Origin of the sequence: Cupriavidus gilardii (genome assembly GCF_008801915.1) — a bacterium.
In the GTDB taxonomy this organism is placed as follows: Bacteria; Pseudomonadota; Gammaproteobacteria; order Burkholderiales; family Burkholderiaceae; genus Cupriavidus; species Cupriavidus gilardii.
Genome location: NZ_VZOV01000034.1, coordinates 1 through 42,457 on the forward strand (window position 1 = coordinate 1; position 42,457 = coordinate 42,457).

Annotated in this window: 32 protein-coding genes; 16 read left to right on the plus strand and 16 right to left on the minus strand. The window is 67.2% G+C overall.

All coding sequences use genetic code 11. From position 1 onward, the window contains the following. The 10 genes from F7Q96_RS24185 to F7Q96_RS24230 form a co-directional block, all read left to right on the plus strand. A partial coding sequence (locus F7Q96_RS24185; RefSeq protein WP_151023410.1) for a type II and III secretion system protein family protein occupies positions 1–1,761 on the plus strand: 1,761 nt, incomplete at its 5' end. 21 nt (positions 1,762–1,782) lie between these two features. After that, positions 1,783–2,124, plus strand: coding sequence for a hypothetical protein (locus F7Q96_RS24190; protein WP_151023412.1), 342 nt, complete (start codon positions 1,783–1,785; stop codon positions 2,122–2,124). Between the two features lie 67 nt (positions 2,125–2,191). Then, positions 2,192–3,457: a pilus assembly protein TadG-related protein gene (locus F7Q96_RS24195; RefSeq protein WP_151023414.1), complete on the plus strand. Its 1,266-nt coding sequence runs from the start codon at positions 2,192–2,194 to the stop codon at positions 3,455–3,457. 95 nt (positions 3,458–3,552) lie between these two features. After that, positions 3,553–4,059: a TadE/TadG family type IV pilus assembly protein gene (locus F7Q96_RS24200; protein ID WP_151023425.1), complete on the plus strand. Its 507-nt coding sequence runs from the start codon at positions 3,553–3,555 to the stop codon at positions 4,057–4,059. Next, positions 4,056–4,526, plus strand: coding sequence for a TadE/TadG family type IV pilus assembly protein (locus F7Q96_RS24205; protein WP_151023416.1), 471 nt, complete (start codon positions 4,056–4,058; stop codon positions 4,524–4,526). The genes F7Q96_RS24200 and F7Q96_RS24205 overlap by 4 nt, the downstream gene beginning before the upstream one ends. Positions 4,527–4,587: 61 nt before the next feature. Further along, positions 4,588–5,772 (plus strand): AAA family ATPase, encoded by a 1,185-nt coding sequence (locus tag F7Q96_RS24210; protein WP_053822270.1) that lies wholly within the window; start codon positions 4,588–4,590, stop codon positions 5,770–5,772. A gap of 167 nt (positions 5,773–5,939) precedes the next feature. Further along, the gene (locus tag F7Q96_RS24215) at positions 5,940–7,319 is read left to right on the plus strand and encodes a CpaF family protein (RefSeq protein WP_053822271.1); all 1,380 of its coding nucleotides are present in this window, start codon (positions 5,940–5,942) and stop codon (positions 7,317–7,319) included. A 12-nt stretch (positions 7,320–7,331) separates the two neighbouring features. Next, entirely contained in the window at positions 7,332–8,345 is a 1,014-nt protein-coding gene (locus F7Q96_RS24220; protein ID WP_053822272.1) for a type II secretion system F family protein, read from the plus strand. Between the two features lie 8 nt (positions 8,346–8,353). Then, positions 8,354–9,328: a type II secretion system F family protein gene (locus tag F7Q96_RS24225; RefSeq protein WP_212762950.1), complete on the plus strand. Its 975-nt coding sequence runs from the start codon at positions 8,354–8,356 to the stop codon at positions 9,326–9,328. A gap of 190 nt (positions 9,329–9,518) precedes the next feature. Continuing rightward, positions 9,519–10,319 (plus strand): metallophosphoesterase, encoded by an 801-nt coding sequence (locus F7Q96_RS24230; RefSeq protein WP_053822273.1) that lies wholly within the window; start codon positions 9,519–9,521, stop codon positions 10,317–10,319. 125 nt (positions 10,320–10,444) lie between these two features. Here F7Q96_RS24230 and groL read toward each other — a convergent pair whose 3' ends face one another. From groL to F7Q96_RS24265, 7 genes are all read right to left on the minus strand, one after another. After that, positions 10,445–12,088 carry a chaperonin GroEL gene (gene groL, locus F7Q96_RS24235; RefSeq protein WP_053822274.1) on the minus strand — a complete coding sequence of 548 codons (1,644 nt, stop codon included), beginning with the start codon at positions 12,086–12,088 and terminating at the stop codon, positions 10,445–10,447. Positions 12,089–12,196: 108 nt separating this feature from the next. Then, complete coding sequence (groES, locus tag F7Q96_RS24240) at positions 12,197–12,487, minus strand: co-chaperone GroES (RefSeq protein WP_006578153.1); 291 nt, start codon at positions 12,485–12,487, stop codon at positions 12,197–12,199. Between the two features lie 346 nt (positions 12,488–12,833). Next, positions 12,834–13,811, minus strand: coding sequence for a TIGR03885 family FMN-dependent LLM class oxidoreductase (locus F7Q96_RS24245; RefSeq protein WP_151023418.1), 978 nt, complete (start codon positions 13,809–13,811; stop codon positions 12,834–12,836). A 40-nt stretch (positions 13,812–13,851) separates the two neighbouring features. Beyond that, positions 13,852–14,250, minus strand: coding sequence for a sensory rhodopsin transducer (locus F7Q96_RS24250; RefSeq protein ID WP_053822276.1), 399 nt, complete (start codon positions 14,248–14,250; stop codon positions 13,852–13,854). Between the two features lie 49 nt (positions 14,251–14,299). Beyond that, positions 14,300–15,925: an alpha-amylase family protein gene (locus F7Q96_RS24255; protein WP_053822277.1), complete on the minus strand. Its 1,626-nt coding sequence runs from the start codon at positions 15,923–15,925 to the stop codon at positions 14,300–14,302. Between the two features lie 61 nt (positions 15,926–15,986). Continuing rightward, positions 15,987–17,633, minus strand: coding sequence for an alpha-amylase family glycosyl hydrolase (locus F7Q96_RS24260; protein ID WP_226994753.1), 1,647 nt, complete (start codon positions 17,631–17,633; stop codon positions 15,987–15,989). A gap of 291 nt (positions 17,634–17,924) precedes the next feature. Beyond that, on the minus strand, positions 17,925–18,215 hold the full coding sequence (locus tag F7Q96_RS24265) for a hypothetical protein (protein WP_053822278.1): 291 nt from the start codon (positions 18,213–18,215) through the stop codon (positions 17,925–17,927). A gap of 218 nt (positions 18,216–18,433) precedes the next feature. Between F7Q96_RS24265 and F7Q96_RS24270 the strand changes: the two genes are divergently transcribed. Continuing rightward, a complete protein-coding gene (locus tag F7Q96_RS24270; protein WP_053822279.1) occupies positions 18,434–18,964 on the plus strand; it encodes a hypothetical protein in 531 nt (176 codons plus the stop codon). Positions 18,965–19,064: 100 nt separating this feature from the next. Here F7Q96_RS24270 and F7Q96_RS24275 read toward each other — a convergent pair whose 3' ends face one another. The 4 genes from F7Q96_RS24275 to F7Q96_RS24290 form a co-directional block, all read right to left on the minus strand. Beyond that, positions 19,065–21,323 (minus strand): xanthine dehydrogenase family protein molybdopterin-binding subunit, encoded by a 2,259-nt coding sequence (locus F7Q96_RS24275; RefSeq protein ID WP_395831888.1) that lies wholly within the window; start codon positions 21,321–21,323, stop codon positions 19,065–19,067. Between the two features lie 25 nt (positions 21,324–21,348). Further along, the gene (locus F7Q96_RS24280) at positions 21,349–21,807 is read right to left on the minus strand and encodes a (2Fe-2S)-binding protein (protein WP_053822281.1); all 459 of its coding nucleotides are present in this window, start codon (positions 21,805–21,807) and stop codon (positions 21,349–21,351) included. Between the two features lie 313 nt (positions 21,808–22,120). Next, positions 22,121–23,254, minus strand: a complete 1,134-nt coding sequence (locus F7Q96_RS24285) for an ATP-binding protein (protein WP_053822282.1) — start codon at positions 23,252–23,254, stop codon at positions 22,121–22,123. A gap of 265 nt (positions 23,255–23,519) precedes the next feature. After that, entirely contained in the window at positions 23,520–23,930 is a 411-nt protein-coding gene (locus F7Q96_RS24290; protein ID WP_053822283.1) for a hypothetical protein, read from the minus strand. Positions 23,931–24,550: 620 nt separating this feature from the next. On the opposite strand from F7Q96_RS24290, the gene F7Q96_RS24295 reads away from it, so the two are divergent. Beyond that, positions 24,551–27,991 carry a diguanylate cyclase gene (locus F7Q96_RS24295; protein WP_053822284.1) on the plus strand — a complete coding sequence of 1,147 codons (3,441 nt, stop codon included), beginning with the start codon at positions 24,551–24,553 and terminating at the stop codon, positions 27,989–27,991. Here F7Q96_RS24295 and F7Q96_RS24300 read toward each other — a convergent pair. Then, complete coding sequence (locus F7Q96_RS24300) at positions 27,931–29,874, minus strand: hypothetical protein (protein WP_151023420.1); 1,944 nt, start codon at positions 29,872–29,874, stop codon at positions 27,931–27,933. The two genes, F7Q96_RS24295 and F7Q96_RS24300, sit on opposite strands and share 61 nt — an antisense overlap. Positions 29,875–30,204: 330 nt before the next feature. Between F7Q96_RS24300 and F7Q96_RS24305 the strand changes: the two genes are divergently transcribed. The 4 genes from F7Q96_RS24305 (at position 30,205) to F7Q96_RS24320 (ending at position 35,945) form a co-directional block, all read left to right on the plus strand. Beyond that, the gene (locus F7Q96_RS24305) at positions 30,205–30,717 is read left to right on the plus strand and encodes a cupin domain-containing protein (protein ID WP_053822286.1); all 513 of its coding nucleotides are present in this window, start codon (positions 30,205–30,207) and stop codon (positions 30,715–30,717) included. 427 nt (positions 30,718–31,144) lie between these two features. Further along, positions 31,145–32,455 (plus strand): dicarboxylate/amino acid:cation symporter, encoded by a 1,311-nt coding sequence (locus tag F7Q96_RS24310; protein WP_053822287.1) that lies wholly within the window; start codon positions 31,145–31,147, stop codon positions 32,453–32,455. Between the two features lie 234 nt (positions 32,456–32,689). Beyond that, positions 32,690–34,636 carry a sensor histidine kinase gene (locus F7Q96_RS24315; RefSeq protein WP_390885699.1) on the plus strand — a complete coding sequence of 649 codons (1,947 nt, stop codon included), beginning with the start codon at positions 32,690–32,692 and terminating at the stop codon, positions 34,634–34,636. Then, positions 34,617–35,945: a sigma-54-dependent transcriptional regulator gene (locus tag F7Q96_RS24320; protein ID WP_053822288.1), complete on the plus strand. Its 1,329-nt coding sequence runs from the start codon at positions 34,617–34,619 to the stop codon at positions 35,943–35,945. The genes F7Q96_RS24315 and F7Q96_RS24320 overlap by 20 nt, the downstream gene beginning before the upstream one ends. Before the next feature lie 54 nt (positions 35,946–35,999). Here F7Q96_RS24320 and F7Q96_RS24325 read toward each other — a convergent pair whose 3' ends face one another. From F7Q96_RS24325 to F7Q96_RS24340, 4 genes are read right to left on the minus strand one after another with little or no spacing between them, the layout of a single operon-like run. After that, positions 36,000–37,430: a capsule biosynthesis protein gene (locus F7Q96_RS24325; protein ID WP_226994754.1), complete on the minus strand. Its 1,431-nt coding sequence runs from the start codon at positions 37,428–37,430 to the stop codon at positions 36,000–36,002. 23 nt (positions 37,431–37,453) lie between these two features. Continuing rightward, entirely contained in the window at positions 37,454–39,505 is a 2,052-nt protein-coding gene (locus tag F7Q96_RS24330) for a capsular polysaccharide biosynthesis protein (RefSeq protein ID WP_226994755.1), read from the minus strand. Positions 39,506–39,551: 46 nt separating this feature from the next. After that, on the minus strand, positions 39,552–40,931 hold the full coding sequence (locus F7Q96_RS24335; RefSeq protein ID WP_151023422.1) for a tetratricopeptide repeat protein: 1,380 nt from the start codon (positions 40,929–40,931) through the stop codon (positions 39,552–39,554). Next, complete coding sequence (locus F7Q96_RS24340; protein WP_151023423.1) at positions 40,928–42,352, minus strand: glycosyltransferase; 1,425 nt, start codon at positions 42,350–42,352, stop codon at positions 40,928–40,930. Before F7Q96_RS24340 ends, F7Q96_RS24335 begins: the two co-directional genes overlap by 4 nt. Positions 42,353–42,457 lie beyond the last annotated feature (105 nt).

The window sequence follows — 42,457 nt, forward strand, 5'->3', positions numbered from 1 at the left end:
CCCGCGGCCGGGGCGCGCCCGGCGGGCAACGCCGGCGCGGCCGCGGCGTCCGGCGCGCCGATGCAGATGACGATCAGCATGGCGCCGGCCCGCGCGCCGGTGCCGGCGGCCGATACGCGCGGGCCCAATTGCAGCGGCCCGGTGCGCGAGGAAAGCCATGTGGTGGTGCCGATCGGCAAGTCCACGCTGATCCCGCTGCCCGAGCCGGTGCGCAACCGGACCGTCGGCAATCCCGAGGTCGTGCAGGCGACCATGGTGTCGCCGCAGACGATGTACGTGCTGGGCCGCAGCCTGGGCACCACCAACATGATCGTGCAGGGTCGCAGCGGCGCCTGCAGCGTGATCAATATCGCGGTCAATGTCGATGCCGGCGGCCTGCAGGGTTCGCTGGCGCAGCTGATGCCCACCGAGCGCGGCATTCGCGTCGCCACCGCCGCCGACAACCTGGTGCTGACCGGCAGCGTGTCCAGCGCGCAGGCGGCCCAGCAGGCGGTCGAGATCGCCCGCGCCTATGCCGCGGTCGCGCAGGGCGACAAGGAGGCGAAGAACGGCGGCGTGCTGAACATGCTGAGCGTCGACACGCCGCAGCAGGTGATGCTCGAGGTCAAGGTCGCCGAAGTCTCGAAGACGCTGCTGAACCAGCTCGGCTCGCAGCTGAACCTGCAGGGCGGCATCGGCTCGTGGACCGGGGGCCTGGTCACTTCGCTGCTGACCGGCTCGCGCACCGCCATCTTCGGCAGCAAGGCCAACAACCTGCCGCTGGACATCGCGATCGATGCGCAAAAGAACGACTCGCTGGTCAAGATCCTCGCCGAGCCGAACCTGGTCACCCTGAGCGGGCAGGAGGCCAGCTTCCTCGCCGGCGGCAAGATCTATATCCCGGTGGCGCAGAGCAACGCCGTAGTGGGCGGCGTGCCGACCATCACGCTGCAGGAAGAGGAGTTCGGCGTGGGGCTGAAGTTCACGCCGACCGTGCTGGCCAACGGCCGCATCAACCTGAAGGTCGCGCCGGAAGTCTCCGAGCTGTCGCCGACCGGTGCCACCGTGACCGGCGCGACGTTGACGGGCCAGACGATCCTGCCGGTGATCACCACGCGGCGCGCGTCCACCACCGTGCAGATGCGCGACGGCGAGAGCTTCGCCATCGGCGGGCTGCTGCAGAACAACGCGCGCGGCGCGCTGAAGGCGCTGCCCGGTGCCGGCGAAGTGCCGGTGCTCGGTGCGCTGTTCCGCAGCACATCGTTCCAGCAGGACATGTCGGAGCTGATCTTCATCATCACGCCGCGGCTGGTGCAGCCGATGCAGCATGCAGGCGCGCCGCTGCCGACCGACAGCTTCTCGACGCCGAATCCGCTCGAGCTGTACCTGCTCGGCAACATGGAGGGCTCCACCGGCAAGCCCGCGCCGGCCGCACCGCAATCGCCCGCGCCCGCGCCGCAAGCGCCGGCCCCTCGCTCCGCACCGCAACCGGCCACGCTGGCGCCGCCGCCGTCCTCTGCGCCGGCCTCCCCCTCCCCGGTGCCGCGCACCGCGCTGCCGGCAGGCCGGCCGCTCGCGGAAGCGCCCACGGCGGCGGAAACATCGGCCTCGCGTACCACGCCATCCGCGGCGCCGTCCGTCGCAAGCGCTGCCGCACCGGTGGCGCGGGAGGAGTCGCAGGCCCAGCGGATCGCCCGGATCGAGGCGACTGCCGCGCGGCTCGCCCGTGCCCGTGCGGCAACGCCCGCGGGCGCGGACGGCAAGCCCGCCGCCCTGAACTGAGCGCACCGTCAGGAGAACGCCATGAACAAGCACGCCATCCACAAGCCTTCGCCATCGTCGCGCGTACGCGCCGGGCTCGCTGCCCTGCTCGCCGCACCGCTGCTGGCCGCCTGCATCAGCACCACGCCGGTCTGGGACAGCCGCTTCGGACAGTCGGTCCATGCGGTCAAGCAGGCCCAGATCATCAACCCGAACGCGCCAGCCGGCTTGCCTTCCCTGACCGGCGTCGACGGCAAGGCCGCCGTCGCGGCGATGGGCAACTACGACCGCTCGCTGCAGCGGCTGTCGCCCGGCGGCGCCCATGGCAACGGCGCCGGCATGCAGGGCGGCATCGGCATGTCGGGCGGCATCGGCACGCGCTGACGCGCGGCGGCGCGATGCAGCGGAGCGAGTCAGTTCGCCAGCCAGTTCGCAAGCCAGGGAGACAGCCATGATGCAGCCGAACACAGCGAGACCGCATCCACGCCGGCGGGCAGCGACGCTGCGGCGCCAGCAAGGCGCCGTCGCGATCGTCGTCGCATTGTCGCTGGTCGCGATGGTGGGGTTTCTCGGGCTGGCGCTCGACCTCGGCAAGCTCTACGTGGCCAAGAGCGAGCTGCAGAACGGTGCCGACGCCTGCGCGCTGGCGGCGGCGCGCGATCTGACCGGCGCCACGCCGCTGGCGGTGTCCGAGGCGGCCGGCATCACCGCCGGCTATCGCAATCTGGCGCTGTTCCAGAGCGAATCGGTGCAGTTCGCCGCGGACAGCAGCGTCACCTACAGCGACGCACTGGCCAACCCGTTCTATCCGAAGAGCAGCGTGCCGTACGCGCTCGACACCATCAAGTACGTCAAGTGCGCGGCCTCGCGCGCAGGCATCGCCAACTGGTTCGCCCAGGTGCTGAACCTGCTGCCCGGCGGCAATGTCGGTCCCAGCACCGTGTCGTCATTCGCCGTGGCCACCGTCGGCGCCGCGCAGACCGCGTGCGCGATCCCGGTATTCATCTGCAAGCCGGACACCATCAGCCCGCCGGAGCCGCCCTACACCGTGGGCCAGTGGCTGATTTCGAAGCTCGATGCGGGCAACAAGGGCGAGTATGGCGGCGGCAATTTCGGCTGGGCCGATCTCGGCGGCGGCAGCGGCACCAAGAGCCTGGCCGAACAGCTGAAGGGCTCGGGCCAATGCAACCTGCCGGCGCTCGGCACCGAGATCGGCACCACCGGCAACAAGTCGTCGCTGGCGGACGAGTGGAACAGCCGCTTCGGCATCGTCAAGGCCGGCAAGGTGGTCGGCGTGCCCGACTTCACCGGCCATGCGTACAACGACACCACCTGGCCCGCCAAGGCCAACGCCTATCCGGACTTCACCGCCAGGCGCAAGGCCTACGCGCCGTACCAGGGCGACAGCGTCGCGATGATCGATACCAAGGGCTCGCCGTCCGGCACCGCCGCGCATCAGGGCGGCGCCGACCGGCGCATGGTGCTGGCTCCGGTGGTCGACTGCAGCGGCTTCGCGGTGTCCGGCACGCACAAGGCCAGCGTACTCGAATGGGCCTGCCTGCTGATGATCGAGCCGATGCAATGGGGCGGCAACATCAACTCGGTGCGGCTCGAATACCGGGGCGCGTCGAGCTCGCTGGGCAGCCCGTGCGCGACGCAGGGCATCCCGGGCCTGGGCAGCGGGCCCGGCCCGCTGGTGCCGGTGCTGGTGCAGTAGCGGCCGGCCGCATCGACAAGCGACAGGAGGCCATCGTGACGACGCCGATCCCCCGCTCCGCCAGCGGCACTGCCGCGCGCCATCACCGGCTCGCGCTGCGTCGCGCCGGCGCGCGCGAACGCCAGCGCGGCGTGGCCGCGGTCGAGTTCGCGATCCTGCTGATCCCGCTGCTGCTGATGCTGTGCGGCGTCGCCGAGTTCGGCCGCGCGATCTACCAGTACGACGCGCTGACCAAGGCCACGCGCGGCGCCACGCGCTACCTGTCGCAGTTCTCGCCCGACGACGCCGGCTATCCGGCCGCGCAGGCCAAATGCATGGCGGTCCATGGCAATACCGGCTGCACCGGTGCTCCGCTGGTCGGCGGACTCAGTACCGCGATGGTGGTGATCTGCGACCGCGTCGACGCGGCGGGCTGTCCGGGCATGACCTTCGCCAACGTCAATACCTACGACAACGGCGCCGGTGCCGGCGTGCCGGCCGGCACGGTCAACCTGGTGGCGGTCAAGATCACCGGCTTTGCCTACTCGCCGATCCAGCCGCTGATCGATGCCGGCGGACTGGTGTTCTCCGATGTGATGACCGTGATGAGGCAAGTGCTATGAAGCCCGCCCTCCTCCCCCGCGCCACGCGCATGCGGCGCGCGCGCCAGCGCGGCGCCACCGTGGTCGAGTTCGCGATCGTCGCGATGCTGTTCTTCACGCTGCTGATCGGCGTGGCCGAGATGGCGCGCGTGCTGTTCCACTGGAACACCGCCAGCGAGGCGACGCGCTGGGGCGCGCGCATGGCGGTGGTCTGCGATGCCAATGCCGCGATCATCAAGACACGCATGGCGACGCTGATGCCGCAGCTGGCGCCGTCGAACATCGCGCTGGTCTACGAGCCCGCCGGCTGCGACAGCGATCCTGATACCGCGCGCGCCAGCTGCGCCAGCGTGACCGTCAGCGTCACCGGCCTGACCGTGCAGACGCTGGTGCCGATGATTCCGATGGCGCTGCCGGTGCCGCCCTTTGCCACCACGCTGTCGCGCGAAAGCATGAACAGCGCGACCGGCGGGCCGGTCTGCAGCTGAACATGGCAACGCCTCGCGGCGCCCGTCGCGGCGCACAGAACAACGAACAGGAGAAGCCGTCATGCTGACGATTCTGATCGCCTCCGAGCAAACCGACCGGCTGGCCGAGATCGCGCGGCTGTGCACCCAGTGCGGATCGTTCCAGACGCTGGCGCTGACCGAGGCGCCGGCGCGCATCGCATCGCATGCGAGCCAGCTGGCGCTGGCCGACATGCTGGTGATCGCGCACGGCAACATGGGACCGGCGCAGATGCAGGGCATCGAGGCGATGCGGCAGCAGCATCCCGAGCTGCCCTGCATCCTGATCACCGACGCGGTCGACCCCGAGCTGCTGATCAAGGCGCTGCGCACCGGCATCCGCGACGTGCTGGCATGGCCGCTGGAGCAGGGCCAGCTCGGCGACGCGCTGCGCCGGCTGCAGGCTGCCGGCACCCAGCGGCGCCGCCGCGCCGCGCGGCTGGTGTCGCTGCTGTCGTGCAAGGGCGGCGCCGGCGTGACCTTCCTGACCGCCAACCTCGGCCATGCGCTGGCCGCGCAGGGCAGGCGCGTGCTGGTGCTGGACCTGAACCGCCAGTTCGGCGATCTGGTGCACACGATCTGCGACCGTACGCCGCCGGCGACGCTGCCCGACGTCTGCGCGCAGATCGACCGCATGGACGCGGCCTTCCTCGAAGCATGCCTGACGCCGGTAGCCGACGGCTTCGACGTGCTGGCCGGCGCGGCCGATCCGATCAAGGCGGCGTCGGTGCGCAAGGAGCAGGTCGAATGGATCCTGTCGCTGGCGCTGCCGCACTATGACTTCGTGCTGGTCGATGCCGGCCAGGCGATCGATCCGGTGTCGATCGGCGTGCTCGACCGCAGCGACCGCATCGGCGTGGTGCTGCAGCCGACCATCGCCTACGCACGCACCGGCCGGCGCCTGCTCGACATCCTGCGGGCGCTGCACTACCCCGACGACAAGATCCGCGTGCTGCTGAACCGCGACGATCGCCGCAACGAGCTGGAGCGCACCTCGCTCGAGCAGATCTGCGGCAGCCCGGTCTGGCACGCCCTGCCCGAGGATGCGGCGACGGTCGCCGCGGCGATCAGCCACGGCGAGGCGGTGCTAGCGATGCACCGGCGCAGCGCCATCGCGCGGGCGCTGCAGTCGCTGGCCGCGCAGCTGGCCGCCGCGGAACCGGAACCGCAGGGGGGCAGCGAGCCCTCGTCGCTGCGCCGGCTGCTGCTGCGGGTCAAGGCGGCCTGAGCAGCGTCGTTGCGCCGCCAGCACGCCAGCACGCCAGCACGCCAGCACGCCAATACGCCAATACGCCAATACGCCAATACGCCAATACGCCAATACGGCATTACGCCAGCAAGTCCGCGCCCACCCCTGCGCCCGCACGCCAACCTTCCCTCGAGCCGGAGACCGCCATGTCGATCCGCGAACAACTGTCGAACGCCAGCCCGGACTTTGCCGCCCTGTCCGTCAACGGCCATCCTGCCACCGCGCTGTCCGGCGGCGGCGGTTATCGCGCGCTCAAGCGCACCGTGCACGAGGCCGTGCTCGAGCGCGTCGAGCTGGAGCGGCTTGCGCATATTCCGCCCGATCAGGTCCGGCACGAGATCGGCCTGCTGGTCGGCGCGATCGTCGACGAGGGCAAGGTGCTGCTCAACGACGCCGAGCGCCGCCTGCTGATCGGCGAGATCTACGACGAGATGTTCGGCTTCGGCCCCCTCGAGCCGCTGCTGCGCGATCCCACCGTGTCCGACATCCTGGTCAATACCGCGCGCCAGACCTATGTCGAGCGCCGCGGCAAGCTGGAACTGACCGACATCGTGTTCTACGACGACGCGCACCTGATGAAGGTCATCGAGAAGATCGTGTCGCGCGTCGGGCGCCGCATCGACGAGACCAGCCCGATGGTCGATGCGCGCCTGCCTGACGGCTCGCGCGTCAACGCGATCATCCCGCCGTCGGCGATCGACGGTCCGCTGCTGTCGATCCGCCGTTTTGCCGTCAATCCGCTGCAGGTCGCCGACCTGGTCGCGTACCAGAGCCTGACGCCGCCGATGGCCCAGCTGCTGCAGGCGCTGGCGCACGCCAAGGTCAATCTGCTGGTGTCGGGCGGCACCGGCAGCGGCAAGACCACGCTGCTGAACATCGTGTCCGGCTTCATCCCGCTCGACGAGCGCGTGGTCACCATCGAGGACGCCGCCGAACTGCAATTGCGGCAACCCCATGTGCTGCGGCTGGAGACCCGCCCTCCCAATATCGAGGGCAAGGGCGAGATCACGCAGCGCTCGCTGGTCCGCAATGCGCTGCGGATGCGGCCCGACCGGATCATCCTCGGCGAAGTGCGCGGCGCCGAGGCGCTGGACATGCTCAATGCGATGAACACCGGCCACGAGGGCTCGCTGACCACGATCCACGCCAACACGCCGCGCGATGCGCTGACGCGGCTCGAGAACATGGTCAGCATGGCCGGCATGAACGTGCCGCCGAAGGCGATCCGCCACCAGATCGCATCGGCGATCACGGTGATCGTGCAGGCGGCGCGGCTCAGCGACGGCAGCCGCAAGATCGTCAGCATCCAGGAGATCACCGGCATGGAGGGCGACGTCATCAACATGCAGGAGATCTTCACGTTCCAGCGTACGGGCGTCGGCCAGGACGGCACCGTGCGCGGCCATTTCCGCGCGACCGGCGTCTATCCGAAGTTTGCCGAGCGGCTGCGCGTCTACGGCGTCGCGCTGCCGGACGAGACCTACGATCCGTCGCGGCGCTTCGACATCCAGGGCATGGCGGCCTGACGGAGAGCGACCATGAACCTCGGTCAATTCGCACAGTTGGGACAGCTGGGACACTACGCGCTGTACGCGTTCGGCGTGTTGCTGTTCATTGCCGTCGTGCTCGCCATCGAAGCGGTCTACCTGTGGTGGAGCAGCCATCATGGCGCATCGGCACGGCGCATCGACGCGCGTATCCGCGCGCTGTCGGCCGGCGGCCAGATCGGCCGCGAGCAGATGTCGATCCTGAAGGAGCGGATGCTGGCCGGCAGCCCGCGGATGCAGCGCCTGCTGATGCGGGTGCCGCGCGTGGCCGCGCTGGACCGCTGGCTGCAGCAGTCGGGCAGCACCTGGTCGGTCGGCCAGCTGCTGGGCTTCAGCGCCGCCAGCCTGCTGATCGCGTTCGCCGTGCTGTCGCTGCTGCCGCTGCCGTTCTGGCTGGCCGCCGCCGGCGCGCTGCTGGCCGCGACGCTTCCCGTGCTGCGTACGCTGGCGCAACGGCAACGGCGGCTGAAGCGCATGGAGGCGCAATTGCCCGATGCCATCGACATGATCAGCCGGTCGCTGCGCGCCGGGCACTCGTTCGCAGGCGCGCTCGGCACCGTCGGCCAGGAAATGAAGGCCCCGCTCGGGCCCGAATTCCGGCTCGCCTTCGAAGAGATCAACTACGGCGTCTCGCTCGACGATGCGCTGACCAGCCTGGCGATACGGGTGCCGGTCGGCGACCTGCGCTACTTCGTGATCGCCGTGCTGATCCAGCGCGAAAGCGGCGGCAACCTGGCCGAGGTGCTCGACACCATCAGCCGGCTGGTGCGCGAGCGGCTCAAGCTGTTCGACAAGATCCGCGTGCTGTCCGCGGAAGGCCGGCTGTCGGCGTGGATCCTCGGCCTGCTGCCGTTCGGCACCGCCGGGCTGATCTCGGTGCTGAACCCGGGCTTTCTCGACGTGCTGTGGCAGGACCCGGCGGGCATCCGCATGGCCGGCACGGCGCTGGTCATGATGGCGCTCGGGGTGTTGTGGATGCGCAGGATCATCCGTATCCGGGTATAGGAGGAATCATGGAAGCCATGCAGACACAACAATGGCTGTTGCTCGGCCTGGTATTCATCGCCGCGTTCGGCGCGGCGCTCGGGCTGATGCTGGTGTGTGCGCCGAACCGGCTGCGCGCGCGGCTCGAGCGGCTTGGCGGCGGCGGCACCGCGGGACCAGGCGCCGCGTCGGGCGCGGGGCAGGCCGGCAGCGACTGGAGCGCGCGGCTCGGCGAATGGGCCAGGCCGGTGTCGCGCTTCGCGCTGCCCAGGGAAGGCTGGGAGAATTCCGCGCTGCGCGTGCGCTTCATGAACGCCGGCTGGCGCGGCACCACGGCCCCGACGCTGTACTTCGCCGCCAAGACCGTGCTCGCGCTGGCACTGCCGCTGGCCGCGCTGGTGGCGACCGTCGGCACGCCGCTGGCCAGCGACGGCGCACTGCTGGCGGTGCTGCTGATCGCGATCTGCGCGGTCGGCTACTACCTGCCCAACGCGGTGCTGGCGCGCAGGATCGCCCAGCGCAAGCGCGCCGTGTTCGAGGAGTTTCCCGATGCGATCGACCTGCTGACGGTCTGCGTCGAGGCCGGGCTCGGTCTCGATGCGGCGCTGATGCGGGTCGCCGGCGAGCTGTCGCTGCGCTGCCCGGTGCTGGCCAACGAGCTCGAGCTGATGCTGCTGGAGATGCGCTCGGGCTTCTCGAAGGAGAAGGCGCTGTCCAACCTGGCGCTGCGCACCGGTGTCGACGACGTCGAGCGCTTCGCCGCGATGCTGGTGCAGGCCGACCGGTTCGGCACCAGCCTGGGCGAATCGCTGCGCGTGCTGTCCGACATGCTGCGCACCAAGCGGCGGATGCTGGCAGAAGAGCAGGCGGCCAAGATCGCGCTGAAGCTGCTGTTCCCGCTGATCTTCCTGATCTTCCCGTCGCTGCTGGTGGTACTGCTGGGGCCGGCCTTTATCCAGATCGTGCGGGTGCTGCTGCCGACGATGACCGGACAGGGCGGCTGACCCGCGAGTCCCTCGGCTGCCCGCCATCACACCCAGGCAACGCGGACAGCCTTCGCCCGGATTCGTCCGGGCCTTTTTCGCTGGTGCGTCCGCTCGGCGTGCCGGTCGGCGATGCCCGCACTTGACCGTCCCCGCCGCATGCTGAACACTCCGATGGCACAGGCCCGTCTGGAGGCCAGCTGGAGGCGGCATGAAGCTACGCGTTCTGAGCGATCTGCATCTGGAACACCATACCCCCGAATCGGTCCCGGACTGCGACGCCGACGTGGTCGTACTGGCCGGCGACATCGCCAACGGCCGCGACGGCATCGACTGGGCGGCGCGGCATCTGCGCGGGCCGATCGTCTATGTGCCCGGCAACCACGAGTACTACGACAGCACGTTCACGCGGGTCGATGCGCAACTGGCCGCCGCCGCGGCCGAGCATCCTCAGGTCCACCTGCTGACTGCCGGCGGGGCCGTGTTCGCACTGCCGGGCCAGCCGCCGGTCCGCGTGCTGGGCACGACCTGGTGGTCGGACTACGCGCTGTTCGGCCGCGAGCGCGTCGACGAGGCGATGCAGGCCTGCGCCAAGGTCATGCTGGACCATCGGCTGATCTCAGTGGAAGACGGCAGCGATGACGGTGAACGCGGACCGCGGCGCTTCACGCCGGCCGATGCGCTGGCGCGGCACCGGGCCGAGTCGGCATGGCTGGCCGGCGAGCTGGAAAAGCCGTTCGACGGCGCCACCGTGGTGGTCACCCACCATGCGCCGGACCTCGGCAGCCTCGACCCGCGCTATGCGCACGATCTTGCGTCGGCCGGCTTCATCTCGCGCCGGCCCGACCTGGTCCAGCGCGCCGACCTCTGGATCCACGGCCATACGCACACCAGTTTCGACTATCGCGTCGACGGCGCGCGCGTCGTCTGCAACCCGCGCGGCTATGTGCGACGCGGCGACGGGGCGCTGGAGAATGCGAGGTTCGATTGGGGGTATGTGGTCGAGGTCTGAGCTCGCCCGAAAACGCCCCACCGCGAGCCCAAAACAAAAACCCCCACGGGCTTGCACCCGTGGGGGTTTTGACTGACGCGATTCGCGCAGCGTGGGCAGTCGGCCGGAGCCGACGGCCGGCGTGATTACATCATGCCGTCCATGCCGCCCATGCCACCCATGCCGCCCGGCATTGCCGGCGCCGACTCTTCCTTCGGCGTTTCGGCGATCGCGCAGTCGGTGGTCAGCATCAGCGACGCGACCGAAGCGGCGTTTTGCAGCGCGGTGCGGGTCACCTTGGTCGGGTCCAGCACGCCCATCTCGACCAGGTCGCCGTACTCGCCGCTGGCGGCGTTGTAGCCGAAGTTGCCGTTGCCTTCGATGACCTTGGCGACGACGACCGAGGCTTCCTCGCCGGCGTTCAGCACGATCTGGCGCAGCGGCTCTTCCATGGCGCGCAGCACGATCTTGATGCCGGCGTTCTGGTCGGGGTTGTCGCCGCTCAGGCTCGAGATCGCAGCGCGGGCACGCAGCAGGGCCACGCCGCCGCCCGGGACGATGCCTTCTTCAACGGCAGCGCGGGTGGCGTGCAGCGCGTCTTCGACGCGAGCCTTCTTTTCCTTCATTTCGACTTCGGTGGCAGCGCCAACCTTGATCACCGCAACACCGCCGGCCAGCTTGGCCACGCGCTCTTGCAGCTTCTCGCGGTCGTAGTCCGAGGTCGCTTCCTCGATCTGGGCGCGGATCTGCTTGACGCGGCCTTCGATCGCGGCGGCGTCACCGGCACCGTCGATGATGATGGTGTTTTCCTTGCCGATCTCGACACGCTTGGCTTGACCCAGGTCTTGCAGCGTAGCCTTTTCCAGCGTCAGGCCGACTTCCTCGGCGATCACGGTGCCGCCGGTCAGGATAGCGATGTCTTCCAGCATGGCCTTGCGGCGGTCGCCGAAGCCAGGCGCCTTGACGGCGGCGGTCTTCAGGATGCCACGGATGTTGTTGACCACCAAGGTCGCCAGCGCTTCGCCTTCGACGTCTTCGGCGATGATCAGCAGCGGACGGCTCGACTTGGCCACTTGCTCCAGCACCGGCAGCAGGTCGCGGATGTTCGAGATCTTCTTGTCGAACAGCAGCACGAACGGGTTGTCGAGCTGGACGACTTGCTTGTCCGGGTTGTTGATGAAGTACGGCGACAGGTAGCCGCGGTCGAACTGCATGCCCTCGACGACTTCCAGCTCGTCGGCCAGCGACTTGCCGTCTTCGACGGTGATCACGCCTTCCTTGCCGACCTTGTCCATCGCTTCGGCGATCAGCTTGCCGATCACTTCGTCGCTGTTGGCCGAGATCGCGCCAACCTGGGCGATTTCCTTGCTGGTCGTGGTCGGCTTGCTCAGCTTCTTCAGCTCTTCGACGGCGGCGCCCACGGCCTTGTCGATGCCGCGCTTCAGATCCATCGGGTTCATGCCGGCGGCAACGTACTTCATGCCTTCGCGCACGATCGACTGGGCCAGCACGGTCGCGGTGGTGGTACCGTCACCGGCGTTGTCGCTGGTCTTGGAAGCGACTTCCTTGACCATCTGGGCGCCCATGTTCTGCAGCTTGTCCTTCAGCTCGATTTCCTTGGCGACCGACACGCCGTCCTTGGTCACGGTCGGGCCGCCGAAGCTGCGCTCGAGCACCACGTTGCGGCCCTTCGGACCCAGGGTCACCTTGACCGCGTTGGCCAGGATGTTCACGCCTTCGACCATCTTGTGGCGAGCGCTGTCGCCGAACACTACGTCTTTAGCTGCCATGTTCTAGATCTCCAGAATTCTGTACGGGAAAAGTCCCGGGCGCGATCGCCGCAGCGGCGGAACCGTGCGCCCCGGGGGTTCCGGACGCGCGGCGCCCGGACAGCGACATCACTTGTTGATGACCGCCATGATGTCTTCTTCGCGCATGACCAGCAGTTCCTGGCCATCCACCTTCACGGTCTGGCCGGCGTACTTGCCGAACAGCACGCGGTCACCCACCTTGACGTCGAGGGCGATCGACGCGCCCTTGTCATCCTTCTTGCCCGGGCCGATGGCCAGCACTTCGCCCTGATCGGGCTTCTCGGCAGCATTGTCGGGAATCACGATGCCGGAAGCGGTCTTGGTTTCGTTGTCCAGACGCTTGACGATCACGCGGTCGTGCAAAGGACGCAGATTCATACGGACTCCTTAGTACAAGTGAGCATTTATTTGCAAAGTGGCCGCCGCGGAACTGCGGAGGCCCTTGAAATCGGCCGCCGGATGCAGGTTACAGCACGCTGTTAGCACTCACGTCCGGCGAGTGCTAATTATAGGGACGGGGTTTCGGGTTTTCAAGACGAGGTCTGGATACGGGTTTACCCGTATAAAGGAAGGCAGTTTGCCGCGGCCCCGCGCCGAGCAAGGCCGGGCGGGCATTGTCTCTTGTATTGTGCGGCCGGTAATTTTTCAGGCGGATGTCGCCTGCTGCCCCGAACGTCTGTCGCGACGGCGGACCGCGCCCGCCTTGCGGGGGAGGCAGCCAGGCTCAGGCGCCGCCCCGCAACTGCGGCAGCACCGTCTGCGCGCAGGCGTCGAGCCAGGCCTGCTGGTTGCCGCAGACGTTGTGCAGGAAGACCGCGTCGGCGCCCATCGCCAGGTCTTCGGCAAGCCAGGCGGCCTGCTGCGCGGCGTCGCAGGAGATCCGGACCGCGCGCTCGATGTCGTCCGGGGACACGGTGCCGGCGCGGGCATCGAACTCGGCCGGGGTCGCCAGGTTTGCAGCGGTCTCGCTGTCGAACACATTGGTGCGCCACTGCTCGTAGGCCATGCGGCGCGCGGCCTCGTCGCCCTGGGTGGGGTCGGCATAGGCGATCTTGGCCTGGATATGCACCGGTTTGCCTCCGCCGCCGCCCTCGCGGAAGGCGTCGATGACCGCGCGCATGGTCTCGCGCGGCGCCGAGATCGTGATCAGGCCGTCGGCCCACTGCCCCGCCCAGCGCGCGGTCTGCTCGGTCAGCGCCGCGGCGAAGATCGGCGGCGGACGCTGCGGCAGCGTGTACAGCCGGGCGCGATCGACGACGATGCTGCCCCGGTGCGTCACCTCCTCGCCGCGCCACAGCGCGCGCATCACCTCCACCGATTCGGACAGCATCGCCTGCCGCTCGGGCTTGGGCGGCCACGGCCGGCCGGTGATGTGTTCGTTCAGCGCCTCGCCGGTGCCGAGCGCGATCCAGAACCGGCCCGGAAACATGGCCTCCAGCGTCGCCGCGGCCTGGGCCACCACGGCCGGGTGGTAGCGCCCGAACGGGCAGGCGACCACGCCCGTCGGCAGGTCGACGGTCGCCATCGCGGCGCCGAGCCAGGACCAGGAATGGCCGCTCTCCCCTTGCCGCTCGCTCCACGGATGGAAGTGGTCGGAGCTGCTGAGCGCGGTAAAGCCGGCCAGCTGCGCGGCGCGCGCATAGCGCAGCAGATCGCCTGGCGAGAACTGTTCGTGCGAGGCGTGATAACCGATCAAGGGCATGGCGGACTCCTGGGCGGGATGGGGATCGGGTGCGCCGCGGTCAACCGGACGCCGCGGACACCGAGGCCGGGACCGGATAGGCCAGCGTGGTCATCAGCGCGAGCGCGGCCTGGCGCGAATCGAGCCGGGTGTGCTGCACGACGATCGGCACATCGGACTCGATCACGCTGGCGTAGTCGGTGTCCTCGGGGATCGGCTCGGGGTCGTGCAGATCGTTGAAGCGCAGATGCAGCGTGCGCCGCGCCGGCACCGTCAGCCGGTACGGACCGACGGGCTCGCGATCCGCATAGAAGATCGTCACCGTGACATGGGCCGGAGCATCGCCGGTATTGAGCAGGCAGGCCGCCTCGTGGCTGTTCAATTGCCGGCTGGCGGCAGGGTCGGTCGGCGGCAGATAGCCTTCCGCAATGACCCAGCGCCGTTGTCCGATCGCTTCCATCGCGTTTCTCCTTGGTTGTCGCTGTCCTTGCCCGAACGCATGCTCCCGATCACGGCCCGAAGCATGGCCGCTGCCGCAGCCACCGGTAGCCGTAGGCACGCAGCTTCAGCGTATGCGCGGTCTGCGCCGGCGGATACGGGCCATCGACCAGCATGTCGCGCAGCTCGCCGACCTCGACGTCGGGCAGCTTCACCTCGACGTCCTTGTCCGACAGATTGGCGAAGGTGAACACCACCTGCCCGTCCAGCTCGTGCCGCAGCGCCAGCACCGACGGACAGCCGACCTCCATCACCGTGCATTCGCCATAGCCGATCTCGGGCATGCCGAGGCGCGCGCGGATCATCTTGCCGGTCTTGGCCAGCAGCGAATCGTCGCGCAGCGTTTGGTCGTAGATATTGACCTCGCCGTAGCCGAACGGGCCCTCGCGGATCACCGGCACCGGCAGCGATGCGGGATCGGCGGGCGAGAAGCCGCCATTGACCTCGTCGGACCATTGCATCGCCGTGCGCACAGCGTGGCGCTCCTTCAGCGACAGGTCCTCGCCCATGCCGATCTCCTCGCCGTAGCGCAGGATCGGCGTGCCGGGCAGCGAGAACAGCAGCGCATGGACCTGCGCGATGCGGCGCTGGTCGCCGTCGAGCATCGGCGGCAGCCGGCGGCGGATGCCGCGGTTGTAGACCCGCATGTTCTCGTCCGGCGCGAAGCGCTGCATCACCTCCTCGCGCTCGGCCTCGCTGAGGCGCTCCAGATCGAGCTCGTCGTGATTGCGCACCCATACCGCGTACTGCGCGCGCTCGGGCGGGTCGGGCTGCTCGCGCAGCGCGCGCTCGATCGGCTCGGCCTGTTGCCGCGCAAGCGCCAGGAACAGGAAGTTGTTCAGGAAGAAGTTCGACACCAGCGTCAGCCGATGGCCCTTGCCGAAATAGCGCGCGTAGTCCGCGGCCGGCACGTCGACCTCGCCGAGCAGCACCGCGTCGGAGCGGCGCAGCGTGGCGAACGCGCGCAGGTCGTTCAGCAGCCAGAAGCCGTCGTCGCGCGGGTCCGCTTCCTTGGCCCCATCGATCATGTGCCCCGCCGCATCGATGCGGAAGCCCGATACGCCGAGCCGCAGCCAGAACGACATGATCTCCTCGATCTCGGCGCGCACCGCCGGGTTGGCGATGTTCAGATCGGGCTGGTGCGAATAGAAGGCATGCCGATAGTATTGGCCCGCTTCCTCGTCCCAGGTCCAGACGCTGTCCTCGACGGTCGGGAAGATCGGCTTGACGTCGGTCTCCACCGGCTCGTCCGCCCAGACGTAGTAGTCGCGGTACGGCGAATTGCGGTCGCGCCGCGCTTCCTGGAACCAGCGGTGCTGATCGGACGTGTGGTGCGCCACCAGCTCCACCATCACGCGGATACCGAGCTCCTCGGCCTTCTCCAGCAGCGCCACCATGTCGGCCAGATTGCCGAAGCGCGGATCGACCGCGAGGTGGTCGGTGATGTCGTAGCCGCCATCGCGAAACGGCGACTGGTAGAACGGCGACAGCCAGATGCAGGTCACGCCGAGCCCGCGCAGGTATTCGAGATGCGCCGTCAGACCCTGGAGATCGCCCCATCCGTCGTTATTGCCGTCGCGAAATACGCTGACGTCGATCTGGTAGATGATCGCATTGCGGTACCACAGCGAACGCATGGGTCCTCCCTCCTGACGGTTGAACGGCGGCGGGCGGAGCGTGCCGCGCCGCCTGTCACGCTCACGATTGCGATGGCTGCGAGCGCTGCGATCGCGTCGCCAGCGACAGCGGCTCCAGCAGCACGGCCTGCTCGGGCTGCAGCATGCCGTCGAAACGCCGGTCCGCCCCTTCGGGCAGGCTGTCGATCGCGACGCGCCAGTCGCCGTCGAGATCGACCGGCAGCGGCCGCTCGGCAAAGTTGATGCAGACCACACGCTCGTCCTCGGCATGCCGGCGGCGATAGGCCAGCACCTCGGGCGGCGACGGCAATTCCTCCCAGATGCCCAGCCGCAGCGCCGGGCTCGCGCGGCGCGCGGCGATCAGCGTGCGGTACAGATGCAGCATCGACGAGGGCTGCGACCATTGCGACTGCACCGACAGCGTGGCGGCCTCGGGCGGGAACGGCAGCCAGGTCCGCGCCGCGCGCCAGCCATGCGGCGGCGCGAAGTCCCAGGGGATCGGTCCACGCGGACCGTCGCGCCCGCCCGGATCGACGCGCTGCCCCGCTTCGACCACCACGTCCTCCAGCCCCAGCTCCTCGCCCTGGAAGATGAACGGCGTGCCGCGCAGGGTCAGCAGCATCACCGCCGCGGCACGCGCGCGGCGCATCGAGCCGCCGTAGCGCGTGCGATGGCGCTCGTTGTCGTGGTTCGACAGCACCCAGGTCGGCCAGGCCTCGGCCGGCTGCAGCAGCGCATCGACCTCGCGGATGCAGGTGCGGAACACTACCGGGTCCCACGGCGCATCGAGCGGTGGAAAGTTGAACGACATGTGCAGCTCGTCGCCGGCGCCGTAGTACTGCACCACGGTGGCGGTCGAGCGGATATTGACCTCGCCGACCAGCACGCGGTCGCCGGGATAGCTGTCGACCAGCTTGCGGATGCCGCGCAGCACCTCGTGGCTGTAGGGATCGTCGTTGAAGTCGGCCAGCGGCTCGCCGGCCAGGCAACGCGGATGATCGGCGAAGGTCGGGTCCTTGCCGGTGCAATGCGCGACGTCGATGCGAAAGCCGTCGACGCCGCGGTCGAGCCAGAAACGCAGCACGCCGTGCATCGCCTGCACGACCTCCGGATTGCGCCAGTTCAGGTCCGGCTGTTGCGGCAGGAACAGATGCAGGTAGTACTGGCCGGTGGCCTCGTCCCATGTCCATGCGCTGCCGGCGCCCAGCGCCGCGCGCCAGTCGTTGGGCTGGTCGCGCCAGATGTACCAGTCGCGCTTCGGGTTGTCGCGCGACGAGCGCGATTCGATGAACCACGGGTGCTGGTCCGAGGTGTGGTTCGGCACGAAGTCGAGCAGCACGCGCAGGCCGCGCGCGTGGGCCTCGCCGATCAGCCGGTCGGCATCGGCCAGCGAGCCGAACACCGGATCGACGTCGCAGTAGTCGCTGATGTCATAGCCCGCATCGGCCATCGGCGAACGATAGATCGGCGAGAGCCAGATCGTGTCGGCGCCGAGCGCGCGCACATGGTCGAGCCGCTCGATGATGCCGGCCAGGTCGCCGACGCCGTCGCCATTCGCATCGGCGAACGAGCGCGGGTAGATCTGGTAGACCACGGCGCTCTTCCACCAGACCGAGGTGTCGCGCGTCGCTTCGACGGCCTGCGAGGGATCGGGCGGTGGGCCGGGCATGGCGCCGACCGGTGCGGTGGCACGGACATTCACATTCATGGGCTCGCGGGCGAAGACGGTTGTCATCCGCCCGCCGATGCAGCTTCCATGCCCGTTTGGCGGCATCGGTGGTGTCGTCCATGGTGTCGTCCATGTTGTCGTCCGAAGCCGAACCGACATGGGCACGGCGCCGCCGCGGCAACGATGCGCAAATCCTGCGCGGCCGCAGTAATTTTTTCCGACACGGGGGCCGGCGCGGTGGTCGGGAAGCGAAAAGAGTGCCCGGGGTCAAGCCAGGAGGCTGGGAGCAAAGAAGCTGGCGGCGCGGCGGCGCTCTGGTAACGCAGGACGCTAGGACAACAGCCCCGAGTCCTCGATATACCCGAGGGCCTGCCGGATCTCGCGGCGTGCCTTCAGGCTGTAGCAGACCTGCCGATCCTGCACGGTCAGCGCCACGATGTCGGCCTGCAGCAGTTCCTGGAAGATCCGCCCCGCGCGGCGCAGGGTCAGGCCCGCGGCGGCGGCCACGTCGGCGGCCGGCACGCAGACGTCGCCGGCCTCCAGCAGCGCGCGGCAGATGTCGGCGCGCGCCGGATCGGCCAGCAGGGCATAGCTCAGGGTGGCTTCCTGCTTCGGGTCCATGTCCGTACATTAGGCGCCACATCCTGCAATGGCAAGCCACGTTCGGGGGATGACACACGCAGCTGCTGTGCTAGCCTACGCGGCGCCAGAGCGCGGCGCGGCGATATTGCGGCGCGCGCCGGCCACAGAGCCATACCAGAGCCATACACAACAACGGGTCGGCATCGGGCCGTCGCTGCCAACGGGCGAGCATCGATGCCTTGGACGGGAGAAGGGAAATGAATCAAGGCAGGACAGCGCGCATCGCGCTGTCGCGCCCGGGCGCAACCGAGCCGCTGCTGCAGGCGGCCGGCATGTGGACCGACTGGCTGGCCTTCGGCGATCCGGTCAGCGCCAGCGGACCGCTGCTGGCCGGTACGACGCCGCTGGTGCGCACCGACAGCCAGTACTTCATGATGACGCGGCCCGGCAGCAGTGCCACCACGATGACGCAGGGCATGCAGGTGCGGCTCGATGCCAGCAGCGACTTCGGCTCCGGCTCGGGCAAGGCCGCGCTGAAGCTGCGCGGCATGAGCATGGCGGTCGAGATCGACACGCCGCAGCCGCTGGTCTTCGACGATGCGGCCGGCGGGCAGCGCGCGGTGTCGGGTTCGATCTCGCTGACGCGGCACACCCCGGCCGCACGCCAGGGCGGGCTGTCGGCGCACGAGTCCGGCCTGATTCGCGTCACCCTGCCAGGCACGGACGGCGCGCCAACGGTGCGGCTGATGTCGATGCCGCGCCTGATGGCGCATTACCTGGCGCTGTAAAGGCCAGCGCTCCGCCGCGCGCAAAACGAAAGCGGCCGTCCCTCCGCAGGGCCGGCCGCTTTTCACATCGGCGACGCTGCCGCCGGGATCTACGTCACCTCTACGCCATCACGAACGGCAACTGCCGCTGGCGCTTGCCGGTCAGCTTGAACACCGCGTTGGCGACCGCCGGCGCGATCACCGGTACGCCGGGCTCGCCGAGCCCGGTAGGCGGATCGTTGGACGGCACGAAGTGCACCTCGACCGGCGGCGCATCGTTGATGCGCACCGGCGGGAAGTCGCCGAAATTGCTGTTCCTGACCGCGCCGTTGTCGATCTCGATCGCGAAGCCCGGCCGGATCATCGCCAGCCCGAACACGCAACCGCCCTCGATCTGCGCGCTTGCCGACAGCGGGTTGATCACGCGGTTCGCATGCACGCCGGCGGTCACGCGATGGACATGCGGCTGCCCGTTGCGCAGCGAGACCTCGACCACATAGGCCACCGCCGAATCGAAGGACTGGTGCACGGCGACGCCCCAGGCGCGGCCCGCCGGCAGCCTGCGCTTGCCGTAGCCGGACTTCTCGACCGCCAGCTGCAGCGCCGCGCGCTGCCGCGCGCCCTTGACCGGATCGAGCCGGGCGAGCCGGTAGGCGACCGGGTCCTGCTTGGCCACCGTCGCCAGTTCGTCGATCAGCGTCTCCTTGACGAACGCGGTGTGCGTATGGCCGACCGAGCGCCACCACAGCACCGGCACCTGCACCTTCGGGTGATGGACCGACAGCCGCAGCGGGAAGCCATAGTCATGATCGACGATGCCCTCGGTCATCGTATGGTCGACGCCGTCCTTGACCAGGAAGGCCTCGAACGGCGAGCCCATCGTCAGCGACTGGCCGACGATTGCGTGCTCCCAGCCCAGCACCTTGCCCTGCGCATCGATGCCGATGCGCGCATGGTGCAGATGCAGCGGCCGGTAGTAGCCACCGCGGATATCGTCCTCGCGGCTCCAGATGACCTTGACCGGCTCGCGATGGCCCTTGGCGACCCAGGCGCGCATCAGTTGCGCGGCCTCGACCAGGTAGTCGGAGGTCGGCACCGCGCGCCGGCCGAAGCCGCCGCCGGCCATCATCGTGACCACCGACACCTGTTCGGGCGGCAGGCCGAAGGCCTTGGCCAGCGCGCCGTGGTCGACGGTCTGGAACTGCGTGCCGGCCCAGACCTTGACGCGGGCCGGCTTGCCGCCGGCCACCTCGGCCTGCATCGTGCAGTTCAGCGGCTCCATCGGCGCGTGCGCCAGATAGGGGAAGCGGTACTCGGCCTCGACGGTGCGCACAGCCCCGGCCAGGTCGAAGGCATCGGCGCGCGGCGTCCTGCCTGGCTGGCGCGCCAGCTTGGCGTATTCCTCGTACAGCGCCGCGCTCGATACCGTCGAGCCGCTGTCGTCCCATTCGGCCTGCAGCGCATCGCGCCCCTGCTTCGCGGGCCAATAGCCGGTGGCGACCACGGCAACGCCGGTGCCGCCCCCATCGGTCGGCACCTCGAACACCTCGACTACACCCTGGATCGCGCGCGCCGCCTCGGCATTGAAGCGGCGCACCTTGCCGCCAAAGCGCGGCGGCCGCGCGACCACGGCGACCCGCAGGTTGTCGAGCTGCGTATCGATGCCGAAGCCGACCGAACCGTCGAGCTTGCCGCGCGTATCCAGCCGCGGCGTCGGCTTGCCGATCAGCGCGAAGCGCGACGGATCCTTCAGCGTGACCTGCTGCGGCACCGGCATCTCCATCGCGGCCTGCGCGAGCTCGCCATAGGTCGCGCGGCGGTTGCCGGCCGTGACCACGCCATTCGCGGTGGTGCACGCCGACGGCTCGACCGCCCACCGCTGCGCTGCCGCGGCGATCAGCATCGCGCGGGCGCGGGCACCGAGCTCGCGATACTGCTGGTACGAGTGCTTGACCGCAGTCGAGCCGCCGGTCATCTGGATCCCCATCGCCGGATCCTTGTACGGATCGCCGGCCGGGGCCAGCACCGCGCGCACGTTGCGCCAGTCGACGTCGAGGTCCTCGGCCAACATCATCGGCAGCGCGGTATGCACGCCCTGGCCGAATTCGAGCCGGTTGACGGCGATCGTCACGGTGTTGTCGGGCGCGATCACGATGAAGGCCTGTGGCGCAGCGGCCGGACCCTTGGCGGCGGGCACGGCTGCCGCAGCCTCCTCGGCGTGGGCCCCGCCCGGCGGCACGATGCCCAGCGCCAGTCCGCCGCCCGCGATGCCGGTCAGCTTCAGGAAGGTGCGCCGGTCGATGCCGGCTGCCGGCGCATCGTGCGAGCCCGAGGCGGCGGCGCCGGATAGCGCGGCCATCCGCGCTCCAAGTCGTTGCATTTGCATGATGTCTCCCGGCCCCCGATCAGCCCAGCGTGCGGGCCGCGTCCTTGATGGCGGCGCGGATCCGTTGATAGGTGCCGCAGCGGCACAGGTTGCCGGCCATCGCCTGATCGATATCGGCATCGGTCGGCTTGCGCTTGTTGCGCAGCAGCCCGATCGCGCTCATCACCTGCCCGTTCTGGCAATAGCCGCACTGCGATACGTCGTTCCTGACCCAGGCATCGAGCACCGCGCGGCCGACCTTGTCGGTGCCGGCGCCTTCGATCGTCGTGATACGCGCGCCCTGCAGCGCGGAGATCGGCGTCACGCACGCGCGGATCGGCTGGCCATTCATGTGTACCGTGCAGGCGCCGCAGGCCGCAATGCCGCAGCCGAACTTGGTGCCGGTCATCTGCAGTTGATCGCGCAGCGCCCACAGCAGCGGCGTGCTCGGATCGGCGTCCACCTGCATCGGCTTGCCGTTGATTTCCAGCGTCGTCATGGGGATCGTTCCTTGTCGTGCCGCCCCCTTTTTCCGGACTGTCAGCAACGCGCGCCGCGACAGGGGGCGGAATGCGGGCGCGCGAAAACGAGGCAAGCATAGTGCAAAGCCGCGCGTTTGTTTGTCCCCGGATCGTTGCCGTCACGTTGCCGTCAGCGCGGTGCAAGGTTGATGACAGTCTGGTGTCAGATTGAGCGTTCGGGCGGCCAAGGCCGCTGGGGGCCCGCCCGCGAAGCCTTCGTGCGTGCGATGGCCGCGTCAATCCTCGCAGCTGCCAGGGGCATGTACGGATGCGCGAAGGCTATTGCGCCAACTAGGGAGCATCCGCCAGGTTACGAACCCAGGCGCCAAAGTTCTCGTTCTCGAATTCGTACGAGCCGCGAGGCGACTTTGACACGACGCCCTTCTCATCAAGGCGTGCGAGCGCCTTCTGCACGTGCGCAGCGCCAAGGACCTCGATTCCAAGTTGCTCCCTGAAGGCTGCGAGCAGCGAGCGAGCGAAAGGCTTGACGGCCGGGTTGTTCGCAAACTCCACCACCAGAAGGCGTTCCAGGGCGGTCAGCTTAGCCCACGTAGCCTCGTGATTCTCGGCCAGCGCCAGCTTCTCCAGTTGCAGGGCGACCGCCTTGGCGAAGCTCATCTTCGGCTGCATCATGAGCGTCACGGCGACTTCGAGCAGCGGCTCGGGGCGCTGATGGAACTGCTTGAACGCTGCCTTCGCCTTTTTCAGATCGAGTGTGCGGCCCGTGGAGGCAGCAAACTGCTTGGCAACGAACTCCACAAAATCATCGTCCAACAGCGGAAAGTCCTGGAGCGGGTGGCCGGCCGAGTAGAGCGGAGCCCGCGTATCGGTAAAGACGTGACCCAGTTGGGTGCGGGACGAGCCGGTGAACACAACGCGGAGCCGTTTGTTGTACTTGGTCAGGGCCGTGCGCAGGGCACGCGCCAGATCCTCGCCCTCCTCACTGCGCCCCAGAGACTGGGCCTCGTCGATCAGCAACAGAACCTGGCTATCGTTTGTCAGGCGGCCAAGCAGGTCATCGAGTCGCAGCGCCATGTCGACGGCCAGCCGCCCCTTCTCGTCGCCCAACTCGATCGTCCCTTCGACCGATCCGGCGCCGACGGATGCCTTCCCCTTGATGGACTTGATCGAAGGCGATAGTTTCGCCTTCAGCCTGCCGGCGAACGTCCTCGACGCCTTGGCAGTCTCCAGGGCATGCAATAGTGCGGCACCCGGAGTCTGCCTGGTCTGCCAGAGATCCACATAAACGACAAGGTAGCCGTCCTTCTCCGCGGCCGGGGTCAAGTCATGCCGCAGGAACACGGTCTTCCCCGTACGCCGTGGCGCGAAGATGGTCAACGAGGCAAGGATTCCCGCGTTCAGGGCCGCAAGATATGACCGGGCGAGTTGAGGCCGAGGAAAGTGCCAGAGGTCCGTGAGCTTCATGGCATTACACCAAATTATACGCGATTCGTATAATTATACCGACACCGGATAATTATGGATAATTCCGGGCGCGATGCGCAATAGTCGATCGGCTCCAGATGGCAAGGTGCGCCGAACGGGGAACGCCGCAACCGCCGTCTGGACTGCTGGCCCCTCACTCGTGTTGGGCCTGGCCAGAGGGCAACTCGATGGCGAATTGAGCGGGGGCAAAAATAAAACCGCCCGCAACGGCGGGCGGCGTGGGCAAGGCGTCAAGCCGCAGCGCTCAGGCCATCGCGCTGCGCCGGCCCTGCGCGCGGCGCAGGCCAACCCATTGCAGGCAGGCGAACACCGCCACGCCCCAGGCCTGCAGCAGCACGAAGGCGCTGCCGAGCCAGGTCGGCGACAGCCAGCCGGTGACCAGCAGCAGCATGCAGTCGATGGCCCACAGCGCATTGCAGACGATCACGGCCAGCACCAGCGCGCGCGGCATCGGATTGCGCGTCGACAGCAGGCCGACGATCGCGGCATAGGGCAGCAGCACCAGGCCGGCATAGCGCAGCCAGGACGCCGGAATGGCGAACCAGTTCGACAGCACGTTGGCGTCGAACACCATCAGCAGGCCCATCAGGCCGCTGACGATGGCGTCGGCGAGCAGGACATGGCGCAGCAGGCGGGTCGGTTGGACGGTTTGCATGGTCGATCTCCGTAGGGGTCAGGGGGAAAGGCGAAGAGAAGAAAAAGAGGAAGCGGTTGCGATGGCTTCATCATCGTCGCCGGCCGTGCGCAATGCGATGACCAGCGAGGTAATCGCCGCGCAAATCTCCACCCAAACGCCGCACCAATCCCCACGCCAAACGCCGCCCCAATCCCCACCCCCAATCCCCGCCTCAATCCCCGCCTCAATCCCCGCCTCACCCCCCGCCTCAATCCCTGCCCCAATCCCCGCCCCATCCGCGCCTCAATCCCTGCCCCAAACCCCGTCCCAAACCCCGCCCCAAACCCCGTCCCAAACCCCGTCCCAAACCCCGTCCCAAACCCCGTCCCAAACCCCGCCCCAATCCCCGCAATCGCCGCACTACCGGGCCCGCCTACCTCAAAACGCCGCCCAACGCCATCCCCAAATGCGCCCCGACTTTGCGCCTTATCGGCGCTTGGCCGACATCGGCCTGACGCTATAGTCGCCCGATGCTGCCGGACCCGCGTCCGGCATGGTCCCCTTTTGCCCGGCACCGCGCCGCATGGCGGGGGACACCCCTGGCCCCGCACCTTGTCCGCCCGCCGCCGGCACCACGCCATGCGCCAACCCACGCTCCCATGACGTCCGATCCGGAACCGACCCTGCCCGCCCTGCCCCGCTGGCAGCGCGTCTCGCTTGCGTCCGCGCTGTTCTTCCTGCTGGCCGTCGCCGGCATCGCGCTGACGCGCTATCCGGGCAATGCCGCCATCGTCTGGCTGGCTACGGCCTTCGGCGCCGGCGTGACGCTGCACCAGCCGCCGCGCGAGCGCGCCTGGATGCTGGCCGGCATGCTGGTGGCGGGCATTGCCGCCAATGCGATGTTCGGCGACCCCTGGTGGCTCGCGCTGGTGCTGGGCGCTTCCAATATCGCGGAGATCCTGTTCGTCGCGTGGCTGGCACCGAGCATCAGCGGCGGCATCGGCCGGGCCAGCGCGGTGCCGCTGGCCCGCTTCGCGCTGATGCTGGGCGCGACCTGCACGCTGGCCCCGGTGATCGGCGCTACCATCGGCGCCGCCGCAATCTCGATCGCCTACGGCCAGCCCTTCGCCGGCATCTGGTCGACCTGGTGGAGTGCCGACGCGATGGGCATGCTGATGCTGGTGCCGCTGTCGGTCACCTACTCGCGCGAGCGTCTGCGCGACACGTTTCCACGCACGCGGCTGCCGCGCGTGGCCGGGCTGCTGCTGTTGACCGCCACCGTCGGCGGCCTCGCGGTGGTGCAAACGCACGATCCGTTCGGCGTGCTGTCGCTGCCGCTGGTGGTCGCCGCGCTGTTTACCAACCCGTTCGCCACCGCATTGCTGACGCTGCTGTCGATGCTGGTCACGGTGATGCTGGGACTGGCCGCCGCACAGGCCGGGCTGGTCGACGCGCCGCAGTTCCTCACCCACGCGATGAAGCTGTCGACCAGCCTGATCCTGGTGTTCCCGGTCTGCATTGCCTATCTGAGCGAGCAGAATCGGCGCGACCGCAGCGAGCTGCGCGGCAGCGAACGGCGCTTCCGCCAGGCGATGCACCATTCGGCGATCGGCATGGCGCTGGTCAGCGTCGATGGCCGCTGGCAGCAGGTCAACCGCGCGATCTGCGAGCTGTTCGGCTACAGCGCGACCGAACTCAGCCGCATCCCGTTCCAGCAGATCACGCACCCGGACGACCTGGCCGCCGATCTGGCGCAGCTCGATCGGCTGGTCGCCGGCGACATCGACAGCTACCGCATGGAGAAGCGCTACCGGCGCAAGGATGGCAACTTCATCTGGACGCTGCTGGCGGTGTCGCTGGTGCGCGACGAGGCCAGCGGCGCGCCGCTGCATTTCATCGCGCAGGTCGAGGATATCCACGAACACAAGCTGGCGCAGCAGCGGCTCGAGGCGCTGTCGCGGCGCACCGAACTGGCGGTCGAGGCGGGCCGGGTCGGCATCTGGGAATGGGACATCGCCGCCGGCACGCTGTCCTGGGACCGCCGCATGCACGCGCTGCACGGCACCGCCGCCGCCGATGGCGCGCCGGACCTCGACGGCTGGATCGCGCTGGTGCATCCCGACGACGTGATACGCGCCCGGCACGAGATGCGCCAGGCCGTCAAGGGTGCGCAGGCCTTCGATACCGAGTACCGGATCCTGCGGCCCGACGGCGAGGTGCGGCATATCCGCGCGATGGCGGTGGTGTCGCGCGCCGAGGACGGCACCGCGCTGTCGATGGTCGGCACCAACTGGGACATCACCGAGCACCATCGGCTGACCGAGGCGCTGTTCGAGGAGAAGGAGCGCCTGCATATCACGCTGCGATCGATCGGCGATGCGGTGATCTGCACCGATGCCTCGCTGCGCATCACCTTCATCAATCCGATCGCCGAGCAGCTGACCGGCTGGACCATGGCCGAGGCCGACGGCCGGCCGCTGGCCACGGTGTTCCACGTGGTCGACGAAACCAGCGGCCAGCCGATCGCCTGCCCGGTCGCCAAGTGCCTGCAGACGCTGCGGCCGGTCTATCTGGAGGATGGCGCGGTGCTGATCAGCCGCCATGGCGAGCGCCATGACGTGCAGGACTCCGCCGCGCCGGTGCTGACGCCGCGTGGCGACGTGATCGGCGCGGTGCTGGTGTTCCAGGACATCACGGCGGCCCGCGCGCTGCAGCGCAAGCTCGCGCATTCGGCGATGCACGACGCGCTGACCGGGCTGCCCAATCGCATCTGGTTCGAGCAGCGCCTGCGCGAGGCCTGCGAGTCCGCGCGCGAGTTCGACCAGCACCATGCGCTGTGCTTCATCGATCTGGACCGCTTCAAGATCGTCAACGACACCGCGGGCCATGCCGCCGGCGACGTGCTGCTGCGGGAGCTGGGTCACGTGATCCGCAGCCAGGTGCGGCCCGACGACCTGCTGGCGCGGCTCGGCGGCGACGAATTCGCGCTGCTGCTGCGCAACTGCTCGGTGGACCAGGGCGAGCGCGTCTGCCTGAAGGTCATCGACGCGATCCGTGCGCGCCGTTTCCCGTGGGAAGGCCGGGTCTACGACGTCGGCGCCAGCGTCGGCATCACCGCGATCGACCGCGAGGCGCCGCCGCTGGGCGAGCTGATGAGCCGTGCCGACGTGGCGTGCTACGCCGCCAAGGCCGCGGGCCGCAACCGCGTCTCGGTCTATCGCCGCGACGAGAGCGACGCGCGCCGCCACCATCGCGAGCTGCAGGTCGCCGCGGGCATCCATTCGGCGCTGGAGGCCAACCGCTTCCGGCTGTTCGCGCAGGAGATCCGCGCGCTGGCGCCGGGGTCCGGATCGACGCCGCCGGCAGCATTGCCTGCGTCATCGCCGGCATCGCCGCCCGCATCGCATATCGAGATCCTGGTCCGCATGGTCGACGAGCACGGCAGCCTGGTGATGCCTGGCGCCTTCATTCCGGCGGCCGAGCGCTACGACCTGATGGGCCATGTGGACCGCTGGGTCATCCAGCATGTGCTGCGCGATTTCGGCGCGCGGCTGCTGGCGGTGCCGGGGCTGTCGGTGTCGATCAACCTGTCGGCCAATTCGCTGGGCGAGCCCTTCCTGCTGCCCTTCCTGCATGCCGAGCTGTCGAACTCGGTGCTGCCGGCCAGCCGCATCCGCCTGGAGATCACCGAGACCGCGCTGATCAACAACATGGCGGCGGCCAACCGGCTGGTCGCCGAGATGCGCAAGGCCGGCTGCACGATGGCGCTGGACGACTTCGGCGCCGGCCTGTCGTCGTTTGCCTATCTGAAGCAGTTCCCGGTCGACTACCTGAAGATCGACGGCAGCTTCATCCGCCATCTGGCCAGCAGCGCCGTCGATCGGGAGATCGTCAGCTCGATCAACGACATCGGCCACCGGCTCGGCATCCACACCGTGGCCGAGTCGGTCGAGGACGAAGCGACGCTGGACGTGCTGCGCGAGATCGGCGTCGACTATGCGCAGGGCTATGCGATCGGACGGCCGATGCCGCTGGAGGACTACCTGGCGCGCTGCGCCAGCGGCACGCCAGGCGAGACGGCGCAGCGCCAGCCGAGATAGCGCAGCTTGCCGCCGCTGCCCCGGCGATTCAGCCGTGGCTGGCAGCGGCAACGGCGCCGTCTGCCAGCCGGCGCAACAGCGGCGTGCGGGCGTCGTCCTGCCGCGCAGCGTGTCGTGCGTCGTGCTTCGCCTCGTGTCCTGCGACGCACTGCGTCTCCTCCAACGACTCCACCGACTCCACCGACTCCACCGACTCCACCGACTCCGACGACTCCACCGACTCCGACGACTCCGACGCGCCGTCGGCTTCGCGCACCGGCGCGGCCGGCTGCGCGCGCGCCGGATCGATGCAGCGTCCGTCGAGATGGCGCTGCACCAGCTTCAGCGCCAGCCGGCAGCTCGGGGGTCTGCGCGGCCTCGATCGCGGCCACGACTTCGGCATCGGCTCCGAGCGTGCGCATCAGCGCGCGCGCCAGGCTGCGCTCGGCCAGCGCTTGCGCGGAACCGCGCGCCTGCAGATGCTGCATCACACGCATCGCGATCAGATGACGATGCGCGTCGGCGTTGCCGGCATCGATCTGCGCGCAGGCCGTGCCGATCGCGTTGGCGGCGGCGGCGTCGTTGCCGCCGGCGGGCCGCAGCGTCCGCCGGGCCGTCCGCGCGGCCGCCTGCAACTCGCGCCGGTCCTTGTACCACCGATACATCTTGGACACCGCGAAGACGAGCCAGCACACGCCGAGAACCCCGCCGACCACCGCCAGCCCCATGCCGGCCGTGGCCGCGGTCAACGTGGTCAGCGCGGCCACCGTCAGGCCGAGCACCGTGCCGTTGACCGCCAGCGTACCGGCGCCGTAAGCGATCCGAAACTTCGCGTTGCGGCCCTCCCGGTTGGCGTTGTCGATGGCCTTGCCGAGCCGGCCGTCGCAGTACTGCATCGCGGTGCGATAGAACGCCGCCGTCTGCTGCAGCGACTCGGAGTCCGCCTCGCCGACGATGGCCTGCTGCCGCCTCGACAGCGGCTGCGCCTTGCAGACGGTGGCCGCCGCGCCGTTGTGCTCGAGGCCGGCCAGCGCGGCCGCGAGCGGGGAACGCCGCAGCAGCTCGCGCCGCCGATGCAACGCCGCGCGCTGCTTGCCGCTGTCACGCAGCTGCATGACCCCGGTGACGACATGCGCCGCCGACATGGCCATCGACGCCGCGCATCCCGCGATACCCGTCCAGGGCAAGGCGGTCGCGATCAACGGAAACAGGTGGCCGAGCGTCTGGATCGCGGAGAACCCCGCCGCGCCGCTTTGCACGATGCCGTCGCGGGCCAGCGTCAAGCCGCGATGGAACAGCTTGCCGCCGCAGTCGCCGCGCTCGGCCCGCGTGTGACGATGCATGAGGAAGGCGTCGAGGTAGCCTTCGTCGCGCAGTGCCTGCCGCTGCTGGCGCCGCATCGCGCGCTCGGCAGGCAGCGCGGCTTCGGTGCGCGATGCCAGCCGCCGGCGCAACGCCGCTTCGCAGAGCTTGTGTTCGGCGAACGTCTGCCGCAGGCGCGCATCCAGCAGGCTGCGCTTGGCGAGCACCGAGCGGAATCGCCGGATCGCCACGCCGATCTCCACCGCCGCCAGCAGCGGCATCGCGGCGCCGATCCGAACGCTCAGCGTGGAGAGACCTGGAGGCACGCCGTCGCGCAGCATCGCGGGCAGTTGCGCGGCGCGCGTAGAGGCCACCGCGGCCGCAACCGCGCCCCAGATCGGGTAGAGCGCAGATTCGAGCTTGCCGAGCCCGGAGAACGGCCGCTTCGCCTTGTGGACGGTGATGCGGCACACCACGCCGCCGAGCAACATGGCGCCGACGCCGACCTTGCCGGCTGGCGGGGACGGCGGCAGCGCGCTCTGCCGCCATGGCGTGGTCGGCGCGGAACCCGCAAAGGAGGATGCAAAACCGGTTGGAGGCATGATGGTTCCCCGCAACGCGCGCCGGCGTCGGCAGGCGACACGTCGCAAATACACTGCGGACACAAGACCGAGGCACCGCATGGTGCGGCGCACTATCGAACTCGGGATGGCGGGAATGTACGACGTGTGCAACTGCAAAAGTCACGCGGAATGCGTGCTTCTTTAGTTTCCGGGCAAGCGAATCGGAAGAACCTCGGCTCGATCTTGGTCCGCGAAGGCGGAATGGCATCGTGCGTGAACGCACAGAGACCGGGGATGCGGCCTCGTTACGCTGGGTCAAGCCCCGTCCCGCGCCCTTGCGCGCTACCGCTACAGACAGGAGACCGCGCCATGCCGCCACGCAGGTCCGCCGCCGCGCACGACGCGCGCATCGAAGGCGTGTTCAGCCGCGTCGACGCCATGACGCTGGAGGACTGTCCGATCGAACCGGGCTGGGTGCGCGCCGGCCAGCCGCACGCGCGCGCCGCCACGCATGCGATGGCGCGCGACGGACTGGCCTCCACGCATCTGTGGGAATGCAGCGCCGGCGCCTTCGCCTGGCGCTTCAGCGTCGAGGAGACCGTGCTGATTCTCGACGGCGAGGTGCGTGTGACCAGCCCCGGCGGACAGGTCCGCACGCTGCGCGCCGGCGACGTCGGACATTTCCCGGCCCATACGACGTGGCTCTGGGAGGTCGACCGCCATGTGCGCAAGATCGCCTTCTGCCGGCGCGAGGTGCCGTGGCCGCTGCGCCTGGCCACGCGGGCGCTCGACCGGCTGCTGGAACGGGCCCGGGCGCTGAGACCGGCCGGCGGCGCGTGGCGGCGCCCGGGCCGCGACGCCGGGATGTCGTCGTCGCCCTGAGGCATCGGGCGCGACAGGCGCGACGGGTGCGCCGTTCGGAAATCCGAACACGCCGACTGCACGCGCTCCCGGAAATCCGAACGCTGTCGCCGAAGCCTCGAACTTTTTCTTTTCGTTTCAAGCACTTGCAAGGTGCCCTCCGCCTTCGCAAGCTGGCACGCCTCGTGCGAACTAGGGCCCCCATCTATAGCGCCGCTGCCACCCGGCTGCGCCACAACGATGGAGGAAACGACATGGCTGCCCCCACCCTGCCCGCCTGGCCCACACAGCGTTCCCGACCGCGTCCGCGCCCGCTGCCCTGAAGCGGGCGCGCGTTGCCGCGGGCGCCTCGGCGTCCGCCGACCTGTGCGGGGCGGTGCGCCGCCTTGCGCGTCTTTCGTTTCCCAAGCTGTCCGGCCCGCGCCGGACGCCTCAGGTTTGAATCACGATGAAACTGAACCGACTGCCTACCCTGATCCTGTTCGCCATGCTGCTCGGCCTGCTGGCCGGCACCGCCGCGCACCACCTCGCGCCCGACGCCGCCGCGGCCAAATCGATCGCCGGTCATCTGTCGATCCTGACCGACGTGTTCCTGCGGATGATCAAGATGATCATCGGCCCGCTGGTGTTCGCCACGCTGGTCAGCGGCATCGCCAGCATGGGCGACGGCAAGGCGGTGGGCCGGATCGGCATGAAGGCGATGGGCTGGTTCGTGATCGCCTCGGTGACCTCGCTGCTGCTGGGCCTGGTGATGGCCAACCTGCTGACGCCGGGCCATGGCATGAACCTGCCGCTGCCGCCCGCCGACGCCACCTCGAACCTGAAGACCGGCGCGCTGAACCTGCGCGACTTCGTCACCCACATGTTCCCGAAAAGCATCGCCGAGGCGATGGCGAGCAACGAGATCCTGCAGATCGTGGTGTTCTCGCTGTTCTTCGGCTTTGCGCTGGGCGCGGTCAAGGACGGTCCCGGCAAGCCGCTGCTGGCCGCGATCGAGGGCCTGGCCAAGGTGATGCTGAAGGTCACCAACTATGTGATGGCGTTCGCCCCGGTCGGCGTGTTCGGCGCCATCGCCGCGGTGATCACCGCCGAAGGCCTGGGCGTGCTGACGGTCTACGCCAAGCTGCTCGGCAGCCTGTACCTGTCGCTGGCGCTGCTGTGGGCCGCGCTGATCTTCGGCGGCTATCTGTTCCTCGGCCGCGACGTGTTCCGCCTGCTCAAGACGCTGCGCGCGCCGCTGATGATCGGCTTTGCCACCGCCAGCAGCGAGTCGGCCTATCCGAAGGTGATCGACCAGCTGACCCGCTTCGGCGTCAAGGAGCGCATCACCAATTTCGTGCTGCCGCTCGGCTACTCGTTCAACCTCGACGGCTCGATCATGTACACCTCGTTCGCGGCGCTGTTCGTCGCGCAGGTCTATGGCATCGAGCTGACGCTGACCCAGCAGATCACGATGCTGCTGGTGCTGCTGGTCACCAGCAAGGGCATCGCCGGCGTGCCGCGCGCCTCGCTGGTGGTGGTCGCCGCCGTGCTGCCGATGTTTGGCCTGCCTGAGGCCGGCATCCTGCTGGTGCTGGGCATCGACCATGTGCTCGATATGGGCCGTACCGTCACCAACGTGCTCGGTAACGCCATTGCCACGACCGTCGTCGCCAAAAGCGAAGGCGCGATCGGCGCGCCGGTGCCGGAAGAAGCGGACGACACCGCTGAAGACGGCGCTACCGACCTGGCACCCGTCCAGGTCCTGGCGAGCAAGTAGCCTCCCTGCTTGTTTCTTCAGGGCGTGCCAGGGGCCCGACCGCCAATCCGGCGGCCGGGCCTTTTTCATTGGCGATGGCATTCGGGGGTCTCACCCTGTTCCACCCGGACGTCAGCCCCAGGTTTTCTCCCCTCTCCCCTACCCCTCTCCCAGAAGTCGGAGAGCGGAACCGATGCCGAGCACCCGAGCTGGCTCACCGGGTGTGATAAAAGAGAGCGCATGCAGATAACCGCAATGCCGAACCGCCAGTCCTCCGCCGTGTCTTCCCCCCCTTCCCGCCCAGCCCCCTGCTCGCCGCCTCGTCCGCCCCGCCGCCAGCGCGGTCTGGCCGCCGCCGCGCAGCTGCTTGCGCTGCTGGCGCTGGCCGGTCTGGTCGGCCTGGCAGGCTGGCTGGGCTACCGCTATACCTTCGACGCCGCGCTGGCCCGACAAGCCGAACGCGGCCAGGTGCAGCTGCGCCTGTACGGCCAGGCGCTGTCGAGCGAACTGGCCCGCTACGACTTCGTGCCGAGCCTGCTGTCGCTGGACGACGAAATCAGCGCACTGCTGGCCCGCCCCGACGACCCCGCCCGCGTTGCCGCCGCGAACGCGCATCTGGCCGCCGTCAATGCGCGCGCCGGCACGCTCGCCGTGTTCGTGCTCGACCGCCAGGGCCGGGTGCGCGCCACCAGCAACTGGCAGCGCCCCGACAGCTATCTGGGCGAAGACCTGAGCTTCCGCCCCTACTTCCAGGCCGCGATCGACGGCCAGCTCGGCCGCTTCTACGGTGTCGGCACCACGCGCGACGAATCGGGCTACTACCTGTCGGCGCCATTGGGCAACGGCAACGGCCAGCGCCCCAGCGGCGTCGCGGTGGTCAAGGTCGGGCTCGAGCCGCTGGAGCAGCGCTGGCAGAGCGCCGACATGCAGATGCTGCTGTCCGACGAGAACGGCGTGGTAATCCTCGCCTCCGAGCCGTCGTGGAAGCTGCGTGCCCGCCGCGAGTTGAGCGCCGCGCAGCGCGAGCGGCTGAACCGCAGCCTGCAGTACAACCGCGCGCCGCTGGAGCGGCTCGAATTCACCCGGGTGCGGGCCATGAACAACGGCGACGCGCTGGTGCGCATGCGCCGCGGCCCATCGATGCTCGAACAGAACGCGATGCTGCCCGGCACCGAATGGCAGCTGACGCTGCTGACCGATACCTCGCAGGCGCGCATGGCCGCGCTGAACACCGCCGCGCTGTGCGGGGTGCTGACCGCCTTCGTGCTGCTGCTGGGTGCCGCCTGGAACGTGCGCCGGCGCATCGTCAGCGAGCGGCTGGCCGCGCGCGCCGCGCTCGAGGCCGCCAACAGCGAGCTCGAACGCAAGGTCGCCGAGCGGACCGCCGACCTGACCAGCGCCAACCACCTGCTGCAGACCGAGATCGCCGAACGGATCCGCACCGAGCGCGAACTGCGCCAGGCGCAGGACGGCCTGCTGCAGGCCGGCAAGCTGGCCGCGGTAGGACAGATGTCCACCGGCATCGCGCACGAGCTGAATCAGCCGCTGGCCGCGCTGCGCACGCTGTCGGGCAATACGCAGAAGTTCCTCGCGCGCGGCGACCTCGCCACGGCCCAGGACAACCTCGGCACCATCATCGGCCTGGTCGAAAAGATGGGCCGCATCACCGGCGCGCTGAAGTCGTTCGCCCGCAAGCCCGGCCGCAACGGCAAGGGCAGCGCGCTGCTGGCCGATGCGATCGACAACGCGCTGTTCCTGCTGGAGACACGCGTACAGGCGGTGCGGCCGGAGATCGTCCGCGATGTCGACCGCACGCTGGCGGTCGCCTGCGATCCGAACCGGCTCGAACAGGTGCTGGTCAATCTGATCGGCAATGCGCTCGACGCGATGGCGGCAGAGCCGGCGCAGCGGCCGCCCCGGCTGGAGCTGCGCGCGGCGGTGGCCGAAGGCATGGTCCGCTGCACGATCCGCGACAACGGCCCCGGCCTGTCCGAGGAAGCATTCTCTCGGCTGTTCGAACCGTTCTTCACGACCAAGCCGGCGGGACAGGGACTGGGCCTGGGCCTGACACTGTCCGCCGGCATCCTCGACGAATACGGCGGCACGCTGGTCGCCAGCAATCACCCCGACGGCGGCGCCTGCTTCACGATGGTGCTGCCGATGGCCGGCAAGGAGACGCACGATGGCGCCCAAGCTCAATGATCTGTCGGTGCTGATCGTCGAGGACGATCCGGACGTCCGGCTCGGCTGCGAACAGGCGCTGCGCCTGGAAGGCATCGCCACCCGCGCCGTCGGCACCGCCGAGGCCGCGCTGCAAACGGTGGCCCCGCACTTTCCCGGCATCGTCGTCACCGACATCCGGCTGCCCGGCATCGATGGCATGGCGCTGCTGACGCAGCTGAAGGCGCGCGATGCCGCGCTGCCGGTGATGATGATCACCGGCCATGGCGACGTCGGCCTCGCGGTGCAGGCGATGAAGCAAGGCGCCTACGACTTTCTGGAAAAGCCGTTCGCCCCCGAGCGGCTGGTCGAGGTCGCGCGCCGCGCGCTCGAACAGCGCCGGCTCGCGCTCGAAGTCGCCGAACTGCGCGACCGGCTGGCGGGCCGCGAACGGCTCGAGGCGCGCTTGATCGGCGTGTCGCCGGCAATGGAACGGCTGCGCCGGTTGATCGCGGATCTCGCCGACACCAGCGCCAACGTGCTGATCCACGGCGAGACCGGCACCGGCAAGGAACTGGTGGCGCGTTGCTTGCACGACGCCAGCACCCGCCACGCGCGCAACTTCGTGCCGATCAATTGCGGCGGCTTGCCCGAGCAACTGTTCGAAAGCGAGATCTTCGGGCACGAGGCCGGCTCCTTCACCGGCGCGGCCAAGCGGCGCATCGGCAAGATCGAACACGCCGAGGGCGGCACGCTGTTCCTCGACGAGATCGAGAGCATGCCGATGTCGATGCAGATCAAGCTGCTGCGCGTGCTACAGGAACGCGTGGTCGAACGGCTCGGCTCCAACACGCCGGTGCCGGTCGACGCGCGCGTGGTCGCGGCGACCAAGGCCGACCTGAAGGCGCTGTCCGACACCGGCCAGTTCCGCGCCGACCTCTACTACCGGCTCAACGTGATCACGCTGGAACTGCCGCCGCTGCGCGAGCGGCGCGAGGACGTACCGCTGCTGTTCGACCACTTCGTCGCGCAGGCAGCGCTGCGCTTCGAGCGCGATGCGCGGCCGGCGTCCCCGGCCGAGCTGGCACGGCTGGTCGCCTATCCGTGGCCCGGCAACGTGCGCGAGCTGCGCAATCTCGCCGAACGACATGTGCTGGGGCTGGGATGCAATCCCGAACAGGGCACCGAGGAACCGGCGCTGTTGCCGCTGGCGCAGGCGGTGGAGCAGTTCGAGCGCGCGCTGATTGCGGATGCGCTGCGGAGGAATGAGGGGAATCTGAGCCGGGCTAGTGAGGCGTTGGGGGTGGCTAAGACTACGTTGTTTGACAAGGTGAGGAAGTACGGGCTGTAGGCCTCATTCAGCGCCAAAGCCTAAACCGGCACGGCCGCCGCTCCGCAGGCTAAATCATCCGACAAACCAGTTCGATGCCCAATGCAGAATCGAGAACAGCGACGACATATCGACCACTCCTCCCGAGAATGAATCCATCATAACGAGGCCGCCAACGCAGGCAAAACGCACGCGCCAGCGCTTGTGCCAACGTTTGGCGTCGGCGGTTTCGCCAAGGGTCGAGTCCGCATAGAAAGACGAATTGATCTGCGAGGTATGGATCAGGTAGTTGCGGAAACGACGGTAAGCCGACATATCGACGGGCTTGGGGTCGTTCCAGAATTTGTCCAGGCTGCCCTGATAGGTCAGCCCTTCCTTGTCATAGAAACATCGCCCCAGCGTAATGACCGGGACGCGGTGGTACATCGCCTGCAGCCCGGTCGTCGAGTTGATCGTTACGACACCGTCGCAGCGATGCAGCAGCGAGGGCAGATGCGCGTCATGAACATAGACGACCCGGCCAACAGCCCCAAATCGCTGTGCGCACTCGTCGATTACCGCCGCGTAATTCGTATGACCGCGATCCATCGGATGGTGCTTGATCACCAGGATGGTGTCGCGCGGGGCGTTATACGCGAACGAGTGAATGGTCCATTCGATGAAGTCCTCGAGGCGACGCCATGGGCTATGGACACGGATTTGGCTGTCGTTGAAAACCTGTAGGGCGACGAGGAAGAACGGGGGGTGGGCGTCGGACAGGAGCATCCGCAGCACGTCACGCTCCTGTCGCTGATATGAGCACTTGCGGACCGCAGCACGCATCCATAGCGCGGCCTCGTGCACGCCAAACGGCTTATGGTGCCGATAATCTGGATAGCGCCTCGCCGATAGCAATCCCGCCGCGAAATAGCAGAACGAATACCACGCCATCTTGCTGAAGGCGTTTGAGAACGTTCGACGCTTCGGCGAGGGCATGACGGTGGGAATCTGGCTCACCTCCACACTCGTCAATGGCGAATCGGCATTGACGCCCCCCCGCTCCAACGTGATGTAGTCGGGCCGAACATATCCTTCCTCGAATACCCAGAATGCGATACCCATGGATTTGGCAAGGCGGGCCGCGATTCGATGATGGCGCCGAGCACTCCCGAAGACAACGATGGCATCGATATGCCGCTGTATCACAACATCGCACAGAAATCGTTCCCAAGCCGGCATTGGACCGTCGAAGCGAATTACTGTGCCGCGACGATAGAAATGATCGTCGCCGCCATTGAAGTTGACCTTGAAGACTTGCCTTCCGCGCGACTCCAGGTACGCCCGAAGCCGGGCAAAGAAGGGACCATTCGGCCCCTGCAGGAGCAAGATGCGCTGATATGCGAGCAGTTGGGCAACCGACGCTATGCCCGCCCCTGCCACACTCGAGGCGGGCATAGCGCCACTGGACTGCGGTGGCGCGTCCACGCACGACCTCACGCTGGACACGGATTTGATAAAGGACAGCATCTCTTGCCTTGCCTATTGCGTCATCAGCACGCTGTCTCAGGATCGCGCTTGGAGACCGACGTCCGCTTGGTAGCCCAATACCGCAGCAGCGGCTGCATCAGTCGGCTCAGCACTCCCGGTTGCGGCGCATCTGCCCTCCAGGCCTGCAGGTCCGCCACAACTTGCTCCGGTGGGGCGAAACCGGCCGAAGGATTCCTGGAGACGTATCTCGGATACTGAATCAGCGCGCCAGCAACCAGCATGTCTAGTGTCAGGGACCGCTGACGGCGCGCCACGTGGCAACGGTCCCTGGTCAGGCCCCACCCGGCATAAAAAGGCACCCCGTGCGTGGTGACCGGCTTGCCGCGCAACAATGCTTCGAATCCCGCGAGTGAGGTCAAGACATGGACGCCGTCGACTGCACGAAGCAGTTCATGCATCGACACCTCCTCCACCACCTCGTCGCATAGCGAACTCAGCACCGCCTCTTCAGCTTTGCTGCCGCGCAGGCCCGCCATTACGTCCGGATGTGGCTTGTAAATGATGTAAGCGTGGGGCGCCTCCGCCCTCACCGCCTCGAGCAATTGCCGGTTGGTACAAGTGCCGCTCGTGCCGAATTGCAGCGCAGCGTCGGATTCCACCTGTCCAACTGCAAGAAGGACCGGTTTTGTTGATGGCGGCCGGCTCCACCCGCCAGTGCCGACGTTGTACTTCGTGACCCCTGCGCGCACGATGGACTCGCGAAGCCTGGCTGCGCGCTCCAGAGTCTCAGAATCGAAATTCGCTTCGTTAAGCAAGCGTTCCAAGTCAGACGGGCCGGTCGCGTCGTAGTAGATGCCGCTGCGATCGAAAACCCAGGACACGGGTCGCACGAGGCGCGCCCCCAACCCGACCGACCGCAGGAATCCGTCCTCCACCGTAATGACGTCAACATCAGGGCGCTCCGCCATGTCGACACCTCGCCCCCAACGTACGACCGTAGCCCCGCGGGGGACAGAAGGCAGCTGCCGATGAAACCGCACATCGTGTCCCTGCAGGAACTGACGAAGGACCGGCCGTTTCCAGCGTGAGAAGCCCACTGCGTGTAGTCTCTGGGGGAATTGATGCCGCATCCTTCGCTGCAGGGCCAGGTGCTCGATGACGTCTTCGACTTCGCAGCGCTCTCCGGTGTGGGGCAATACGTAGCGGGTATATCGCACCAGCGCCGCAAAAGCGAGTTGGGCTAGCGGAACGGGGCGGCGCCGCTCCGGAGCGGGAAGATCGTCTTCCGTCAGTCCCCAGCCTGCGTAAAACGGCATGCCGAAGGTATGCACCCGCTTGCCGTGGAGCAGCGCTTCGAAGCCAACCTGCGATGTCACGGTAAAGACTGCCTGTGCAGCCCGCAAGAGCGGAACTACATGGGCGTCCTCCGTCATGCGAATCACTCGCGGCAGAGGACAGCGATCGAGGACCTTGCCCAGGTACCCCCGTTTGCGTCCTAGTGCAACTTCAGGATGCTCCTTCACGATGACTTGACAGTTGGGATACAAAGACAGCGCCATCCGAAGCATTCGTTCAAAGCTCGATGCATCGGCACCGCCGTACTGCACGGACGCGTCGTTCGCCGTTTGATCGATGACGAGGACGTAGGGCTGTGCGGGCAGGGCTATAGGGTCAGGGGCGTGGTTGTACTTTGAAACACCGGCGACCTGCCAATGTTCGATCAATCGGCGGGCGCGTGCATCGTCAATCTCCCTTAGCGGCTCGGAGATAAGGGTTTCCAAGTGCGAAGGGCTCGAAGCGTCGTAGTAGATGCCGACTTCGTCAATCACCAGCGAACACGTCTGGGAGCCTTTGCCAGGGTGCACTGACCGCAGAAATCCATCTTCGAGTCGTAGAATCCGCTCTACCCCGCGTGACCGAGCAAACAATATTGCTTTTTCCGCGGTCGGTCGTCGTCCCCACACCGCAATGCCATCCAGCTCTCGCCGCATGCCTAAAAATGGGCGAATGTAAGCCACCCGTTGGCCGAGGAAAGCTGGCAGATGCGCAATACCAAGAATGCCGCGGGAAACTACCCCGACAGGGACGCCTAGCTGAGACTCAGTCAACGCCACTCCCCGCTGCCACCGTCACAATAAGCGAAATCGTTTCCATGCGGTTTTACGACGGCATTGACGCCACGTTAGCAATTTTCCGCAACCGATCGAATCGCTGGCGGTCCTTATCACCAATTTGTGATATGCCTTCAAGCACTAACCACGCGTCGACGGCACCACGCACGTCGCCATGGCGCTCCAAAGCATAAGCGTAGCTCTTCCAGAAACCAGATACCGATGGATCCAATGTCGTAGCTCTACTTAACAGCCGCACGGCGTTGGCGAGATCGTGTTGGTCGTGCGATGAGCTCTTCATCAATACCCTTGCCAAGTGGGCCAAACAGTGGGGATCCTCAGGTGCGATAGCGACTGCTTTGCTCAATAGCTGAATGGCTTGACTGGGCTGACCCAGGGAAATAAGTACTTCCGCGTAGATACGAAGGTTTCTAACGTTCTCGCCGTCGGCAATTGAAGACTTATCGAGCAATTCGGCTGCATGCTTACCCAGACCCAACTCCGCCAGCGCCCTAGCTGCCCCAAGTAATTCCCCGTCTGTGAGCGAGGGAATACCAGTCTCTTCCATGAGGCGCTGCGCTGCACCGCTCTGACCCAAACCTGAACACGCTTGTAGATAGCACACGAAAGCGGCGCCATCTTGCGAATTACTGGCTAGCGCGCGAGCCGCTATACTAAACCCCCATTGCGCGTGCCCTCTGCTTGTCGCCTTGCGAGCTAGTTGCACAAGATATATCGACGTCTTTCTTCTTCCCCGCTGGACAATTCTACGAATTTCTCCCGTTGCACCCACGCCCCCAAGGACCGCGCGCATCACCAGATACGTAAGCGTAACTGACCCCATCGCGGCACGTATGACATCATGGCGCATCTGCGTCACGTGAACGTAACTTACATTACTGCCGGTAATGCGCTGTGCATGTTCGTGATCATCGCTGAAATTAGGATCAAAAAAAATCCACGATCGCGCAGTAATATCGTATGGTTTGATCTCCATTCCTTGATGAAATCGCCCGTCAAACACTCTCGCATATCGCACGTCAAAATCGCCTACGCGCGCCGGCTCGATAGACCATTGTGGTGCGAATGCTAAAACCGCACAGGGTGAATAGTCGCGACTTCGCTTCAATGCGCCATATGCACCCATGCTGTGACCGTACCCAACGCGCAATTTATATCTCGCCGCCACTTCAGCAATGAGATTTGCCACAGGCTTCCATTTCGCATCGCAATACCAATGCGCCGTCTTAGCATCTATTGATAGCCAAGAAAACGGTACCTTACCGGCGACCGTGTCCGCCCAGTGCCGACCCAAGGTACGTTGTTCTGGCCAGTGCATTGGTGAAAATGCAACCACGAGTAAGTCGCTTCGCGTATTCCGATGCGTGATCTTGAAATCCGCGTTCTCGAAAAGAACCTGCGCATTCATAGAACTTCCAGTCGCTGGTTTTCCTGTTTAAGCGCCTCGATCAGTTGCCTGTACGCTGCGCCGTCGCCGAACCGTTGAGCGGCATGCGTATGGGTCGCCGAGCGCAGCTTCTTTCCATCCTCATTGTCCATGAGTCTCTTAAGTGTCCGTTCGATGCCGTCACCTTCATCACCCACAACATATACGCCGGTCATTTCGGATCCCAAGCAACGCGTGCCCAGTTCGTTAGTGAGCAGAGGTCGTCCCGCCATTAATGCTTCTACGCTCTTGAAATTTAGTCCGCCCTGCACCGCGATAGGAGAAAGCATCACATTGACAGAGGCATAGAAATCGCTAAGAACATCAACAAAGCCCAGCCGTTGTACGTTTTCAGGATAGGCTTGTTCCAATTGGGCGGCCACTTCTGACTTGCAAATACCCCCAGCCACGAGCAACTTCGCGTCCGGAAATTCGGCCACAATCTTTGGCCACCAAATCCTCTGCACTATCCGCAAGCATTTTTCGTTATTAGCATTATTCGAGCCGATAAAACCCGCAACGAGTCCTTCCGGGCCCTGACTGACGTCGGCTCCGCGAACAGCGTGTTCGAATGACCCGCTTTCCGTAATGACTTGAGCGGAGCATCCAGCTGCCAACAGCGACGCTCTATCTGCATCGGAAATGGCTATTACGCCATCGGCTTGGTTCAGTAGCGCTATTTCAAGCCGACGTTGATGAGCGGGATCATATAGGAATCGTCGCTCCGTGCTATTTGAATCGCGATCAAGGACAAAGAAAACATCATGTGTATCGCAGTACCACCTTAAATATGGCCACTTCTTCTTTACGGGCACCACAGATGGCGTGAACCATGCGCCAGTATATACAACGTTTCTGAGATAAGGCAGATTACAAATAACCTGCTCCAGGAGCACAGAATTGCGTTCAGTTCCAAAAAGCGCACACCTCTCTGTAAACCGCATGGGCGGCGCAGTTTTTATACCAATGCGCCCGCGCAAAAGTGCCTCGGATCTCCGCACAAACCGGCGCGCCAATGTATATTGGCCTCTCTTTAACGGATGCGTAGCGACGAACGGACTTACGATCTCTAACGCTTTTTTGATTCGCTCGAGGTCCCGATTGTCAGGACCAAAAATCATCGTTGCCGCCGATTCGCCACCATAGTTCAGTCCGAGCAGCAAATCGAATCCTCGAGAGAAATAAGCTCGCTGCAAAGGAAGCATTCGTTCCGGAAATACGTAGAGCGTTTTAATCTCTTTCCGCTCGAACAGCCGCAACGGGCCGAAATCGAGCGAGTCGCCAACTGACAAGACCTCGGGCAACTCGCCTGCAAATACTCTCTTCCAAAAATCACGTGGTATTTTTTTTGTAACCGACTGCTTTCGGACTTCAAAAAAATGTAAGCGCGAAATTCTCCGCACATAGCGTCACAAGCACAGACGGCGCAGGATTGTGTCCACCATTTTTAGTGGACACAACTCATGGACCAGATCGATTTGGATTTCTTGCCGCTGCGGGTGATCAAC

Coding starts and splice junctions, on each gene's coding strand:
- F7Q96_RS24190 (WP_151023412.1), top strand. CDS start 1,783: ATGAACAAGCACGCCATCCACAAGCCTTCGCCATCGTCGCGCGTACGC.
- F7Q96_RS24195 (WP_151023414.1), top strand. CDS start 2,192: ATGATGCAGCCGAACACAGCGAGACCGCATCCACGCCGGCGGGCAGCG.
- F7Q96_RS24205 (WP_151023416.1), top strand. CDS start 4,056: ATGAAGCCCGCCCTCCTCCCCCGCGCCACGCGCATGCGGCGCGCGCGC.
- F7Q96_RS24210 (WP_053822270.1), top strand. CDS start 4,588: ATGCTGACGATTCTGATCGCCTCCGAGCAAACCGACCGGCTGGCCGAG.
- F7Q96_RS24215 (WP_053822271.1), top strand. CDS start 5,940: ATGTCGATCCGCGAACAACTGTCGAACGCCAGCCCGGACTTTGCCGCC.
- F7Q96_RS24220 (WP_053822272.1), top strand. CDS start 7,332: ATGAACCTCGGTCAATTCGCACAGTTGGGACAGCTGGGACACTACGCG.
- F7Q96_RS24225 (WP_212762950.1), top strand. CDS start 8,354: ATGGAAGCCATGCAGACACAACAATGGCTGTTGCTCGGCCTGGTATTC.
- F7Q96_RS24230 (WP_053822273.1), top strand. CDS start 9,519: ATGAAGCTACGCGTTCTGAGCGATCTGCATCTGGAACACCATACCCCC.
- groL (WP_053822274.1), bottom strand. CDS start 12,088: ATGGCAGCTAAAGACGTAGTGTTCGGCGACAGCGCTCGCCACAAGATG.
- groES (WP_006578153.1), bottom strand. CDS start 12,487: ATGAATCTGCGTCCTTTGCACGACCGCGTGATCGTCAAGCGTCTGGAC.
- F7Q96_RS24245 (WP_151023418.1), bottom strand. CDS start 13,811: ATGCCCTTGATCGGTTATCACGCCTCGCACGAACAGTTCTCGCCAGGC.
- F7Q96_RS24250 (WP_053822276.1), bottom strand. CDS start 14,250: ATGGAAGCGATCGGACAACGGCGCTGGGTCATTGCGGAAGGCTATCTG.
- F7Q96_RS24255 (WP_053822277.1), bottom strand. CDS start 15,925: ATGCGTTCGCTGTGGTACCGCAATGCGATCATCTACCAGATCGACGTC.
- F7Q96_RS24260 (WP_226994753.1), bottom strand. CDS start 17,633: ATGAATGTGAATGTCCGTGCCACCGCACCGGTCGGCGCCATGCCCGGC.
- F7Q96_RS24265 (WP_053822278.1), bottom strand. CDS start 18,215: ATGGACCCGAAGCAGGAAGCCACCCTGAGCTATGCCCTGCTGGCCGAT.
- F7Q96_RS24270 (WP_053822279.1), top strand. CDS start 18,434: ATGAATCAAGGCAGGACAGCGCGCATCGCGCTGTCGCGCCCGGGCGCA.
- F7Q96_RS24275 (WP_395831888.1), bottom strand. CDS start 21,323: ATGCAACGACTTGGAGCGCGGATGGCCGCGCTATCCGGCGCCGCCGCC.
- F7Q96_RS24280 (WP_053822281.1), bottom strand. CDS start 21,807: ATGACGACGCTGGAAATCAACGGCAAGCCGATGCAGGTGGACGCCGAT.
- F7Q96_RS24285 (WP_053822282.1), bottom strand. CDS start 23,254: ATGAAGCTCACGGACCTCTGGCACTTTCCTCGGCCTCAACTCGCCCGG.
- F7Q96_RS24290 (WP_053822283.1), bottom strand. CDS start 23,930: ATGCAAACCGTCCAACCGACCCGCCTGCTGCGCCATGTCCTGCTCGCC.
- F7Q96_RS24295 (WP_053822284.1), top strand. CDS start 24,551: ATGACGTCCGATCCGGAACCGACCCTGCCCGCCCTGCCCCGCTGGCAG.
- F7Q96_RS24300 (WP_151023420.1), bottom strand. CDS start 29,874: ATGCCTCCAACCGGTTTTGCATCCTCCTTTGCGGGTTCCGCGCCGACC.
- F7Q96_RS24305 (WP_053822286.1), top strand. CDS start 30,205: ATGCCGCCACGCAGGTCCGCCGCCGCGCACGACGCGCGCATCGAAGGC.
- F7Q96_RS24310 (WP_053822287.1), top strand. CDS start 31,145: ATGAAACTGAACCGACTGCCTACCCTGATCCTGTTCGCCATGCTGCTC.
- F7Q96_RS24315 (WP_390885699.1), top strand. CDS start 32,690: ATGCCGAACCGCCAGTCCTCCGCCGTGTCTTCCCCCCCTTCCCGCCCA.
- F7Q96_RS24320 (WP_053822288.1), top strand. CDS start 34,617: ATGGCGCCCAAGCTCAATGATCTGTCGGTGCTGATCGTCGAGGACGAT.
- F7Q96_RS24325 (WP_226994754.1), bottom strand. CDS start 37,430: ATGCTGTCCTTTATCAAATCCGTGTCCAGCGTGAGGTCGTGCGTGGAC.
- F7Q96_RS24335 (WP_151023422.1), bottom strand. CDS start 40,931: ATGAATGCGCAGGTTCTTTTCGAGAACGCGGATTTCAAGATCACGCAT.